Here is a 57401-nt window from a genome sequence, read left to right on the forward strand (position 1 = left end):
GTGCTGCCGCGGTAGCCCTCGCCTCCGCCGGCGCCGCGGTACCCGCCGCCGCTACCGGACCCGCCGGTGCTGCCGCCGCGGTAGCCGCCCGCGCTCCCGCCGCGGCTCGCGCCGGACCCGCTGCTGCCGCGGGGCGCACCGGAGCGGGGCGCACCCGATCCGCCGCGCGAACCCGACTGTCCGCCGGACGATCCGGTGCCGCCTGTTCGTCGTTCCTGCGGGCTCATCTGATGTCTCCGATCGCCTGGTCGACACCCTCGAAGGAGTCGATGTCCGGCAGGTAGGGCGCGAGCGGAGGCATCTCGTCCAGGCTGGACAGCCCCATCCGCTCCAAGAAGTATCCCGTGGTCTGGTACAGCACCGCACCGCTGGAGGGATCGGTCCCCACCTCGGCGACCAGACCGCGGGTGGTGAGGGTGCGCACGACGCCGTCGACGTTGACGCCGCGGACCGCCGAGACCTGGCCACGGGTCACCGGTTGCCGGTAGGCGATCACGGCGAGCGTCTCGAGTGCGGCCTGTGTCAACCGAGCCGTCTGGCCCTCGAGCACGAAGCGTCCGACGACGTCGGCGTAGACCGGCGCCGAGTAGATCCGCCAACCCTCCCCCGCGCGCCGGACCTCGAAGCCGCGTGGTCGACCGCCGAGGTCGCCGCGGTACTCGGCGGCGAGCTCGTCGAGGAGCGCCTCGACGCGAGCCGTCGGCAGCGCGAGGACCGTCGCCAGCCGGACGGCCGGGATGGGCTCGTCGGCGACCATGAGCACCGCCTCGAGCGCCGCCAGCGCGCCGCCGGGCAGGTCGTCGACGTCGAAGGCGAGCTCGTCGGCCGCGGCGGACTCGACCGCGGCCGCCTCCTCGACGGGCGACTCGTCGGGAACGGGCTGCTCGGTCATGCGTCCTCCTCGGGTGCCCCGTCACGGGCGAGCTCGGCATCGAGCGTGGTGTCCAGCGTGTCGAAGTCGTCCGACACCTCCACCTCGCCGTCCTCGGCGCCCGTCCACCGCACGGTGAGCTCGCCGAGGGGTGTGACCTGGTCGAACGCGACCGCACCCTCCCGGAACAGCTCCAGCAGCGCGAGGAACCGGGCGACGACGACGATGGTCGCGTCGGCATCCGCGGTGAGCGCGCGGAACGACATCGAGCCCACGTGGCGCAGGCGGTCGACCAGCACGGCGGCCTGCTCCCGGACGCTCACCGCCGGGGCGTGCAGGTGGCTGATGTCGACGCCGGGCGGCGCGGCCCTCGGCATCGACGCCTTCGCCGCCAGCATCGCCAGCTGCTCGGGCCCGATCTGCCAGACCAGCTCGGGCAGCAGCGCCGCGAGGTGGGGCTCGAGCGTCACGAGACGCGGGAACCGGCGGCCCTCGGTGGCGAACCGCTCGGCCAGGTCCGCGGCGACCAGCTTGTACGCGCGGTACTGCAGCAGCCGCGCGAACAGCAGGTCGCGGGCCTCCAGCAGCTCGAGGTCCTCCGCGTCCTCGACGTCGGCCGACGGCAGCAGCCGGGCGGCCTTCATGTCGAGCAGCGTCGCGGCGATGACCAGGAACTCGCTCGCCTGGCCGAGGTCCCACTCCTTCTCCGCGGCGCGGATGTGCGCGATGAACTCGTCGGTGACCTGCGCGAGCGCGACCTCGGTGACGTCGAGCTTGTGCTTGGCGATCAGGCCGAGCAGGAGGTCGAACGGGCCGCTGAAGTTGGTGAGGTGGACCTCGAAGCCCTGCGTCCCCACAGGGGCGGGCGCGGCCGAGGAAGCCGTCGCGACGGGCTGCTCAGGGACCGCGCGCTGGTCAGGCGGCGTCGCCACGGGCGACGAGCTCACGGGCCAGCTGGCGGTAGGCGGCCGCACCGGCGTGCGTCGGGGCGTAGGTGGTGATGGGCTCGGCCGCCACCGTCGCGTCGGGGAACTTGACCGTGCGGCTGATGACCGTGTGCAGCAGCGTGTCGCCGAACGCCTCGTTCACGCGTGCGACGACCTCGCGCGCGTGCAGCGTGCGGGGGTCGTACATCGTGGCCAGGATGCCGTCGACCTCGAGCCGCGGGTTGAGCCGGTCACGCACCTTCTCGATGGTCTCGACCAGCAGCGCGACGCCGCGCAGCGCGAAGAACTCGCACTCGAGCGGGATGAGGACGCCGTGCGCGGCGGTCAGGGCGTTGACCGTGAGCAGGCCGAGGGACGGCTGGCAGTCGATCATCACGACGTCGTAGTCGTCGAGGATCGGGCGCAGCGTCCGCGAGAGCACCGACTCCCGGGCGACCTCCCCCACCAGCTGGACCTCGGCCGCCGAGAGGTCGATGTTCGCCGGCAGCAGGTCGAGGCCCGGGGTCGCCGTCTGCTGGATGAGCGAGCGGATGTCCGCGTCGCGCTCCATGAGCAGGTTGTAGACCGTGCGGTCCAGCTCGTGCGGGCTGATGCCCAGGCCCACCGACGCGGCCCCCTGCGGGTCGAAGTCGACGATGAGCACCTTGCGGCCGTACTCGGCGAGCGCGGCGGCCAGATTGATGGTGGTCGTCGTCTTGCCGACGCCGCCCTTCTGGTTGCACAGAGCGATGACGCGGGCCGGACCGTGGGAGGCGAGCGGCGGGGGCTCGGGGAAGACGGGCATCGGCCGCCCGACGGCGTCGAGCTGCGGGTCGGTCGTCTGCTGGCTCACCACGCGGGACAACCTACCGGAGCACGCGGCCCGATGACCGCGCGACAGACCGGGGCGGGCGTGACGCTCATCGCGCCCGCGGGTGCGCGGCGGCGTAGACCTCGCGCAGCGTGTCCGGGGTGACCATCGTGTAGATCTGCGTCGTCGTCACCGACGCGTGCCCCAGCAGCTCCTGCACCACGCGCACGTCCGCGCCGCCGGCCAGCAGGTGGGTGGCGAACGAGTGCCGCAGCGTGTGCGGCGAGATGTGCTCGGCACCGACCAGCCCGGCCCGCTCGGCGGCGACCCGGAGCACCGCCCATGCGCTCTGCCGGCTGAGCCGGGCCCCGCGCGTGTTCAGGAAGACGCCGGGCGACCCGCCCTTGCTCCCGACCGCCAGCGCAGGGCGCCCCCGCACCAGGTAGGCCTCGACGGCCTCCAGGGCGAACGACCCGAGCGGCACCACGCGCTCCTTGCTGCCCTTGCCGAACAGCCGTACGGCGGCCCGGCCCGGCGTGCGGTCGAGGTCGTCGACGTCCAGCCCGACCGCCTCCGAGATGCGCGCCCCGGTGCCGTACACGAGCTCGAGCAGCGCCCGGTCGCGCAGCGGGACGCTGCCGTCGCCCAGGCCGGCCGCGTCCAGCAGCCGCTCGACGTCGTCGACGGAGATCGCCTTCGGCAGCCGCTTCGGCTGGGCGGGGGGCTTGACCGTGCTGGCCGGGTCGAGGTTCGTCATCCCGTCGAGCAGCAGGAACTTGTGCCAGCCCCGGACCGCGACGACGATCCGCGCCGCCGAGGACGCCGACAGCGCGCTTCGTCCGTCGGAACCGGTGCGCACCGCGAGCAGGAAGCCCTCGACGTCCTGCTCGTCGACGTCGCCGGGCGTCGCGCGCCCGAGCCCGTGCAGGAACGCCGTGTACCGCGCGAGGTCCCGGCGGTAGGCCAGCAGGGTGTTGATGGACAGGCCGCGTTCGACCGTCAGGTGCGCCAGGTAGACCTCGAGCGCCTCGTCGATCGGCGTCGCGCTCATGTGACGCTCATCAGAAGGGCAGGAACACGTCCACCGCGATCGCGACGGACAGCAGCGTGAGGTACGTGATCGACGCGTGGAAGACGCTCATCGCCTTGAGCTTGCCCGCCTCCGGGTGCTCCGCCCGCCGCAGCAGGCCGATGCACGACCAGAGGAACCAGAGCCCGAGGGCCAGGGCGACGACGCCGTAGACCCAGGTCATGCCCTGCACGGGGACCAGCAGGAGCGAGCACGCGATCATGGCGACCGTGTACGCGATCATCTCCCGCGCGACCTTGGTGTCCTTGGCGACCACCGGCAGCATCGGGACGCCCGCGGCCGCGTAGTCGCGCCGGAACTTCATCGACAGCGGCCAGTAGTGCGGCGGCGTCCAGAAGAAGATCACGCCGAACAGCAGCGCCGCGGTCCACGACACGCCGCCCGTGACGGCCGACCAGCCGATGAGGACCGGCATGCAGCCGGCCGCGCCGCCCCACACGATGTTCTGCGGCGTGCGGCGCTTGAGGATCATCGTGTAGCCGACGACGTAGATGAGGATCGCGATCGCGGTGAGCCAGGCGGAGGCCGGGTTCACCATGACGGCGAGCCAGGCCAACGACGCGACGCCCAGCGCGAGCCCGAAGATCAGTGCCGCCCGCGGGGAGATCTCGCCGGTGACGATCGGCCGCCGCTTGGTGCGGTTCATGATCTTGTCGATGTCGCGGTCGAGGTAGCAGTTCAGGACGTTGGCCGAGCCGGCCGCGGCCGCCCCGCCGACGAGCGTCGCGACGACCAGCCCGAGGCTGGGGAACCCGCCCTCGGCCAGGATCATCGTCGGCAACGTGGTGACCAGCAGCAGCTCGATGACGCGCGGCTTGGTCAGCGCGATGTACGGACCGACCTTGCTGCGCACCCGGCCGACCGGACCGGCCGGGGCGATGGCAGCAGCAGCTGTCGGGGTCGACGCGGAGGACGCTCCGGCGTCTTCGACTGACAGGGGGCTGCTGAGGCGCACGCGCTGCGGTTCCGTTCGTGTTCCGAGAGGGGAAAGGTCGCGCAGCCATGCTACGGCCTGCACCTGCGCCGGGGCGCGACGCGGGCCCCGGATCGCCGCAGGGACCGTGTGAGTTCTGTCGCTCGGCGCTCCCGTGGTCACGCCCGGCGGTGGTGCCCAGGTGCGCTATAAGGTCGGAAGGCACGGTCCGACGACCGCCGAGACGGCGTGACGTCCCACCTGCCCGGCATCCCGCTGTGGGTGCTCGATCTCGTCCGACACGACATCCGGCCGACGGCGCGGGTGGAAATGAGGTGCGGTGAACGCGAAGGCTCCCCTGGCCACGACGGTCGGTTGGACCGACCTCGACCTGCGGGCGGTGGACACCGTGCGTGTCCTGGCCGCCGACGCGGTCGAGAAGGTCGGCAACGGCCACCCTGGGACGGCGATCAGCCTGGCCCCGGCCGCCTACCTGCTCTACCAGAACGTGCTCAGGCACGACCCGGCGGACCCGCACTGGCTCGGCCGGGACCGGTTCATCCTCTCCGCGGGACACTCCAGCCTGACCCAGTACATACAGCTCTACCTCGCCGGCTTCGGGCTCGAGCTCGAGGACCTGGAGGCGCTGCGCACCTGGGGCTCCAAGACCCCCGGGCACCCGGAGTACAAGCACACGACCGGCGTCGAGATCACCACGGGCCCGCTGGGCCAGGGCCTCGCCTCCGCCGTCGGCTTCGCGATGGCGTCGCGGCGCGAGCGCGGGCTGCTCGACCCCGAGGCCGCGCCGGGCACCAGCCCGTTCGACCACTTCGTCTACGTCATCGCCTCCGACGGCGACCTGCAGGAGGGCGTCACCTCCGAGGCGTCGTCGATCGCCGGCACCCAGGAGCTCGGCAACCTCATCGTGCTGTGGGACGACAACCACATCTCGATCGAGGGCGACACCGAGATCGCCTTCACCGAGGACGTCGTCGCGCGCTATGAGGCGTACGGCTGGCACGTCCAGTTCGTCGACTGGACCGGCGGTCCCGACGGGTACCGCGAGGACGTCGACGCCCTGCACGCCGCGATCGAGGCCGCCAAGGCCGTCACCGACCGCCCGTCGTTCATCGGCCTGCGCACCCTCATCGCGTGGCCGACGCCCACGAAGACCAACGACCACTCGTCGCACGGGTCCAAGCTCGGCGGCGAGGCGATCAAGGGTCTCAAGGAGCTGCTGGGCTTCGACCCCGAGAAGACGTTCKAGGTCGACCCCGAGGTCATCGCGCACACCCGCGGACTGTCGGAGCGCACCGCGCCGGTGAAGGCCGAGTGGCAGGCCGCGTTCGACGCCTGGCGCGCCGCCAACTCCGACAACGCGGCGCTGCTCGACCGGCTCGTCGCCGGTGACCTTCCGGACGGCTGGACCGACGCGCTCCCCGTGTTCCCCGCGGGCAAGGCCGTCGCCACCCGCGCGGCGTCCGGCGAGGTGCTCAGCGCGCTCGCGCCGGTGCTGCCCGAGCTGTGGGGCGGCTCGGCCGACCTCGCGGGCTCCAACAACACGACGATGAAGGGCGAGCCGTCCTTCCTCCCCGCCAAGCGCTCGACCCACGAGTTCGCGGGCGACGAGTTCGGTCGCACGCTGCACTTCGGCATCCGCGAGCACGCGATGGGCGCGATCCTGTCGGGCATCCGGCTGCACGGCCTCACCCGGCCGTACGGCGGGACGTTCTTCACGTTCAGCGACTACATGCGCGGCTCGGTCCGGCTCGCCTCCCTCATGGGGGTGCCCGCGGTCTACGTGTGGACGCACGACTCCATCGGTCTCGGCGAGGACGGCCCGACGCACCAGCCGATCGAGCACCTCGCGGCCGTCCGCGCGATCCCCGGTCTCTCCGTGGTCCGCCCGGCCGACGCCAACGAGACGGCGGCGGCGTGGGCCGCGACCATCGAGCACACCAGCGGGCCTGTCGCCCTCGTCCTCACGCGCCAGAACGTCCCGACGTTCCCGCGCGGCGAGGACGGCTTCGCGACGACCGAGGGCGTGGCTCGTGGCGCCTACGTCCTGCTCGAGGCGAGCAGCGGGACGCCGGACGTCATCCTCATCGGCACCGGGTCCGAGGTGCAGCTCGCCGTCGCCGCGCGGGAGACGCTCGAGGCCGCCGGTGTGGCCACCCGCGTGGTCTCCGCGCCGTCGCTCGAGTGGTTCGCCGAGCAGGACGAGGACTACCGCCAGTCGGTGCTGCCCTCGTCGGTCAAGGCGCGCGTCTCGGTCGAGGCAGGCATCGCGCTGTCCTGGCACAAGATCGTCGGCGACGCCGGCCGCTCGGTCTCGATCGAGCACTACGGCGCGTCCGCGGACGACAAGACGCTCTTCCGCGAGTTCGGGTTCACGCCCGAGGCGGTCGTCGCCGCCGCGCACGAGTCGATCGCGGCAGCGCGCGGAGGTGCCGGTCCGGCGACCACCGCGGGCCTCCCGAACAACGCTGGTCTGACCGGCGACCAGCAGGTCTGAGTCTGAACGGTCACGCCGCCCCGGCACGACCGGGGCGGCGTGCGGGAGAAGGGGATCGACCATGGCACCGAGCAGCACCCCCCTGGCACGGCTGGCGGACGCCGGCGTCGCGATCTGGCTGGACGACCTCTCGCGCGAGCGGCTGCGCACGGGGAACCTCGCCCAGCTGGTCGCCGACAAGGGCGTCGTCGGCGTGACCACCAACCCGTCGATCTTCGCGAGCGCGCTCGCGAAGGGCGACGCCTACGACGAGCAGCTCCGGGAGCTGGCCGCGGACGGCGCCGACGTCGACGCCGCGGTGTTCCGGATCACGACCGACGACGTGCGGCAGGCGGCGGACGTGCTCCGCCCGGTCTACGACGCCACCGACGGGGTGGACGGACGGGTGTCCATCGAGGTGGACCCGCGGCTCGCCAAGGACACCGAGGCCACGATCGCCTCCGCCAAGTCGCTCTGGTCGACGGTGGACCGGCCGAACGTCTTCATCAAGATCCCGGCCACCCGCGAGGGTCTCCCGGCCATCACGGCCGTGCTCGCCGAGGGCATCAGCGTCAACGTCACGCTGATCTTCTCGCTCGAGCGCTACGGCGCGGTCCTCGACGCGTTCGAGAGCGGCCTGGAGAAGGCGAAGGCCAACGGGCACGACCTGGCGCCGATCGCCTCGGTGGCCTCGTTCTTCGTCTCGCGCGTCGACACGGCGATCGACCCGCTGCTCGACAAGATCGGCACCCCCGAGGCCGCCGCGCTGCGCGGCAAGGCGGCCATCGCCAACGCCCGCCTCGCGTACGGGCTCTACCAGGAGGTCGTCGCCGACGAGCGCTGGACGGCCCTCGCCGCCGCCGGAGCACACCCTCAGCGGCCCCTCTGGGCGTCCACGGGCGTCAAGGACAAGGCGTACCCGGACACGCTCTACGTCGACGAGCTCGTCGTGGCCGGCGTGGTCAACACCATGCCGGAGAAGACGCTGGACGCGGTGGCGGACCACGGAGGCGACGCCCACGACACGGTCACGGGGACCCGAGCCGAGGCCGAGGCCGTGATCGCGGGCCTGCGCGACCTCGGCATCGACATCGACGACGTCACCGAGCAGCTGGAGGTCGAGGGCGTGGACAAGTTCACCGCGAGCTGGGGTGAGCTCCTGACCACCGTCTCCGACGGCCTCGCCGGCGCCGCCAAGCAGGTCACGTCCGGGGACGCCAGGTGAGTCCGAACAAGGTCGGGCCGGGCCAGAACCCGCTCCGGGACCCCCGCGACCGCCGACTCCCCCGGATCGCCGGCCCCTGCGGCCTCGTGATCTTCGGGGTCACGGGCGACCTCGCGCGCAAGAAGCTCATGCCCGCGGTGTACGACCTCACCAACCGCGGCCTGCTCCCGCCGGGCTTCGCGCTCACCGGCTTCGCCCGGCGCGACTGGGCGACGCAGGACTTCGCGGAGATCGTGCACGACTCGGTCAAGGAGCACGCCCGGACGCCGTTCCGGGAGGCCACGTGGCGCCAGCTGTCGGAGGGCATCCGGTTCGTCCAGGGCACCTTCGACGACGACGACGCGTTCGACCGGCTGCGCGACACCGTCGAGGAGCTCGACGTGTCCCGGGGCACGGGCGGCAACCACGCGTTCTACCTGTCGATCCCGCCGAGCTCGTTCCCGGTCGTGTGCAAGCAGCTGGCCCGGTCAGGGCTCTCCCAGCCCGCGGAAGGGACGTGGCGCCGCGTCGTCATCGAGAAGCCGTTCGGCCACGACCTCGCCAGCGCGCGTGAGCTCAACGACATCGTGTCGGACGTCTTCCGCCCCGACGACATCTTCCGGATCGACCACTACCTGGGCAAGGAGACGGTGCAGAACCTGCTGGCCCTGCGCTTCGCCAACCAGCTGTACGAGCCCATCTGGAACGCCAACTACGTCGACCACGTGCAGATCACGATGGCCGAGGACATCGGCATCGGCGGCCGCGCGGGCTACTACGACGGCATCGGCGCGGCCCGGGACGTCATCCAGAACCACCTCCTGCAGCTGCTCGCCCTCACGGCGATGGAGGAGCCGGCCTCGTTCGAGGCACAGAGCCTCACCGCGGAGAAGATCAAGGTCCTCTCGGCCGTCAAGCTCCCCCGCGACCTCGGCAAGCACACGGCCCGCGGGCAGTACGCCGCGGGCTGGCAGGGCGGCGAGAAGGTCGTCGGCTACCTCGAGGAGGAGGGCTTCGACCCGAACTCCACCACCGAGACGTTCGCCGCCATCCGGGTCGACATCGACAACCGCCGCTGGGCCGGCGTGCCCTTCTACCTGCGGACCGGCAAGCGGCTCGGGCGCCGGGTCACCGAGATCGCGGTCGTCTTCAAGCGCGCGCCCCACCTGCCGTTCGAGTCGACCGCCACGGAGGAGCTGGGCAAGAACGCCCTGGTCATCCGCGTGCAGCCGGACGAGGGCGTGACCCTGCGGTTCGGCGCCAAGGTGCCCGGCACAGCCATGGAGGTCCGTGACGTCACGATGGACTTCGGCTACGGCCACGCCTTCACCGAGTCCTCCCCCGAGGCCTACGAGCGCCTCATCCTCGACGTCCTCCTGGGCGACCCGCCGCTGTTCCCGCGGCACGAGGAGGTCGAGCTGGCCTGGAAGGTGCTCGACCCGGTCACGTCGTACTGGGCCGGCAAGGGCAAGCCGGAGGAGTACCGATCGGGCACATGGGGCCCGGAGTCGGCGGACAAGATGATGGCCCGCGACGGGCGCGTCTGGAGGCGGCCATGATCATCGAGATGCCCGACACCACCACCCGCGACATCAACAAGCGCCTGCTCAAGGAACGCGACGAGGGCGGCGCGATCGCCCTCGGCCGCGTGCTGACCCTGATCATCCCCGTGGGTGACCGGGACCCCGACGAGGCGATCGACGCCGCGAACGACGCCAGCCGCGAGCACCCGTGCCGCGTCATCGTCATCGCGAACGACACCAAGGAGCGGACGTCCACGCTGGACGCCCAGATCCGGCTCGGCGGCGACGCAGGCGCGAGCGAGGTGCTGGTGCTGCGCCCGTCCGGGCAGCTCGAGCGCCACCTGGACACGCTCGTCATCCCGTTGCTGCTCCCCGACACACCCATCGTCACCTGGTGGCCCTACGAGATCCCCGAGAACGTCGCCGAGGCGCAGCTCGGTCGCATGGCGACCCGCCGCATCACCGACTCGACCCAGGTCGCACGCCCGAACGCGGCGCTGCGCAAGCTCGCCGCGTCCCACGTCGACGGCAACACGGACCTCGCGTGGACCCGCGCGACACTCTGGCGCGGGCTCATCGCCGCGACACTCGACCAGCCACCCTACGAGCCGGTGCACAAGGCCGTCGTCGTCGGCGAGAGCAGCCACCCGTCGGTCGACCTGATGGCCGCGTGGCTCGCCTACGCGCTGAAGGTCCCCGTCGAGGTCGAGCGCGTCAAGGACGCACTGGCGATCACGCAGGTGCGGCTGGAGCGCTCGTCGGGCGACATCGTGCTCGACCGCCCGGACGGCAAGACGGCCGCCCTGCGGCAGCCCGAACAGCCCGAGCACCGGATCGCCCTGCCCATCCGCCAGCTGCGCGAGTGCCTGGCCGAGGAGCTGCGGCGGCTCGACGCGGACGAGGTCTACGGCGAGGTGCTGCAGAAGGGTCTCGCGAGGATCGACGCATGACCCGCGACGTCGTCGTCCACCCGGACGCACGGGTGCTCGCGGAGTCGGTGGCGGCCCGGCTGCTCACGCACCTGGTCGACGTGCAGTCGCACCGCTCCCCCGTGCACGTCGTGCTCACGGGCGGCACGGTAGGCATCGCGTCGCTGAAGGCCGTCGCGGCGAGCCCGGTGCGGGACGCCGTCGACTGGTCCGGCGTGCACCTGTGGTGGGGCGACGAGCGGTTCCTGCCCGACGGAGATCCCGACCGCAACGAGACACAGGCGCGGGACGCCCTCATTGACGCGCTGGGCGACGCCCTGCCGCTCGAGAACGTGCACGTCATCCCCGCCCGGTCCGACTACGTGCCGACGCCCGAGGCATCGGCCGACGCCTACGCGCAGACGTTCGCGGAGGCGGGTTCACCGGCCTTCGACGTGCTGCTGCTCGGCATGKGGCCCGACGGGCACGTCGCGTCGCTGTTCCCGGGCCACGAGGCGCTGACGGTCACCGGCCGACCCACGGTCGGTGTCCACGGCTCCCCCAAGCCGCCGCCGGAGCGCGTCTCGCTGACCTACGACGCCATCCACGCCGCGCGCGAGGTCTGGGTGGTCGCGTCCGGTGCGGAGAAGGCCACCGCCGTCGCCTCGGCGCTGCGCGGTGCCCCGGTGACCACGACACCGGCCTCGGGCGCCCTGGGGACCGAGCGGACGCTCTGGCTGGTGGACATCGCCGCGACCGAGGGCCTGGGCACCCCCGCCGCGCTGTCCACCGCGTCGTCGGCGTTCCCGGCCCCGGCCGAGACGGAGGCCGACCTCTGGACCCGGGTCGACCACTACTTCGGCGCGCTCGTGCCCGAGGACGTCGCGCTGAGGGACACCCGGCACGCCGCCGCGTCCGGCGGTCTGCCCGACATCGCCGTCGCCCCCAACCAGGGCAAGCTCCTGCACCTGCTGGCGCAGGCCACAGGCGCGCGGCGGATCCTCGAGGTGGGCACGCTCGGCGGGTACAGCACGCTGTGGCTCGCCCGCGCCCTGCCCGCCGACGGCCACCTCACCACCCTCGAGCTCGAGCCCGAGCACGCCCGCGTGGCGACGGGGTCCCTGACCCGTGCCGGCGTGGACGGGCTGGTCGACGTCCTCGTGGGTCGGGCGGCCGACACCCTCGACGGGCTGATCGCCGACGGGACCGAGCCCTTCGACCTGGTGTTCATCGACGCCGACAAGGAGTCGATCCCGCACTACCTCGAGCAGACGCTGTCGCTCACGCACCCGGGGTCGGTGGTGATCGTCGACAACGTGGTCCGCGGCGGTGCCGTGGTCGACGCCAACCACCCGGACGAGCGCGTCCAGGGCGTGCGCGCGATGGTCGAGCTGCTCAGCAACCACCGGCGCTACGACGGCACCGTGATCCAGACGGTGGGCACCAAGGGGTACGACGGGTTCGCCCTGCTCCGCGTGCTCGACTGAGACCGGATGACGACGAAGGGCCCCCGAGTCTCGGGGGCCCTTCGTCGTCTGTGCTGGGTCAGCCGCCGCGCTTGGCGCGCAGGGCCGCGAGTGCCTCGTCGAGGATCGCGGCGCCGTCCTCGTCGGACCGCCGCTCCTTCACGTAGGCGAGGTGCGTCTTGTACGGCTCGTTCTTCGACGGCGACGGAGGGTTCTCCTGATCCTGCCCGGCGGGGAACCCGCAGCGGGGGCAGTCCCAGGTCACCGGGGCGTCGAGTGCCGCTTCCTCGGCGAAGCTGGGGCGCGTCTCGTGGCCGTTGGCGCACCAGTACGACACCCAGATCCGTGGAGCGGTGTCCCCGCGCTCGGCCTCGCCCATCGGGCCGGCGCCGACTCGCGACCCCCTGATCGCACTACCGCTCGCCATCGTCTACCGCCTCAGACCGTACGCTCGAGGAGACCGAGCAGGATGATGATCGCCGTCCACAGGAGCGCGGTGCCGATCGTGATGCGGTTCAGGTTCCGCTCCGCCACGCCTGAGCTTCCGGCGCTGCTCGTGATGCCGCCACCGAACATGTCCGACAGGCCACCGCCCTTGCCCTTGTGCAGCAGGACGAGCGGGATGAGCAGGAGGCTGGTCAGCACCAGCAGCACAGAGAGCGCGATACGAAGGCCAGTCACGTCGGTGTCAGTTCCTTACTGGGCGGGCACGTCGACGGCGGCTGAGCCGGCGACGTTGCGGTGGACCGCGGTACAGGGTAGGCGACGAGTGGGGCGATAAGCCACCACCTCGCCCAGGCGGGTCCCAGCAGTCTCCCGGGACCCACCTGCGACGGCCTCAGAGACCGACGGCGTGCGACTGGTAGCGCGCGATCGCGGCGAACTCCTCGGGGTCCAGGCTCGCGCCGCCGACGAGCGCGCCGTCGACGTCGGGCTTGGCCATGATCGAGGCGACGTTCGACGACTTCACGGAACCGCCGTAGAGCACGCGCACCGCGTCGGCCGTCGCGGCGTCGTACAGCTCGCCGATCCGGGTGCGGATGGCCGCGGCCAGCTCCTGCGCGTCCTCGGGGGTCGCCGTCTCGCCGGTGCCGATGGCCCACACGGGCTCGTAGGCGACGACAATCGTGGCGACCTGCTCGGCCGTGAGGCCGGCCAGCGCGCCGTCCAGCTGCGCGAGCGTGTGCGGCACGTGCTCGCCGGCCTTGCGGACGTCGAGCACCTCCCCGACGCACAGGATGGGGATCAGGCCGGCGCTGAGCGCGGACTTGACCTTCGCGTTGACCAGCTCGTCGGACTCGTTGTGGTACTCGCGGCGCTCCGAGTGGCCCACCGCGACGTACGTGACGCCGAGCTTGGCCAGGAACGCCGGCGAGATCTCGCCCGTGTACGCCCCGGAGGTGTGCGCCGACACGTCCTGCGCGCCGTAGACGAGCTCGAGCTTGTCGGCGTCCACGAGCGTCTGGACGCTGCGCAGGTCGGTGAACGGCGGCAGCACGGCCACCTCGACCTTGGCGAAGTCGTGCCGGGCGTCCTTGAGCGTCCACGCGAGCTTCTGCACCGTGTGCGTGGCCTGGTGGTGGTCCAGGTTCATCTTCCAGTTGCCCGCCATCAGCGGGGTACGAGTCGCCACGATCAGTCCTCCAGAACCGCGATGCCGGGGAGCGTCTTGCCCTCGAGGAACTCGAGGCTCGCGCCACCACCGGTCGAGATGTGTCCGAACCCGGCCTCGTCGAAGCCGAGCGTGCGCACGGCCGCGGCGGAGTCGCCACCGCCGACGATCGTGAAGCCGCCGTTGGTGCCCGCGTCGACCAGCGCCTGCGCGACGGCGCGCGTGCCGCCGGAGAACGCCTCGAACTCGAACACGCCCGCCGGGCCGTTCCAGACGATGGTCTTGGCGTCGACGATCTTGCTCGCGAAGAGCTTGCTGGACTCGGGGCCGATGTCGAGCCCGATCTTGCCGTCGGGAATCGCGTCGGCCGGGACGACCTGCGCCGGAGAGTCCGCCTTGAACTCGTCGGCGACGACGATGTCCGTCGGCAGCACGATCTCGACGCCGGCCTCCTCGGCCTGCGCCAGGTAGCCCTTGACCGTCTCGATCTGGTCCGCCTCGAGCAGCGAGTTGCCGACCGAGTGGCCCTTGGCCGCCAGGAAGGTGAAGAGCATGCCGCCGCCGATGAGCAGGCGGTCCGCCTTGGTCAGCAGGTTGGCGATGACGCCGAGCTTGTCGGACACCTTCGAGCCGCCGAGGACGACCACGTAGGGCCGCTCGGGGTCGTCGGTCGCCTTGCGCAGCGACGCGACCTCCTTGAGGACGAGCTTGCCGACGGCGTGCGGCAGCACCAGCGCGACGTCGTAGACCGAGGCCTGCTTGCGGTGTACGACGCCGAAGCCGTCGGACACGAAGACATCGGCCAGCTCTGCCAGCTCGCCGGCCAGCTCCGCGCGCTCGGCGTCGACCTTGGACGTCTCCCGCGGGTCGAACCGGATGTTCTCGAGCAGGGCGATCTCGCCGTCCTGCAGCGCCGCCACGGTGGCCTTCGCCGAGTCGCCGACGACGTCCGTCGCCAGGGCCACGGGCTGGCCGAGCAGCTCGGAGAGGCGCGCGGCGACGGGCGCGAGCGAGTACTTGTCCTCGGGGGCACCCTTCGGGCGGCCGAGGTGGGCTGTGACGACGACCCGCGCGCCGGCGGCGAGGAGCGCCTGGAGCGTCGGGAGGGCCGCGCGCACGCGGCCGTCGTCGGTGATGGTCGTGCCGTCGAGCGGCACGTTGAAGTCGGAGCGGACGAGCACGCGCTTGCCGCGCAGGTCGCCGAGGTCCTCGATGGTCTTCATGCGTCTTCTTCCCTTGACTCGAGCAGGGCCGGACACGGCAGCGTCCGCGTGCGCCGGGGCCACAAGGGCCGGGGCGCACGCGGACGCATGACCGTCACTACAGGTGCGACGTGACCGTCAGAGACGCTCGCCGACGTACGTGGTGAGCGCGACGAGGCTGTTCGAGTAGCCCCACTCGTTGTCGTACCAGGCGATGATCTTGACCAGGTCGCCGCTCACCTTGGTGAGCTTCGAGTCGAAGATGCTCTGGTGCGGGTTCGTGACGATGTCGCTCGACACGATCTCGTCGTCGACGTACTCGAGGATGCCCTTGAGCGGGCCGTCGGCGGCGGCCTTGACCGCGGCGTTGACCTCCTCGACGGTGACCTCGCGCGACGCCGTGAACGTCAGGTCCGTGGCCGAGCCCGTGATGACCGGGACGCGGAGGGCGAAGCCGTCGAGCTTGCCCTTGAGCTCCGGGAGCACGAGCGCGACGGCCTTGGCCGCACCGGTGGACGTGGGGACGATGTTCTGCGCGGCGGCGCGGGCGCGACGCAGGTCCTTGTGGGGGCCGTCCTGCAGGTTCTGGTCACCCGTGTAGGCGTGGATCGTGGTCATGAGGCCACGCTCGATGCCGATCGAGTCGTTGAGCGCCTTGGCCACGGGGGCCAGGCAGTTCGTGGTGCACGACGCGTTCGAGATGATGTGCTGCGTCGCGGCGTCGTACGACTCGTGGTTCACGCCGACGACGAACGTCGCGTCCTCGTTCTTCGCCGGGGCGGAGATGATGACCTTCTTGGCGCCGGCCTCGAGGTGGGCCTTCGCCTTGGTGGCGTCCGTGAAGAAGCCGGTCGACTCGATGACGATGTCCGCGCCCAGCTCCTTCCAGGGGAGGCTGGCGGGGTCGCGCTCGGCGAGGGCACGGATCTTCTTGCCGTCGACGATGATGTTCTCGTCGTCGAAGTCGACGCTGAGCGGGAAACGACCGAGCACCGTGTCGTACTTCAGCAGGTGCGCGAGCGTCTTGTTGTCCGTGAGGTCGTTCACGCCGACGATCTCGATGTCGGCACCGGACGCGATGATCGCCCGGTAGAAGTTACGCCCGATACGGCCGAAGCCGTTGATACCGACGCGGATGGTCACTTGCCCTCCTCGGCAGCGCCGACGGGGGGCCGGCGCACACATTTTGGTGATGGGGTCACGCACGCCGCTGTGCGCTCCGGACGTCTACGGCACGGGCTGTCTCACATGCCCAACACGTGACCGTCGTGTGACGTTCGGATGACATGACCCTATACCAGTGACCGGGCTCACGCGGTGACGAAGGTCCCTCGTGAGACGGCCGCGGGGGCACCGCGGGCCAGGTCAGAGATCGAGCAGGTCCGGGCTGAGCCCGGCCTCGGTGTCCGGGATCCCCAGCTCCGCGGCACGCTTGTCCGCGGTCGCCAGCAGGCGCCGGATGCGGCCCGCCACGGCGTCCTTGGTCAGCGTGGGCACGGCGAGCTTGCCCAGCTCCTCCAGCGACGCCTCCTTGTGCGCGAGCCGCAGCTCCCCGGCCTCGCGCAGGTGCTCCGGCAGCTCGTCGCCGAGGATCTCGAAGGCCCGCTCGACGCGGGCACCCGCGGCGACCGCGGCGCGCGCCGAGCGGCGCAGGTTCGCGTCGTCGAAGTTGGCGAGCCGGTTGGCCGTGCCGCGGACCTCGCGCCGCACGCGGCGTTCCTCCCAGACCAGCACGGTCTCGTGCGCGCCGAGCCGGGTGAGCATCGCGCTGATCGCGTCACCGTCGCGGATGACAACGCGGTCGATGCCTCGGACCTCGCGCGCCTTGGCGGCGATGCCCAGCCGACGCGCGGCCCCGACGAGCGCGAGCGCCGCCTCCGGGCCGGGGCACGTGACCTCGAGCGCCGACGACCGGCCCGGCTCGGTGAGTGAGCCGTGCGCGAGGAACGCGCCGCGCCAGGCCGCCTCGGCCTCCGCGACGCCAGCCGACACGACCTGCGGCGGCAGCCCACGGACGGGACGTCCCCGGTTGTCGAGCAGACCCGTCTGGCGGGCGAGCGACTCGCCGTCCTTGACGACGCGGACCACGTACCGGCTGCCGCGGCGCAGACCGCCGCCCGACACGACGATGACCTCGCTCTCGTGCCCGTACACCTCGGCGATCGCCTGTCGCAGACGCCGGGCGGCGATGCCCGTGTCCAGCTCCGCCTCGATGACGATCCGACCCGAGATGATGTGCAAGCCCCCGGCGAACCTCAGGGTGGCCGAGACCTCGGCCTTCCGTGAGGACGTCTTGTCCACCTTCAGACGGGCGAGCTCGTCCTTCACCTGTGCCGTCAACGCCATGGCTGCATCCTGCCATTGCAGGACACGTGCCCGGGACCGCTCCCGTCACCTACCTGGCCGGGTTCTCGCGGGTCCCGACATCCCCGAGGAAGCCGTCCAGCACGTCGGAGTAGGCCCCAGCGAGCCGCAGCGGGTCGTGCCGCGGCGTGCCGTCGCCCCGGCTGACCTGCCGCAGCAGGAGACGTGCCCCCAGGTCCGCGCTCCGCGCGGCAAGCGCCGCGACGTCCTCGACGGCAGACGGGTCCGCGACGACGGCGTCCACCCGGAGCTCGGGCGCGTGCACCCGGAGCACGTCGAGGTACTGGTCGGCGCTCATGCCCGCCGTCTCCCCCGATTCACCCGACGAGAGGTTGAGGGTCAGGATCGTGCGCGCCCCCGTTCGGCCCAGCGCGTCGCGCAGCCCAGGCACCAGCAGGTGCGGGAGGACTGACGTGTACCAGGAGCCCGGCCCGAGGACGACCCAGTCGGCGGACTCGATGGCCTCCACGGCCTCCGGGCACGCGGGCGGGTCCGCGGGTTCGAGGCGCACCTGCGTGATGGTCCCGCTCGTGACGGCGACGGCGCTCTGCCCGACCACGAGGCTGGTGGCTCCCCCGGGCTCGACGACGTCGGCCTCGATGAGCAACGGCACGGAGGTCATCGGCAAGACCCGACCGCGGGCGCCCAGCAGCTTGCCCACCCAGTCGAGCCCCTCGACGGTGTCGCCCAGCAGCTCCCAGAGCGCGACGATGAGCAGGTTCCCCACCGCATGGTTGTCCAGGTCCCCCGACGAGCGGAACCGGTGCTGCAGCAGGTCGCGCCAGGTGCGGCCCCAGTCCGAGTCGTCGCAGAGCGCGGCGAGGGCCATCCGGAGGTCGCCGGGCGGCAGGACGCCGAGCTCGTCGCGCAGGCGGCCCGAGGATCCGCCGTCGTCGGCGACCGTGACGACGGCGGTGATGCGGTCGGTCATCAGCCGGAGGGCCGACAGTGATGCCGACAGGCCGTGCCCACCACCCAGAGCGACGACGGCCGGCGCGGCCGCCCTCATTCCTTGCCGAGGTCGCGGGCCGACACCGCGACGAGGTGCCCCCGCTCCCGCAGCTTCGTCGCGATGGCCTCGCTGACGGCCACCGAGCGGTGCTTGCCGCCCGTGCAGCCGACCGCGATGGTCACGTACCGCTTCTCCTCGTTCAGGTACCCGGCCAGCACCGGCTCGAGGGCGTCGACGTACCGGTCGATGAAGGTCACGGCGCCGGGCAGGCCCAGCACGTAGTCGCGCACCGGGGCGTCGCGTCCCGTGAGGTGCCGCAGCTCGGTGATCCAGTACGGGTTGGCCAGGAACCGCATGTCGACCACGTGGTCGGCGTCCAGCGGGATCCCGTACTTGAACCCGAAGGACACGACCGAGATCCGCAGCACGTCGTCGGCGGCGCTGGCGACCACGGCCCGGACCTCGCGGGCCAGGTCGTGCACGTTGAGCTCCGAGGTGTCGATCAGGGTGTCGGCCCGCTCCCGCAGGTCGGCGAGGATCGCGCGCTCCTCGGCGATGCCGTCGAGGATCCGCCCCTGACCCTGCAGCGGGTGCGGCCGCCGGACCTGCTCGAACCGCCGCACCAGTACCTCGTCCGAGGCGTCGAGGAACAGGATCCGGTACTCGATGCCCGACGCGCGCAGCCCCTGGAGCACGGGCGACAGGTCCCGGAAGAACTCGCGCCCGCGCACGTCGATGACGGCGGCGAGCCGCTGCGCCCCGGCGCCGGCCGGCCCGCTGGTGAGCATCCCGACGAGGTGGGTGAGCATCTGGGCCGGCAGGTTGTCGATGACGTACCAGTCGAGGTCCTCGAGCACCGCGGCGGCCCGCGTGCGGCCCGCACCGGACATGCCGGTGATGATGAGGACCTGCGGCTGGCTCAGGTGGGGCGCCTCGGTGGCCGCCTCGAGGGCGGGGATCCCGGCGGGCACCGTGATCGGCGAAGGCTCGTCGCTCATGCGTCCAGCATGCCAGCCGGCTCGGTAGCCGGGGCTGCCGCCACACCCGGCGCGGCCAGCGCGGCGACCACCGCCGCCGCCGTCCGGTCCCCCATGCCCTGCACGGACGCGATCTCCTCGACCGACGCCGCACGCAGCCGCTTCACGGACCCGAAGTGCCGGAGCAGCGCCGCCTGCCGGGCCGGCCCGAGTCCCGGCACGCCGTCCAGCACCGACGTCGTCATGCCCTTGCTCCGGCGCTTGCGGTGCGCGGTGATCGCGAACCGGTGCGCCTCGTCGCGCAACCGCTGGAGCAGGTAGAGGCCCTCGGAGCTGCGCTGGAGGATCACCGGGTACTCCTCCCCCGGCAACCACACCTCCTCGAGCCGCTTGGCCAGCCCGACCAGGGCGACGTCGTCGATGCCGAGCTCCGCCATGGCCGCAGCGGCCGCCGCGACCTGCGGCGGTCCGCCGTCCACGACGACGAGGTTCGGCGGGTAGGCGAAGCGGACCGGCTTGCCGGTGACCTCGTCGATCGGCCCCGAGCGCAGCGGCTGGTCGTCGTCGTCCTCGCCGATGCCCAGCTCGACGTCCCGCGCATCCGCCCGGTCGGCCAGGTACCGCCGGAACCGCCGGGTGATGACCTCGTGCATGGCCGCCGTGTCGTCGCGCGCGCCCTGCCCCTCCGGACCGCGGACGGTGAACAGCCGGTACTCGCTCTTGCGCGCGAGGCCGTCCTCGAAGACGACCATCGACGCCGACTGGTAGGTGCCCTGGTTGTGCGACACGTCGTAGCACTCGATGCGCAGCGGGGCGGACGCCAGGTCCAGCGCCTCCTGGATCTCCTGCAGCGCCTGGCTGCGGGTGGTCAGGTCGCCCGCGCGCCGGGTGCGGTGCAGCACGAGCGCGTGCTCGGCGTTGCGGTGCACGGTCTCCGCCAGCTCGCGCTTGTCGCCCCGCTGCGGCACGCGCACCGAGACCTTGCTGCCGCGCAGGCCCGTCAGCCACGCCTGCACCTGGTCGACGTCGGGCGGGAGCACGGGGACCAGCACCTCGCGCGGGACCGCCGACGAACCGGGGTCCCCATCACCGGAGGCCTCGTTGCCGTAGATCTGCTGCAAGAGGTGCTCGACGAGCTCGGCGTCGGTGACGTCCTCGACCTTCTCGACCACCCACCCGCGCTGGCCGCGGATGCGTCCGTCGCGCACGTGGAACACCTGGACGGCCGCCTCCAGCTCGTCGCCGGACAGCGCGAAGATGTCCGCGTCCGTGCCGTCCGCCAGCACCACCGCGTTCTTCTCGGTGGCCCGCTCGAGGGTCGCGATGTCGTCGCGCAGGCGTGCCGCGCGCTCGAACTCCAGCTCCGCCGACGCCTCCTTCATGCGCGCCGTCAGCCGCCGCGTGAACTTCGCCGTGTCGCCCGCCATGAAGTCGCAGAAGTCCTGGGCGAGCTGGTGGTGGTCGTCGGGCGAGATGCGGCCGACACAGGGCGCCGAGCACTTGTCGATGTACCCGAGCAGGCAGGGCCGGCCCTGCTGGTGCGCCCGCTTGAACACGCCCGCCGAGCACGTGCGGACCGGGAACACGCGCAGCAGCAGGTCGACGGTCTCGCGGATGGCCCAGGCGTGCGCGTAGGGGCCGAAGTAGCGGGTGCCTATGCGCTTGGCGCCGCGCATCACCTGGATGCGCGGGAACTCGTCGGCCATCGTGACGGCGAGGTACGGATACGACTTGTCGTCCCGGTACTTCACGTTGAAGCGCGGGTCGAACTCCTTGATCCAGGAGTACTCGAGCGCGAGCGCCTCGACCTCGGTGCCCACGACCGTCCACTGCACCGAGGCGGCCGTGGTGACCATCTGCCGGGTGCGCTGGTGCAGGCCGGAGAGGTCCTGGAAGTAGCTGGACAGGCGCGAGCGCAGGCTCTTGGCCTTGCCGACGTAGATGACGCGGCCGTGCTCGTCGCGGAAGCGGTAGACGCCCGGCGAGTCGGGGATCTCCCCCGGTGCGGGGCGGTACGTGGCGGGATCAGCCATGCGTTCGAGCGTAGTTCGCGAGACCGACGCTGCAGACCGCCCACGGCGTTGCCGACGCCGTTACCGTGGAGCGATGGGCCCCCTCCACACGTACTCCGTCGACGTCACCTGGACCGGCGCCGGTGCCACCGGCACGTCGAGCTACACCTCGTACAGCCGCGACCACGAGGTGCGCATCGGCTCGAAGCCCCCGCTCCTCGGGTCGTCGGACCCGTCGTTCCGGGGAGACCCGTCCCGGTACAACCCCGAGGAGCTGCTGGTCAGCGCGCTGGCCCAGTGCCACATGCTCTGGTTCCTGCACCTCGCGTCGGCCGCCGGCGTCGTGGTCGTCGGGTACGAGGACAAGGCCGTGGGCACCATGCGGATCGAGGCGGCGGGCCACGGTCAGTTCCGTGAGGTCGTCCTGCGGCCGCGGGTCACCGTCGCCCCCGGCGCGCACCTGCCCGCGGGCGGCGCGGTGACGGACGCCGTGCTCGGCGGAATCCATCACCAGGCGCACGAGCACTGCTTCATCTCGCGGTCGGTCAACTTCCCCGTCCGGCACGAGCCCGTCCCGGTCCGGATGGCCGTCGCGGGCTGACGTCCCCTCGGCGGGGCCGACCAGCCCCGCGCCGGTCACGCCGGGACGCGCTGCTTGACGGCGCGGCGCTTCTTCACCGGCTGCGCGACCGGTTCGAGCACCTCGGCCAGGAACCGGCCGGTGTGGCTCGCCTCGACCGAGGCAATGTGCTCCGGGGTTCCCTCGGCGATGACCAGGCCACCGCCGCTGCCGCCCTCGGGACCCATGTCGATCACCCAGTCGGCGTTCTTGATGACGTCGAGGTTGTGCTCGATCACGATGACGGAGTTGCCCTTGTCGACCAGCGACTGCAGCACCCCGAGCAGCTTGCGGATGTCCTCGAAGTGCAGACCCGTGGTCGGCTCGTCGAGCACGTAGATCGTGCGCCCGGTCGAGCGCCGCTGGAGCTCCGCGGCGAGCTTGACGCGCTGGGCCTCGCCGCCGGAGAGCGTCGGGGCCGGCTGGCCGAGCCGGACGTATCCGAGGCCCACGTCGACCAGGGTGCGCAGGTGCCGCGAGATCGCGGGCACCGCGGCGAAGAACTCCGCGGCCTCCTCGATCGGCATGTTGAGCACGTCGGCGACCGTCTTGCCCTTGAAGTGCACCTCGAGCGTCTCGCGGTTGTACCGCGCGCCGTGGCAGACCTCGCACGGTACGTAGACGTCGGGCAGGAAGTTCATCTCGATCTTCAGCGTGCCGTCGCCCGAGCACGCCTCGCAGCGGCCGCCCTTGACGTTGAAGGAGAAGCGCCCCGGCGTGTAGCCGCGCACCTTCGCCTCGGTGGTCTCCGCGAAGAGGCGGCGGACGTGGTCCCAGACGCCGGTGTACGTGGCCGGGTTGGACCGCGGCGTGCGGCCGATAGGCCCCTGGTCCACGTGCACGACCTTGTCCAGGTGCTCCAGGCCGGTGACGCGCTTGTGCCGGCCGGCGACCTGCCGGGCGCCGTTGAGCTCGTTGGCCAGCACCGTGTAGAGGATCGCGTTGACCAGCGTCGACTTGCCCGACCCCGAGACGCCGGTGACGGCGGTGAGCACGCCCAGCGGGAACGACACGTCGATGCCCTGCAGGTTGTGCTCGCGGGCCCCGACGACGGTCAGCTGCCGCGCCGTGTCGGTGGGCCGTCGCTCGTTCGGCATCGGGATGGTCCGCCGGCCCGACAGGTACGCCCCCGTCACCGACTCGGTCGACGCCAGCAGGCCCGCGAGGTCGCCCGAGTGGACCACCCGCCCGCCGTGCTCGCCCGCGCCCGGACCGATGTCAACGATCCAGTCCGCCGTGCGGATGGTGTCCTCGTCGTGCTCGACGACGATGAGCGTGTTGCCCAGGTCCCGCAGGCGCGTCAGCGTGTCGATCAGGCGGCGGTTGTCCCGCTGGTGCAGCCCGATGGACGGCTCGTCCAACACGTAGAGCACGCCGACCAGGCCGGAGCCGATCTGCGTCGCCAGCCGGATGCGCTGCGCCTCGCCGCCCGACAGCGTCGCCGCGGGGCGGGTCAGCGACAGGTAGTCGAGGCCCACGTCGAGCAGGAAGCCGAGCCGCGCCTGGATCTCCTTGAGCACCTGCGCGGCGATCGCCTTCTCGCGCTCGCCGAGCTCGAGCCCGTCGAGGAACTCGCGCGCCTCCCGGATGGGCAGGGTGCAGACCTCGGCGATGGACCGACCGCCGACCTTCACGGCGAGGACCTCGGGCTTGAGCCGCGCACCCTCGCACACGGGGCACGGCACCTCGCGCATGAAGGCCTCGTACTTCTCCTTGCTCCAGTCCGAGTCGGTCTCGTTGTGCCGGCGCTCGAGGAACGTGATGACGCCCTCGAACCCGGTCGAGTACTGGCGCTCGCGGCCCCAGCGGTTCTTGTAGCGGACCTTCACCTCGTGGTTCTGTCCGTGCAGCACCGCGTCCTTGGCGCGCTGCGGGAGAGCCCGCCACGGCACGGACGTCGAGAAGCCCATGTCCGCGGCCAGCGCGCTGAGCACCCGGGCGAAGTACTCGCTGGAGATCTGCGACCACGGGGCGACCGCACCGTCGTCGAGCGACAGGTCCTCGTCCGGGACGACCAGGTCGGGGTCCACCTCGAGGCGTGAGCCGATGCCGGTGCACTCCGGGCAGGCGCCGTACGGCGCGTTGAACGAGAACGTCCGCGGCTCGATCTCGTCCAGCGTGAGCACGTGGTCGTTCGGGCAGGCGCGGTGCTCGGAAAACCGACGCTCGCGGTTCAGGTCGTCGATGTCGGCGTCGACCAGCTCGACGACCAGGAGACCGCCGGCCAGGCCGAGCGCTGTCTCGACGGAGTCCGTGAGCCGGCGCTGGACACCCTCGCGGGCGACCAGGCGGTCGATGACGACCTCGATGTCGTGCTTGAGCTTCTTCTCGAGCGCGGGGGGCTCGGTGAGCTGCACGACCTCGCCGTCCACGCGGGCGCGGGCGAAGCCCTTGGCCTGCAGCTCCTTGAACAGGTCCGCGTACTCGCCCTTGCGGCCGCGGACCACCGGCGCGAGGACCTGGTACCGGGTGCCCCCGGGGAGCTCGAGCAGCCGGTCGACGATCTGCTGCGGGGTCTGGGCGGTGACGCGCTCGCCGCAGATCGGGCAGTACTGGGTGCCGGCGCGCGCATACAGCAGCCGCAGGTAGTCGTAGACCTCGGTGATCGTGCCGACCGTCGAGCGCGGGTTGCGGTTGGTCGACTTCTGGTCGATCGACACCGCCGGCGACAGGCCCTCGATGAAGTCGACGTCGGGCTTGTCCATCTGCCCGAGGAACTGCCGCGCGTACGCGGACAGCGACTCCACGTAGCGCCGCTGGCCCTCCGCGAAGATCGTGTCGAACGCCAGCGACGACTTGCCCGAACCGGACAGACCGGTGAACACGATGAGCTTGTCGCGCGGGAGATCGACGTCGACGTTGCGAAGGTTGTGCTCGCGGGCGCCCTGCACCACCAGTCGTTCGTTCACGGCGGGGAGTCTACGTGGCGCCACCAACAATCGCACATCTGTTCGACGTGAGCGAACGCACACGGGTCCGACGTGCCGCTCCTCCGCCACCGGTCCATGCTTCGCACGTGGACAGTCCCGACGCCGCCGTCGACCCCCCGCTGGTACCGATCGAGGACTACGCCGTGCTCGGCGACGGGAGGACGGCCGCCCTCGTCTCCCGCCGCGGCTCGATCGACTGGATGTGCCTGCCCACGTTCGACTCCGCCGCCTGCTTCGCGCGCCTGCTCGGCACCTCGGAAGACGGACGCTGGTTGCTCACCGTTCGGGACGCGACCACGGTGACGCGGCGCTACCTGGACGACTCCTTCGTCCTGGAGACGACGTACGAGACCGCCCACGGGACCGCGGTCGCCCAGGAGACGATGCCGCTCAACGACGGCCGCGCCGACCTCGTGCGGCGACTCGTCTGCACCAGGGGCAGCGTCGAGGTCGAGCACGAGTGGGTCGTCAGGTTCGGCTACGGCGCGGTCGAGCCGTGGGTGCGGCGGATGACGGACGACGCGGGGGACGACGCCATCCGGGCGATCGCCGGCCCGGACTCCCTGCTGCTGCGCGGCGACCGGCTGCCTACGCCCCACGACCACCGGCACGCGGACCGGTTCACGCTGCAGCAGGGCGAGTCCGTCGAGCTCGCGCTGACCTGGACACGGTCCTGGGACCCGGTGCCGCCACGGCTGACCATCGAGGACCGGATCGACAGCACCCGCATCGGCTGGGGCCTCTGGGCGCGCGGCTGCGCGTACACGGGCTCCTACCGCGAGGCAGTCGTCCGGTCCCTCCTCGTGCTGCGCATGCTCACGGACTCCGAGACCGGCGGCATCGTCGCGGCCGCGACGACGTCGCTGCCCGAGGACTTCGGCGGCGAGCGCAACTGGGACTACCGCTTCTGCTGGCTGCGCGACGCCGCCATGACGCTCGAGGCCCTGCTCGAGCACGGCTACCGCGACGAGGCGACGGAGTGGCGCGACTGGCTGCTGCGGGCGGTCGCGGGCAACCCCGCCGACCTGCAGATCATGTACCGCGTCAACGGGGGGCGTGACCTGCCCGAGCGCGAGCTGGCGCACCTCGCGGGGTACGCCGGGTCGCGCCCGGTCCGCATCGGCAACGCCGCGGTCGAGCAGGTGCAGAACGACGTGCTCGGCGAGGTGATGTGCGCCCTCGAGATGGCGCGCGAGGCGGGCCTCGCCGAGACCGACGACACGTGGTCCCTCCAGCGCCACCTCGTGGACCACCTGCTCACCCGCTGGCGCGAGCCGGACCGGGGCATCTGGGAGGTGCGCGGCGCTCCGCAGCACTTCACGCACTCCAAGGTCATGGCCTGGGCGGCGGTCGACCGCGCCGTCCGCGCGGCCGAGAAGCACCGGCTCGACGCTCCCGTGGACCGGTGGCGCACCGAACGGGACGCCATCCACGCGGACGTCCTGACCCACGCGTGGGACGCGGAGCGTGGCACGTTCGTGCAGGCGTACGGCGCGGAGCACACGGACGCGGCGCTGCTGCAGATGGTGCAGGTCGGCTTCCTGCCGGCGGACGACCCGCGGATCGTGTCGACCCTCGCCGTGATCCGGTCCGAGCTCGAGATCGCGCCCGGCCTGCTCCGCCGCTACCGCACGGAGCGCACCGACGACGGAGTGGCCGGCGACGAGCACGCGTTCCTCGCCTGCTCGTTCTGGCTCGCCGACGCCCTCGCCCGCTCCGACGACGTCGACGCCTCGACCGAGGTCCTCGACATCCTCGTGGGCCTGGCCAACGACGTCGGGCTGCTCGCCGAGCAGTACGACCCGGTGGGCCGCCGGATGGCGGGGAACCTCCCGCAGGCCCTGTCGCACCTGGCACTGGTCCGCGCCGTGCACAGCCACGACCTCGCACTGGAGAGAGCAGGACGATGACCGCGCAGACACAGACGCTCGACGAGGTGGAGATCCGCACGGCCTCCGTCGGGCCGATGGACAACAACGCCTACCTGCTGACCTGCCGTCGCGACGGCACCCAGCTGCTCATCGACGCCGCGGACGACCCCGACCGCCTGCTCGCCCTCGTCACCGAGAGCACAGGCGGCCTCGACCTGGTCGTCACCACGCACCGGCACGCGGACCACCACCGCGCCCTCGCGTCCGTCGTCGCCGTCACGGGCGCGCAGGCGGCCGCGGGCGCCGACGACGCCGAGGCGATCACGGAGGCGACCGACATCCCGATCGGCCGGCGACTCCACCACGGCGACAGGCTGACGCTCGGGCAGGTGACGCTCGAGGTCATCGCGCTGCGCGGACACACGCCGGGATCGGTCGCGCTGGCCTACACGGAGCCCGGCGGCCGCGTGCACCTGTTCACGGGCGACTCGCTGTTCCCCGGCGGCGTCGGTGCCACGAAGAGCCCCGAGGCGTTCACCCAGCTGTACGACGACGTCGTCACCCGGCTGTTCGACCGCTTCGCCGACGACACGCGCGTCTACCCAGGACACGGCCGCGACACGACGCTCGGCGCCGAGCGTCCGCACCTCGCGGAGTGGCGCGCCCGCGGCTGGTGAGGCTCAGGCCTCGAGGACCGACTCGCGCACCACCCGGCGCAGCACCTTGCCCACCTGCGACCGGGGCAGCTCGTCGAGCACGACGAGCCGGCGCGGCAGCGCGTACCGCGCCAGGTGCTTCTCGCCCCAGGCGCGGACCGCCGCGAGCTCGATCCCGGGCGTGCCGGGCTCGAGCACCACGGCGGCGACCACGGTCTCGCCGAGGTCACCTCCGGGCACCCCGACGACGGCGATGTCGGCCACCCCCGGCATCGTGCGCAACCAGTCCTCGACCTGCGACGGGTACACCTTGAAGCCGCCGCTGACGATGACCTCCTTGATGCGGTCGACCAGGACGACCCACCCGGTCTCGTCGACCGTGACGATGTCGCCCGTGCGCAGCCAGCCGCCGTCGAGCAGCTGCTCCGCGGTCTCGTCGGGACGCTTCCAGTACCCGGCGAACACCTGCGGGCCTCGGATCAGCAGCTCGCCGCGTTCCCCCGGCTCGACGTCGCGTTTGACGTCGGTCGGGTCGACCACCCGGATGCTCGTGCTCGGGAACGGCAGCCCGAGGGTGCCGGGGCGGCGGGCATCCGTGAGCGGGTTACCGAGCGCGACGGGCGAGGTCTCGGTCATGCCGTAGCCCTCGATGACGAGGCCACCGGTGACCTCCTCCCACGCCTGCGCCGTGGACGCCGGCAGCGCCATCGCGCCGGAGATCGCGTACCGGAAGGACGTGAGGTTCGCGCCGGTCGCGCGAGCGGCGGCCGCGAGGCGGTCGAGCATCGGCGGAACGGCCGGCAGGAACGTCCCGGGGACGCGCTTCTGCGTGTCGAGCACGCGCGCCGGGTCGAAGGACGGGAACGCCACGAGAGTCGCGGCGACCCGCATCGCGTAGCTGAGGCAGAGCGTGAGCCCGAAGGCGTGGAAGAACGGCAGCACCCMGTAGACGACCTCCGTGGCGGGCGTGGCGCCGGTCCAGGCCTGGCCCTGGACGGCATTCGCGACGAGGTTCCGGTGCGTGAGCATCGCGCCCTTCGGCGTCCCCGTGGTGCCGCCGGTGTACTGCAGGAGGGCGACCTCGGACGCCGTGGGCGCCGCGTGGGCGGGGTCGAGCGGGGTCGCGCGGGCGACCAGCCTGTGCCACATCGGGAACGCCGGCGGCACCTTGCCGCACATGGCCCGGCGCGCCTTGCGGGCGCTGGGCAGGGGCAGCCGCAGCGCGAGGCGCTTGCCGCGGGACAGGTCGGCCGACAGGTCCATCGCCACGACCGCCTTCAGCGCGGTCCGGGGCAGCGACTCGAGCACGCGCGGCACGGCCTTCTCCCACACGAGCGCGACGACGGCGCCGGAGTCGGCCAGCTGGTGAGCCAGCTCGCCGCTCGAGTACGTGGGGTTGTGCTCCACGACGACCGCGCCGATCCGCAGGACGGCATAGAACGCGACCACGTGGCTGGTGCAGTTCGGCATGACCAGGGCGACGCGGTCTCCGGGGCGGACCCCGAGGTCGAGCAGCACCTGCGCGCCGCGGGCGACGGAGTCGGCGAGCTCGCTGTACGTGGTCGCGGCGCCGAGGAAGTCGACCGCGGCCCGATCGGGCCACCGCTGCGCCGCACGGTCGAGCGCGGCGGTGAGCGGCTCGTCGGGGATGGCCACCTCCCGCGGGGCGCCGGTGGACGCGGCGGACGGTCGGCCTGATCCCACGGTGGTCATCTCCCGATCGTAACCTACGGTTGCGTAAGTTACTTGTGAGTAGGTTGTGGGTCGCGCGAGCGTGACCAGCGCGTCACCGTGAGGCCGTCGTGCTCCACCTCGATGCCGCCGCGCACGAAGGACGCCCGCTCGAGCACGCGCTCGCTCCGGGTGTTCTCGAGCATCGTCAGCGCCTGCACGCGGTCCGCACCGTGCGCGAACGCCCACGCGCAGAGCGCCTGCACGGCCATGGTCGCGAGGCCGAGGCCGCGTCCCTCGGGCAGGAACGCGTAGTAGAGGTACGGGCCGTCGATGCGGTGCACGATGCCGACGGTGCCGACCGCCGCGCCGTCGCGCTCGACGACGTAGCGCCCGCCGCGCCCTTCCGTCCGGTTCGCCAGGCTGCGCGACACCCGCGCGCGCGCCTCGTCCACCCCGACGTCGGCCGGGTAGTAGGTCCACTGCGGGACGTCGGGGACCCGGGAGAGCGTGTAGTCGAGCTCCCAGTCGTCCTCCCGCACGGCGCGCAGGTGCGCGGGGCCGAGGTCCAGTGCGTCGGGCAGCTCCACGTCAGGCCTCCGGCGGTCCCAGCACGGAGGTGGCGACGGTGGCGTGCGCGGACTCGTCGTCGGACGGGTGGAACAGCCCGGCGAGCACGTCGCGGTACAGCCGACCGAGCTCGCTGCCGCTGAAGTACGAGCCCCCGCCCGAGACGCGGATCGCGTTGTCGACGACCACCCGGGCGGACTCGGTGGCCCGGACCTTGAGCCCGACCAGCTGGGCGAACCACCGGCTGCCGTGGTCGACCTGCTCGTCGACGTCCCGCGCCAGCGCGAACACCTGCAGCTCGGCCCCGTCTTGCGCGAGCACCGCGTCGGCGATCCGCCAGCGGATGTCGGGGTCCTGGGCGTAGGCGCGGCCGTCGTACTTCATCGACGTCCGGCGCCGCGCCGCCGCGACGCCGAGCTCGATCGCCCGCCGCCCGATCCCCGTGTAGACCGCGCCGAGCAGGATCTCGAAGACTGCGAAGAGCGCGAAGACGAACGGGTCCGCGCTCGGGCCGGGCGGCAGCGAGCGGTAGACCCGGTCGGCACGCGCGAGGGCGCCGTCGAGCACCGTGGTGGCGGACTGCGTCGCCCGCATGCCGAGGGTGTCCCAGTCGTCGCGGGCCTCGACGCCGCCGTCCGCGCGGGAGACGACGCCGTGCACGAGCCGCGGGTCGTCCGGGTCCGAGTCGTCGAGGCCGAAGGTGGCCAGCCGGGTCCACACCGGGGACAGCGACGTGAAGATCTTCGTGCCCGTGTACCGGTAGGCGCCGTCGGGCTGGCGCTCGGCCCGCGTCCGCGACCCGAACATCACGAGGTCGTTGCCGGCCTCGGAGTTGCCGAACGCGAAGATCTCCCCCGCCGCCGCGTCCCGCAGGACGAACTCGACGGAGTCGTCCCCGCGGCCGACCAGCAGCGCGGCCAACCCGGTGACGACGAGATGCATGTTGATCGCCAGCGCCGTCGCGGGAGCCGCGGCCGCGAGCCGGACCTGCTCGCGCGCGGCCTCCTCCAAGGTCAGGCCGGCACCACCGAGAGACTCGGGCACGAAAGCGGTGAGGTACCCCGCGGCGACGAGGTCCGCGAGGTCGTCGTGCGGGAACGTGTTCTCCCGGTCGTGGACCGGCGCCCGCTCATGGATCCGCTCGAGCAGGTCGTCGGTGAGCAGCGTGCGCAGCGTGCGGGCCATGTCAGCACTCTGCCACCGGCTCGGGCAGGATGGCGCCATGCCCACCTATGCCGTCCGCTACGCCTACGACGAGCGTGCCGACGTGCGCGACGTGTTCCGTGCCGAGCACCGCGCGTACCTGTCCGGCCTGGCCGAGCAGGGCACGCTCCTGGTCTCCGGACCGTTCTCCGACGGTGCCCCGGGCGCGCTGCTGGTGTTCCGGGCCGACGACCAGGCGGACGTCGACGCGATCCTGGCGGCCGACCCGTTCGCGCGCGAGGGTCTGGTGGCCGACGCCGACGTGCGCGCGTGGGAGCTGGTGCTCGGCCCCTGGAGCGCCTGACCGGTCAGTCGGTGATTCGCTCGGCCGCGGCCGAGCGTTCGTCGAGCCGGACCTTGAGGATGCTGGCCAGCGCGGTCACGGCGAGGATCGCGACGATCGTGCAGAGGGACAGCCAGATGGGGATCTCGGGCGCCCACTGGACGGGCTCGCCGCCGTTGATGAACGGGACCTCGTTCTCGTGCAACGCGTGCGCCACGAGCTTCACGCCGATGAACCCGAGCAGCACCGCGAGCCCGATGTTCAGGTAGACGAGGCGCTTGAGCAGGTCGCCCAGCAGGAAGTAGAGCTGGCGCAGGCCCATGAGGGCGAACAGGTTGGCCATGAGCACCAGGTACGGCTCGCTCGTCAGGCCGAAGATCGCCGGGATCGAGTCGAACGCGAACAGCAGGTCCGTGGCGCCCAGCGCGACGAGCACGACGAACATCGGCGTCATCAACCGGCGGCCGCCCTCGACCACCGTGAGCTTCACACCGTGGTACTCCGGCGTCGCCGGGAAGATCCGCTGCACGATCCGGAGCAGGAGCGGTGGGTGGAACTCGTCGTCGTCGCCCGCCGCGCCCTCGCGCCCCACCTTCCAGGCGGTCCAGACGAGGAACGCGCCGAACAGGTAGAACACCCAGCTGAACGCGTCGATGACGGCGGCGCCGGCCCAGATGAAGATCCCCCGGAACACCAGCGCCAGGATGATGCCGATGAGCAGCGCCGTCTGCTGGTACGCCCGTGGCACCGCGAACTTGCCCATGATCAGCAGGAACACGAACAGGTTGTCCACCGACAACGAGTACTCGGTCAGCCAGCCGGCGTAGAACTGGCCGGCGTACTCCGCGCCCCACCGCATCCACACCCAGCCGCCGAAGAGCGCGGCGAGCCCGATGTAGATCGCCAGGTAGCGCAGGCACTCGGCGGTCGTCGGCACGTGCGGCCGGCGGCCGACGATGGCGACGTCGATGACGAGCAGCGCGCCGGCCAGACCGAGCGAGACGATCCAGACGAGGGAGTCGACGTGCAAGGGGTGTTCCTCAGTTCTCGGTCTTCGACGCGATGCTCGCGTCACTGCGGGTCTTCAGGAGGCTCAGGACGGTCGCCACGACGAGGGTGCCGAGGATGACCACGAGCGACAGCCAGATGGGGATCTCGGGAGCCCACTCGACGGGCTCGCCGTTGTTGATGAAGGGCAGCTCGTTGACGTGCAGGGCGTGCAGCACGAGCTTGATGCCGATGAACCCGAGGATGACCGCGAGGCCCTGGGACAGGTAGATGAGGCGCTCGAGCAGGCCGCCGATGAGGAAGTACAGCTGGCGCAGGCCGAGCAGCGCGAAGGCGTTCGCCGTGAAGACGATGTACGGCTCCTCGGTCAGGCCGTAGATCGCGGGGATCGAGTCGAGCGCGAACAGCACGTCGGTGGACCCGATCGCGACCATGACGACGAGCATCGGTGTGAAGAACCGCTTGCCGTCGAGCCGCACCGTGAGGCGGTCGCCGTGGTACTCCTCGACCGTCGGGACGAAGCGCTTGAACAGGCGGACGGCGATCCCGTCACGCTCCTCGCGCGGGTCCGGGTGCTCGGCGTCGTGGTGCTCGCGCACCAGCTTGATGGCGGTGTACACGAGGAACCCGCCGAAGATGTAGAACACCCACGAGAACTGCTCGATGGCGGCGGCGCCGGCCAGGATGAACACCGTGCGCAGGATCAGCGCGATCACGACGCCGACCAGCAGCACCTTCTGCTGGTACTCCCGAGGCACCGCGAACTTCGTCATGATGATGAGGAAGACGAACAGGTTGTCCACCGAGAGGCTCTTCTCGGTGATGTACCCGGCGAAGTACTCGGTGCCGGGTCCCCAGCCCCAGGCCATGCCCACGATGACGCCGAAGACCAGGGCGATGCCGATGTAGAAGATCGACCACCGCGCGGACTCCGAGAAGGTGGGCGCGTGGGGGGTGCGCACGTGGGCGTAGAAGTCGAAGACGATCAGGCCGACGACGAAGACCGCCGTTACCGCCCAGACCCAGCCGGCCACGTCCATGCAGAAACCTCCGGTACGAGAGTTGCGTCGGTACCGAAGGTCTCCCCCGCCCGCACCTGCGTGTCGCGGACCGATCCAGCCGGGCCCCGCGCGAGCGGGTCCGTGATGACGACGGGATCGTGTGTGGGGTACTCCCCTTCAACGTCGGCAAGCATAGGGCACGCCGGCCTCGGCGAGGCTGTCTCGCGGCCCGGGATCGTCACATCATCGCCACGCAGGCCCCACATCGCACCTGGGCACGCCTCTCACTGCAGGCAGAACTCGTTGCCCTCCGGGTCCGTCATGACGATCCAGAACGACCCCGGCCCCTCCTCGCCCTCGAACACCCGCACCTGCGTCGCGCCGAGCTCCACGAGCTCCGCCGACCGCTGGCGGCATCGAGCGGGTCGGTCCGCGCGTTCCAGTCCGGCGCCGACGCTCACGTCGAGGTGCACCCGGTTCTTCGCCGTCTTCCCCTCGGGCACCTTCTGGAAGAGCAGCCGAGGGCCGACGCCGTCGGGATCGATCACCGCGTACGCCGAGTTCCGCTCGTCCGGCGGAACTCCCAAGGTGTCGAGGAACGCGTCCCAGCTGGCGTGTCCGTCCGGCGGTGGCTGCTCGACGTAGCCGAGCACCTCACCCCAGAACCGACCGAGGGTCGCCGGGTCGGCCGCGTCGAACGTCACCTGGACCGGGACCGCCATGATTCGCTCTCTCCCCGTCAGGCCGTGGCGGCCTGCATCTGCCGGAGCTCCTTCTTCATGCCGGAGATCTCGTCACGCAGCCGCGCGGCCAGCTCGAACTGGAGCTCCGCGGCGGCCGCGTGCATCTGGTCCGACAGCTGCTGGATGAGGTCCGCCAGCTCGCCCGCGGCCGCGCCCGTGAGCCGCGTCCGCTCGTCGCGCGGCGCACCCTTCTTCGAGCCGAAGCCCGGCACGGGCGCCTTGCCGCGGCTGGTCTGCCGACCACCGCCCCCGAGCAGCTCGGCCGTGTCCGCGTCCTCGCGGGCCAGCAGGTCCGTGATGTCGCCGATCTTCTTGCGCAGCGGCGTCGGGTCGATGCCGTTCTCGAGGTTGTAGGCGACCTGGCGCTCCCGCCGGCGGCTGGTCTCCTCGATGGCCTGCGCCATGCCGTCGGTGATCCGGTCGGCGTACATGTGGACCTCGCCGGACACGTTGCGCGCCGCGCGCCCGATGGTCTGGATCAGCGAGCGCCCCGACCGCAGGAAGCCCTCCTTGTCGGCGTCGAGGATGGCCACGAGCGACACCTCGGGCAGGTCGAGCCCCTCGCGCAGCAGGTTGATGCCGACCAGCACGTCGTACTCGCCGAGCCGCAGCTCGCGCAGGAGCTCCACGCGCCGCAGGGTGTCCACCTCGGAGTGCAGGTACCGGACGCGGACGCCCTTCTCGAGGAAGTAGTCGGTGAGGTCCTCGGCCATCTTCTTGGTCAGGGTGGTCACCAGGACGCGCTCGTCCTTCTCGACCCGGTCGTGGATCTCCCCCAGCAGGTCGTCGATCTGCCCCGTCGTCGGCTTGACCACGACCTGCGGGTCCACCAGACCGGTCGGCCGGATGATCTGCTCGACCACGCCGTCGGAGATCGACAGCTCGTAGTTGCCGGGGGTCGCCGACAGGTAGACGGTCTGCCCGATCCGCTCGACGAACTCCTCCCACCGCAGCGGCCGGTTGTCGGTGGCGCTGGGCAGGCGGAACCCGTGGTCCACGAGCGCGCGCTTGCGCGACATGTCGCCCTCGAACATCGCGCCGATCTGCGGCACGGTCACGTGCGACTCGTCGATGACCAGCAGGAAGTCCTCGGGGAAGTAGTCGATGAGCGTGTTGGGCGCCGTGCCGGCGCTGCGCCCGTCGATGTGCCGCGAGTAGTTCTCGATGCCCGAGCACGAGCCGATCTGGCGCATCATCTCGATGTCGTACGTGGTGCGCATGCGCAGCCGCTGGGCCTCGAGGAGCTTGTTCTGCCGCTCCAGCTCCGCCAGCCGCTCCTCCAGCTCGAGCTCGATGCCGTTGATCGCCCGCTCCATGCGCTCCGGGCCCGCGACGTAGTGCGTGGCCGGGAAGATGTGCATCTGCTTCTCCGACCGCACGACGTCGCCGGTGAGCGGGTGCAGGGTCGCGATCGCCTCGATCTCGTCGCCGAAGAACTCGATCCGGATGGCGAGCTCCTCGTACACCGGGATGATCTCGACCGTGTCGCCGCGCACGCGGAACGTCCCGCGCGTGAACGCCATGTCGTTGCGGGTGTACTGCATGGTGACGAACTTGCGCAGCAGCTGGTCGCGGTCCACCTGGTCGCCCACGGACAGCGTGACCATCCGGTCGACGTACTCCTGCGGTGTGCCCAGGCCGTAGATGCAGCTCACCGAGGCGACCACGATGACGTCGCGCCGCGTGAGCAGCGAGCTGGTCGCGGAGTGCCGTAGGCGCTCGACCTCGTCGTTGATCGACGAGTCCTTCTCGATGTAGGTGTCCGTCTGCGCGATGTACGCCTCGGGCTGGTAGTAGTCGTAGTACGACACGAAGTACTCGACGGCGTTGTTGGGCAGCAGCTCCCGGAACTCCGTGGCCAGCTGCGCGGCGAGCGTCTTGTTGGGCGCCATCACCAGCGTCGGGCGCTGCACCTGCTCGATGAGCCAGGCCGTGGTCGCGGACTTGCCGGTGCCGGTGGCGCCCAGCAGCACGACGTCCTTCTCGCCCGCGTTGATCCGGGCCGACAGCTCCTTGATCGCCTTGGGCTGGTCACCCGACGGCGTGTACTCGGAGATCACCTCGAACGGCGCGACGGTCCGCTGAAGGTCGGTGACTGGACGCATGCCTCAACCGTACGTGGCACCACCGACACGCGCGGGCTACGCCAGGGTGCCCGCGGACACCCGGAGGTCGGTGGCCGTCGACAGGGCCGCCCGCAGGACGGCGAGCAGCGCGGTGGCCGCGGCGGAGACCTCGAGCGACGGGCCGCCGTCGGGCACCTGCGCCGGGGTGCGCGGCACGTGCACGAACCCGCTGCGGACGCCGGGCCGCCCCGCGAGCAGGTGCTGCAGCGCGTAGAACGTGGCGTTGCACACGTACAGTCCGGCGGTGTTCGACACCTCGACCGGCACACCGGCCTCGCGCACGGCGGACGCGCACGCCTTGACCGGCAGCGTGGAGAAGAACGCCGTCGGCGCGCCCGCGATGACCGGGACGTCGATGGGAGCGGACCCGTCGACGTCCGGGATCCGTGCGTCGATCACGTTCACGGCCACCCGCTCGACCCGGACGGCCGACGTCCCGCCCGCCTCCCCGACGCACACGATGAGGTCCGGCTCGACCTCCGCGATCGCGGACCGCAGCTGCTGGCGCGCGCCCCGGAAGGACACCGGCAGCTCCCGCACCACCAGCTCGGCGGGACCGGTCCAGCGCGACGCCACCTCGCTGACGGCCAGCCAGGACGCGTTCACGGTCTGCCCGTCGAACGGCCCGAACCCCGTCAGCAGGACGCGCGTCACGGGGTCTCGGCCGCGAGCTCGTCGGCCCGCTCGACCGCGAGCCGGTCCCACAGGGCATCGACCTGCGCGCGCAGGTCGTCGTCGCTGCCCGTGCCGTCCAGCACCACGTCGGCGACGGCCAGGCGCTCGTCGTCGCTCGCCTGCGCGGACACCCGGGCCTCGGCCTCGAGCCGGTCCATGCCGCGCAGCCGGACGAGCCGCTCGACGCGCAGGACCGCCGGTGCGTGCACGACGACGAGCACGTGGAACGCGTCGGCCTGACCGGTCTCGACCAGCAGGGGGATGTCGTGCACGACGACGGCGCCGTGGTCGGTCACGGACGACGACGCCTCCCGCTCGGCCGAGAGCCGGCGCACGATCGGGTGCACGATCGCGTCGAGCCGGGCGCGCGCGGCCGGGTCGCTGAACACGATCCTCGCCAGCGCGGCGCGGTCCAGGGACCCGTCGGCGGCGAGCACCCCGGCACCGAACTCCTCGGCGACCGCGTCCAGCCCCGCCGAGCCGGGGGCGACGGCCTCACGCGCGAGCACGTCGGAGTCGATCACCACCGCCCCGAGCTCGCCCAGCCGCTGCGCCGCGACGGACTTGCCGGCCGCGATCCCGCCTGTCAGACCGATGCGTTGCATCCGTCCATCCTGCCCTGTCGGGGCCGGGTACGCCGATGGCCGGCCACCTCGGAAGGTGACCGGCCATCGAGCGGGTGGGTTCAGTTACCAGTGAGCTTCTCGCGCAGAGCGGCGAGCGCCTCGTCGGACGCGAGCGTGCCCGCGGCCTCCTCGGTGGACGACGAGTACGTCGACGGCACCGGGCCGGCGGACGAGCTCGACGAGCTGGAGGACGACGTCGCACCGTCGGCACCGGCCGAGGCAGCCTCGGCGTCGGCCTTCGCGGCGTCGGCGACCTGCTTGCGGTGCGCCTCCCAGCGCTCGTGGGCCTGCGCGTACTGCGCCTCCCACACCTCGCGCTGAGCCTCGAAGCCCTCGAGCCACTCGTTCGTGGCCGGGTCGAAGCCCTCGGGGTACTTGTAGTTGCCGGCGTCGTCGTACTCGGCCGCCATGCCGTACAGCGCGGGGTCGAAGTCCTCGCTGGCCGGGTCGAAGCCCTCGTTCGCCTGCTTGAGCGACAGCGAGATGCGGCGGCGCTCCAGGTCGATGTCGATGACCTTGACGAAGACGTCGTCGCCGACCTGGACGACCTGCTCGGGGATCTCGACGTGGCGCACGGCCAGCTCCGAGATGTGCACGAGGCCCTCGATGCCGTCCTCGACGCGCACGAACGCACCGAACGGAACCAGCTTGGTGACCTTGCCCGGGACGACCTGGCCGATGGCGTGCGTGCGGGCGAAGGCCTGCCACGGGTCCTCCTGCGTCGCCTTCAGCGACAGGGAGACACGCTCGCGGTCGAAGTCGACGTCGAGAACCTCGACGGTGACCTCCTGGCCCACCTCGACGACCTCGGACGGGTGGTCGATGTGCTTCCAGGACAGCTCGGAGACGTGCACGAGCCCGTCCACGCCACCCAGGTCCACGAACGCACCAAAGTTGACGATCGAGGACACGACACCGGGGCGGACCTGGCCCTTCTGCAGCGTCTGCAGGAAGGTGGAGCGCACCTCGGACTGCGTCTGCTCGAGCCAGGCACGGCGCGACAGGACCACGTTGTTGCGGTTCTTGTCGAGCTCGATGATCTTGGCCTCGATCTCCTTGCCGACGTACGGCTGGAGGTCGCGGACGCGACGCATCTCCACCAGCGACGCGGGCAGGAAGCCGCGCAGACCGATGTCGAGGATGAGGCCGCCCTTGACGACCTCGATGACGGTGCCGGTGACGACGCCGTCCTCCTCCTTGATCTTCTCGATCGTGCCCCAGGCGCGCTCGTACTGTGCGCGCTTCTTGGACAGGATCAGCCGGCCTTCCTTGTCCTCCTTCTGGAGGACGAGGGCCTCGACTGCGTCGCCGACCTTGACAACCTCACCGGGGTCCACGTCGTGCTTGATGGACAGCTCACGGGAGGGGATGACGCCCTCGGTCTTGTAACCGATGTCGAGAAGGACCTCGTCGCGGTCGACCTTGACGATGGTGCCCTCGACGATGTCGCCATCGTTGAAGTACTTGATGGTGGCGTCGATCGCGGCGAGGAAGTCCTCGGCCGAGCCGATGTCGTTGATCGCGACCTGCGGGGTGGCGGGCTTCGCGGGGGTGGTGATGCTCATGTAGGGATGGGCTCCGATGCGGACAGGGATGTTGTACGGGCTGAACGTTGTGCCGGCGGCACGATGACATGCGTAGCTGGTGACCACGAGCGAGCTGGCTGGACGCCCCCGGACTCCCGCGAAGAGAGCCACGCACAAGCAGTGCGTTCAGGGACACGCCGACGCAACAAGGCGCGCGGCACCGCCGTCCACCTTATCGGGGTGACGATGGGCAGGTCAAAGCCGATCAGGCGAGCGCCCGCGCGACCGCCAGCAGCTCGTCGGGCACGTACTTGACCTTGCCGGCCACCTCGCTGAGCGGCACCATCTCGACGGACTCGCCGCGCAGCGCCGTCATGACGTTCGACTGGCCCGCGCTGGCGGCGTCGATCGCGGCGACCCCGAACCGCGAGCCGAGGATCCGGTCGACGTGCGTGGGGATTCCACCGCGCTGCACGTGCCCCAGCACCACGACGCGCGTGTCGAAGCCCGTGCGCTTCTCGATCTCGACCTTGAGCCGCTCGCCGATGGCGCCCGCGACGATGTCGCCGAACTTGCCCATGGGCGTCTCGTAGTCCATGGTGGTGCCCGGCGCCGGCACGGCGCCCTCGGCGACGACGATGATCGAGAAGCTGGCGTGCGCACGGTGCCGGTGCTTGAGGAACTTCTCGATCTTGTCGATGTCGAACGGAGCCTCGGGAGCCAGCACGATCTCGGCTCCCCCGGCGATGCCTGACGTCGCGGCGATCCAGCCGGCGTGCCGGCCCATGACCTCGACGATCATCACGCGGTTGTGGCTCTCCGCCGTGGTGTGGATGCGGTCGATGGCCTCGGTCGCGATGGAGACCGCGGTGTCGAAGCCGATGGACTGGTCGGTGCCCCAGACGTCGTTGTCGATCGTCTTCGGGATGGCGACGATGCGGACGCCCGCCTCGGCCACCTTGCTCGCGGCGTGCAGCGTGCCGTCGCCGCCGATGCAGATGAGCGCCTCGATGCGCTCCGACTCGAGCGTCGACAGCACGGCGTCCAGACCCCCGTCGTCGGCGTGGGGGTGGTAGCGCGCGGTGCCGAGCAGCGTGCCGCCGACGGCGAGCTGGTTGCGGATGTGCTGGCGGGTGAGCGGGAGGCTGTACCCGTCCACCACGCCGCGCCACCCGTTGCGGAAGCCGATGATCGTGTGGCCGTACTCGCCCTCGCCGCGCTTCACGACGGCGCGGATCGCGGCGTTGAGACCGGGGACGTCTCCGCCGCCCGTGAGCAGACCGACTCGCACGCTGGCACTCCTTGATCGTCGCGGGGCTCGGATGAGCCTGGCCGGAGCGCATCGTCGGGCTGCCGTGCGGACAGCGTATCCAGGTGCACCAGCCCCCAGAGGTGACACTGGTCCCATGCACGACGACCCGCTGGCCGAGGCCGGCTATCTCGACGTCCCCGCCCAGGCGGGCGGCTCCGCCGGTCGGGGGTGGTGGGACGCCAACGCCGACGAGTACCTCGACGAGCACGGCTCGTTCCTGGGCCCCGCCGACTTCTGCTGGTGCCCCGAGGGTGTCCGGGAGAAGGACGCGCGCCTCCTCGGGGACCTGACCGGTGCGCGCGTGCTCGAGGTGGGCGCGGGGGCCGCGCAGTGCGCGCGGTGGCTGGTCGGCGAGGGCGTCGACGTCGTCGCGACCGACGTCTCGGCCGGGATGCTCGCCGCCGGGGCGCGGTACGACGCCGAGGTGGGCCGCACCACTCCCCTGGTGCAGGCCGACGCCCGGGTGCTGCCCTTCGCCGACGCGTCGTTCGACGTCGCATTCACCGCGTTCGGCGCCCTGCCGTTCGTGCCCGACGCCGACCGCGTCCACGCCGAGGTCGCGCGCGTGCTGCGTCCGGGCGGGCGGTGGGTGTTCGCGGTCACCCACCCGGTCCGCTGGGCGTTTCCCGACGACCCCGGCGAGGCCGGCCTGACGGCTACGCGCTCCTACTTCGACCGGACGCCCTACGCCGAGCTCGGCGAGTCGGGCGCGGTGCTGTACGCCGAGTACCACCGGACCCTCGGCGACCACGTCGCCGAGCTGGTGGCGGCCGGGTTCGTGCTCGACCGTCTGGTCGAGCCGGAGTGGCCGGCCGGCCACGACCGGACCTGGGGCGGCTGGGGGCCGGTGCGGGGGGCGCGGATCCCCGGCACCGCGATCTTCGTGACGCACCTCGGGCGGCCGACCCGGTAGGTCGGCCGCCCGAGGTGGGACGTCAGTGCACGACCGCCTTCTCGGAGCCGGCTCCGGTCAGCGACCGGACCTCCATCTCCGCGAACTTCTCCGGGCTCGACGCGTCCTTGCTCAGGTACGTGCCGAGGATCCCGAGGAGGAACGCGAGCGGGATCGAGATGAGCCCCGGGTTCTCCAGCGGGATCAGGTGGAAGTCGATGGACGTGTCCTTGATCATCGACAGGCTCGCGCCGGTCACCGGGTCGACCTTGCCGGACACGACGGGCGAGAACGCGATGAGCACCAGGCAGGAGATGAGCCCGCCGTAGATGCTCCAGAGCGCCCCGGACGTGTTGAACCTCTTCCAGAACAGCGAGTAGAGGATCGTCGGCAGGTTGGCGCTCGCCGCGACGGCGAAAGCCAGCGCCACGAGGAACGCCACGTTCTGACCGTTGGCGAAGATGCCGCCGATGATCGCGAGGATCCCGATCACCACGACCGTGATCCGCGCGACGCGAACCTCGCCGTCCGGCTTGACCTCGCCGCGCTTGATGACCGAGGCGTAGATGTCGTGCGCGAACGACGCCGCGGCCGTGATGGTGAGGCCGGCGACGACCGCGAGGATCGTCGCGAACGCCACTGCCGAGATGAGCCCGAGCAGCACGGTGCCACCCAGCTCGTACGCCAGCAGCGGGGCCGCCGAGTTCACGCCGCCGGGCGCCGCCTTGATGGCCTCCGGACCGACGAGGGCCGCGGCGCCGTACCCGAGCACCAGCGTGAAGAGGTAGAAGATGCCGATGAGCCAGATCGCCCAGACCACCGACCGCCGCGCCTCCTTGGCCGACGGGACCGTGTAGAACCGCATGAGCACGTGCGGCAGGCCGGCGGTCCCCAGCACGAGCGCCAGCGCGAGCGACAGGAAGTTCAGCTGGCTCATCGCGCTGACGCCGTACTGCTTGCCGGGCGCGATCAGCGCCTCCCCGCCCTCGCCTGCCGTGTCGATGGCGCCCTGGAGCAGGTCGGAGAAGTTGAACCCGAACTGCGCCAGCACCCAGACCGTCATGACGGCGGCGCCGATGATCAGGAGCACCGCCTTGATGATCTGCACCCAGGTGGTGCCCTTCATCCCGCCGACCAGGACGTAGAGGATCATCAGCGCGCCGACGACGGCGATGACGACGCCCTGACCGGTGGTCCCCTCGACGCCCAGCAGCAGCGCGACGAGACCGCCGGCCCCCGCCATCTGCGCCAGCAGGTAGAAGAAGACGACCGTGAGGGTGGCCAGCGCCGCGGCCATGCGGACCGGCCGCTGCTTGAGCCGGAACGACAGGACGTCGGCCATGGTGAACCGGCCGGTGTTGCGCAGCAGCTCCGCCACGAGCAGCAGGGCGACGAGCCAGGCAACGAGGAAGCCGATCGAGTAGAGGAAACCGTCGTACCCGTTGATGGCGATGGCGCCGCAGATGCCGAGGAACGATGCCGCGGACAGGTAGTCCCCGGCGATGGCGGTGCCGTTCTGCGGGCCCGTGAACGAGCGGCCGGCCGCGTAGTAGTCGGCCGCGGTCTTGTTGTTGCGGGAGGCCCGGAACACGACGATCAGCGTGATCACGACGAACGCGCCGAAGATGGCGATGTTGACCGCGGGGTTGCCGATGTCCTCGGTCTCCGCGGCGCGCAGGAGTGTGGTCAGCGAGGCGCTCATGCGACACCGCCGTCCAGGCTGTCGCCGTCTTCGATGTGCCTGCGGAGGCGCTCGGCCACGGGGTCCTGCTTGTTGTTGGCCCAGCGCGCGTAGACCATCGTGATGATGAAGGTCGAGACGAACTGCCCCAGCCCGAGGAGCAGCCCGACCGTGATGTTGCCCCAGACCTTGGTCGCCATGAAGTCGTGCGCGTAGTCCGCGAGCAGCACGTACAGGAAGTACCAAGCGAGGAAGAGGGCGGTCATCGGGAACACGAACCGACGGAACCGGCTCCGGAGAGCCTGGAACTCCTCGCTGTTCTGTACCCGTTGGTAGTCCGTCTCACGATCTCCGAAGGTGTCGGTCATCAGCGCCTCCCGGGAGGGGTGTCAGCGGCTCCGTTGCCGCGTCTGTGCGCCATACTGTGGCGTACATCACCCCACCGCGCACCCGATTCCGACGACGTGTCGGGCGATACCGCCGACTTTTACGGCGTGTCAGTGCCCCGCGTCGTGCCAGGAGCCTCCCGCGCCGACCGTGACGTCGAGCGGCACGTCCAGCGGGCCGTCGGTCGCCGCGTCGCCCGCGGCGCCCATCTGCTCGCGCACCAGGGCCTCGACCTCGTCCCGCTCCCCCGGCGCCACCTCGAGCACGAGCTCGTCGTGGACCTGGAGCAGCATGCGCGAGCCGAGCCCGCGGCGGGTCAGCTCGCGGTCGACGCCGAGCATCGCGACCTTGATCAGGTCCGCCGCGCTGCCCTGGATCGGCGCGTTGAGGGCCATCCGCTCCGCGACCTCGCGGCGCTGGCGGTTGTCGCTGGTGAGGTCCGGCAGGTAGCGCCGGCGGCCCAGGATCGTGGCCGTGTAGCCGGTCTGGCGGGCCACGTCCACGACGCCGGTGAGGTAGTCGCGCACCCCGCCGAACCGCGAGAAGTAGTCCTGCATGAGCGCCGCGGCCTCGGACACCTCGACCGAGAGCTGCTGGGACAGCCCGTACGCCGACAGGCCGTAGGCGAGCCCGTAGCTCATCGCCTTGATCTTCGAGCGCATGGCCGGCGTGACCTCGTCCGTCGGGACGCCGAACACCCGCGAACCGACGAAGCTGTGCAGGTCCTCACCAGAGCGGAACGCGTCGATCAGGCCCTCGTCACCCGAGAGGTGCGCCATGATCCGCATCTCGATCTGCGAGTAGTCGGCCGTCAGCAGCGTCTCGTAGCCATCGCCGACGACGAACGCCCGCCGGATCTGCCGGCCCGCCTCGGTGCGAATCGGGATGTTCTGCAGGTTCGGGTCCGCCGACGACAGGCGCCCCGTCGCGGCGATCGTCTGCTGGAACGTCGTATGGATCCGCCCGTCCGCCGCGATCGAGCGCAGCAGCCCCTCGACGGTCTGGCGCAGCCGGATGGTGTCGCGGTGCGCCAACAGGTGCTCGAGGAACGGGTGCTGGGTCCGCGCGAACAGGTCGTTCAGCGCGTTGGCGTCGGTGGTGTAGCCCGTCTTGTTCTTCTTGGTCTTCGGCATCCCGAGCTGGTCGAACAGCACCTCCTGGAGCTGCTTKGGCGACCCGAGGTTCACCTCCCGCCCGATGACCGCGTAGGCCTCGGCGGCGGCGTTCTGCACCTGGCCGTCGAAGGATCGCTCCAGCCCGGACAGGTAGCCGTCGTCGATCGCGATGCCGGTCCGCTCCATGCGGGCGAGCACGTCGACCAGCGGCAGCTCGAGGTTCTCGAGGAGCGCGGTGGCGCCGCGGTCGCCCAGCTCGCCGCCCAGCACGTCGGCCAGGTCCCGCACGGCGGCCGCGCGCACGGCCGCGCGGCGACCCTCGTCGGTGCCGTCGAGCTCGAGGTCGAGCGCGCCCTGCGCGCCGTCGCCGGCGTCGTCCGCCCCGAGCTCGCGGTGCAGGTAGCCGATCGCGAGGTCGGTCAGGTCGTAGGCACGGCGGTCGGGCTGGCACAGGTAGGCGGCGAGCTCGGTGTCGAACACCACACCCGCGAGCGGCAGGCCGCGGCCGGTCAGCGCGTGCCAGGCCTCCTTCGCGGCGTGCACCACCTTCGGCGCGGCCGGGTCGGCGAGCCAGGCCGCCAGCGCCGCCTCGTCGGCGGGCTGGATCTCCGCGAGGTCGAACGCCGCCGCCTGACCGTCCGGGTCCGCCAGCGCGATGCCCCACGCGTCGCCGCCCGACGGAGCACCCGAACCGCGCACGTCGACACCCAGAGGGCGCCCCGCCCGCTCGGCGAGCCAGGCCGCCAGCTCGCCGGAGCCGAGCACCGTGAGGTCCAGCTGGGCCGCGGCGACCGTCCCCGGCCCCTCGCCGCCCTCGTCGGGCAGCATGGCGAACAGGCGGTCGCGGATCGCGCGGAACTCGAGCTCCTCGAGGATGGCGTGCAGGGCCGTCCGGTCCCACGGGCGCGCGGCGAGGTCCTCGGGCCCGAGCGGGAGCTCCAGGTCCGTCAGGAGGGCGTTGAGCTGGCGGTTCAGGCGCACCTGGTCGAGGTTGTCGCGCAGCGACTCCCCCGCCTTGCCCGGCACCTGGTCCGCGGCGGCGAGGATCCCCTCGAGGCCGTCGTACTGCACGATCCACTTGGCGGCGGTCTTCGGGCCGACGCCGGGGATGCCCGGCAGGTTGTCGCTGGTCTCCCCGACGAGCGCCGCCAGGTCGGGGTAGCGCTCCGGCGGGACGCCGTACTTGGTCTCGACGGCGGCCGGCGTCATGCGGGCCAGCTCCGAGACGCCCTTGACCGGGTAGAGCACGGTCACGTCGCCGTTCACCAGCTGCAGGGCGTCGCGGTCGCCCGTGCAGATGAGCACCTCCATGCCCTGCGCCCGCGCCTGCACCGACAGCGTGGCCAGGATGTCGTCGGCCTCGAACTGCGGCTTGGACAGGTACGGGATGTGCATGGTCTCCAGCACCTTCTGGATGACCGCGACCTGACCCTTGAACGGCGCCGGGGTGGCGTCCCGGTTGCCCTTGTACGACTCGTACACCTCGGTGCGGAACGTCGTCCGGCCGGCGTCGAAGGCGACCGCGACGTGCGTGGGTGCCTCGTCGCGCAGCAGGTTGGCGATCATGGAGAAGAACCCGAAGACCGCGTTGGTGGGCTCGCCGGACGACGTCGCGAACTTGTCCACCGGGAGCGCGAAGAACGCCCGGTAGGCCATCGAGTGACCGTCGATCAGGAGGAGTCGGGCAGGCGTTCCGGGAGTGGCCGGCGGAACCGCTGGCAGTGCGTCGCTCACGGGTGCCAACCTATCTGCCATGTCCGACACGACGACCACCGACCAGCCCTACCCGGGCACCCTCATCGAGCGCATGGGCATCGTGGTGACCGAGGCCTCCGCCGAGCGCACCGTCGGCACCATGCCCGTCGCCGGGAACACCCAGCCGTACGGCCTGCTCCACGGCGGCGCGTCCGCGGTGCTGGCCGAGACGCTGGGCTCCGTCGCCGCCATGACCTACGCGGGCGAGGGGCGAGCCGCGGTCGGCATCGAGCTCAACGCCACCCACCACCGGTCGGCGCGCTCCGGCCTGGTCACAGGGACCGCGACGGCGCTGCACCTGGGCAAGACCCTGGCCAGCTACCAGGTGGTCGTCGAGGACGAGGACGGTCGGCCCGTCTGCACCGCGCGGCTGACCTGCATGTTGATCGATGCGCGCGGCTGATCCGCGCCAGACGCCCGCGCGACGGGTGCCGGCTCGTCGGCCTGCCGCCGCGCCTCGCGCACCTGCCGACGGCGGGCGATGAGGTCCTCGAGCCCGCGCGGGCCCGAGCGGCGGACGGATCCTCCGGCGCCGTGCTCGTGCGCCAGCCGACGCTGCAGGGCGGACGTGGTGACGACACGGTGCGACGCGGCCGGCGCGAACCCCAGCCGGGCGAGGAAGCGCTGCATGCCGCGGGCACCCGGCAGCGGCGACGAGTACAGCTCGGTGGCGTCGGCCGCTTCGGCCACGGTCGCCGCGCCGACGAGCAGCGCGTGCCCGAGCCCACGACGGCGGGCCGCGGGGAGCACGTAGACGGCCTCGATGTCGAGGCTCACGACGTCGGTGAACGGTCCCGGTCCGACCACGCGGGCCAGGAGCAGGCCCGCCGGCTCGTCGTCGAGGAGGGCGAGCAGGATGCGCCCGCCCGGGACCGCGAGGAGCGCTCCCAGCTGGTCGCGGAGCCGGTCGGCGTCGTCCGTGCACAGCTGCGAACCGACCGCCGCCTCCTGGCGTGCGGCGAGGCAGAGCGCGACCAGACTCTCCAGGTCGCCCGGCAGGGCTTCGCGGACTTGCACACCGAGACGCACGGCAGCGGTACCTCCAGACGGGACGAGGGGGATCCGGTCGGGGTGGCGTCACCTCTGCCCGCGATGGCGCCGCCCTCGATCATGGACCAGCCTGCACTCCGGTGCCTAGTCCTGCGGGCACCCTCATCCGAACGATCGACCACCAATTCTGGACGAACGACCAGAAAACTTCCGACACGCTGGCACCGCAAGGGTCGGAAGTCTCGCCTTCACGAAATGAACGCGACACAATCCCTGCCTATCGTCCTGCCACCCGGCAGACGTCGGACGGGTCGCCCCAACGACGCGGCGACTCTCGACGTGCCACACCCGAACAGACGGACGGAGGTCCCAGGTGCGAGAGCTCGCCACCCTGGACCGTTCCCCCACCCTGCGCCGAAGCGCGAGCGCCCTGCTCGTCCTGCTCGTCGCGTCGCTGGTCCTCCTGCTCGCGCCCTCGACGGCGCACGCAGCGACAGGACCGTGCGTCGCCGACGCGGCCACAGGGTGCATCAACGGCACCATCCGCACCTCCGCGGGCCAACCCGCCGTCGGCGTCACGCTGACGGTCGAAGGAGCCGGCGGGACCGTTACCGTCACGACGGACGCCGAGGGCAAGTGGACCGCCCCGGTGACCGCCGCCGGCGACTACACGGTCACGCTGGACCCGGCGACCCTCCCCGCCGGCGAGACGCTGCGGAACCCGAGCGGCAACCCGCGCACGGTGACGGTCACGCTCGGCTCGTCCAGCGGTGCGCTCTTCCCCCTCGGGGAGCCGGCGGCCTCCGGCGGCGGCGCCGGGCCGAGCCCGACCGCGTCGGCGGGAGCGGGAGCCGGCGAGACCGACGGGGAGACGGGAGCGCCGACCGGCTCGTCCTCCGAGGGCGGGTTCAGCTGGTCGCGGCTCGCGCAGCAGACGGTGAGCGGGCTCGTCTTCGGCATCCTGCTCGCGCTCGCGTCCGTCGGCCTGTCCCTGATCTACGGCACGACCGGCCTGAGCAACTTCGCGCACGGCGAGCAGGTCACGCTCGGCGCGATCCTCGCCTACATCGGCGTGCAGACCTTCGGGCTGCCGCTCGTCGTCTCGGGCGTCCTCGCGGTCATCGCGGGAGCCCTCAGCGGCTGGATCCAGGACGCCGGCATCTGGCACCCGCTGCGCCGTCGGCGCGTGGGCACCACCCAGCAGATGATCGTCACCATCGGCCTGTCGATGGCCCTGCAGTACACGTACCAGTTCTTCTTCGGGGCGAGCGCGCTGCGCATCGTGACCGAGAACCCGGACATCGTCACCATCGGCACGGTCCGGATCTCGGTGACCTCGATCTGGTCGGTCATCATCGCCGGCGCGGTGCTCGGCGGGGTCGCGTACTTCCTGCTCGCCACCCGGATCGGGCGGGCCACGCGGGCCGTCTCCGACAACCCGGCGCTGGCTGCCGCCTCCGGCATCACGGTCGAGCGCGTCATCCGGCTCGTCTGGACGCTCGGCGGCGCGCTCGCGGCCCTCGGGGGCGTGCTCATGGGCCTGTACCTCAACGCGACCAGCTGGAACATGGGCGGCGCTCTGCTGCTCCTCATGTTCTCCGCGGTGACGCTCGGTGGCCTCGGTGCCCCGTTCGGCGCACTCGTCGGCTCGATCGTCATCGGGCTCGTCGTCGAGCTCTCCAACCTCGTGCTCCCCAGCGACATGCGTTACGCCGGGGCGCTCCTCATCCTCATCCTCGTGCTGCTGCTGCGCCCCCAGGGTCTCCTGGGCCGCGCCGAGCGGATCGGTTAAGGAGCAGACATGGACTGGTCCCGCATCCTCACCAACGTCGCCGGCGAGATCTTCGCGCCGACGACGGCCGCCTACGCGCTCGGCGCCATCGGCCTCAACATCCACTTCGGCCTCACCGGGCTGCTCAACATGGGCCAGGCAGGCTTCATGCTGCTCGGCGCCTACGGTTTCGCCATCGCGACCATCGCCGGCTGGCCCCTGTGGGCGGCCGTGGTCGTGGCCATGGCCGCCGCGGCCGTCTTCGCGCTCATCCTCGGCATCCCCACGCTGAAGCTGCGCGGCGACTACCTCGCCATCGTGACGATCGCCGCCGCGGAGATCGTCCGGCTCGTCGGCCGCTCGACCGCCCTCACGGAGCTCACCGGTGCCTCGTCGGGCCTGCGCGGCAACGAGTACAAGCACACGTTCACCGGTGCGTCACCCTTCCCGGACACCGTCTGGTCGCTGGGCCCGTTCTCGTACGCCACCAACGCGTCGAACAGCTGGTGGATCCGCATCGTCGCGTGGGTGGTCGTCGGCCTCGCCTGCCTGCTGGTCTACCTGCTCATCAAGTCGCCGTGGGGCCGCGTGCTCAAGGGCATCCGCGAGGACGAGGACGCCGTCCGGTCCCTGGGCAAGAACGTCTACTCGTACAAGATGCAGTCGCTCATCCTCGGCGGCGTCATCGGCGCGGTGGCCGGCATCATCTACGTGCTGCCACGAGCCGTCCAACCCGACTCCATGGGCCGTCCGATGACGTTCTTCATCTGGACGATCCTGCTGCTCGGTGGTGCCGCGACCGTGTTCGGGCCTGTGCTGGGCTCGATCATCTTCTGGGCCGGCCTGATGCTGATCAAGACGGTCATGCGCGACGGCGTCCCGGAGACGATCATGCGCAACGAGCAGATCGAGCAGTTCGGCTGGATCATCGTCGGCGTCACGCTCATGCTGCTGGTGATCTTCCGGCCACAAGGCATCCTCGGAGACAAGAAGGAGCTGGCGATCAATGTCCGCTGACCTTCCGGCCACCACGGTCGCTCCGGCCGCGAGCCGCCGTGCCGCCGTCGCGGCAGAGCTGGCCGACGTCGAGCGGGTGCCGGGTGCCAAGAAGCCCGACCCGATCGTCGTCGCCGATCACATCACCCGACACTTCGGGGGCATGACCGCCGTCGACGTCGACCACATCGAGATCCAGCGCGGCGCCATCACGGCCCTCATCGGACCGAACGGGGCGGGCAAGACCACGCTGTTCAACCTGCTCACCGGCTTCGACAAGCCGAGCACCGGCACCTGGTCGTTCGAGGGGAAGTCGCTGCACGGCGTCTCGGCCGCCCGCGTGGCTCGGTCCGGCATGGTCCGCACCTTCCAGCTGACCAAGGCCCTGAGCCGCATGCTCGTCATCGAGAACATGCGGCTCGGTGCCACCAAGCAGCCCGGCGAGAACCTGGTCACGGCCCTCTTCCCGCCGCTGTGGAAGGCGCGCGAGAAGGAGATCACCCTCCAGGCGGAGGAGCTGCTGGCCCGCTTCAAGCTGGACACCAAGCGCGACGACTTCGCCGGTTCGCTCTCGGGCGGCCAGCGCAAGCTGCTCGAGATGGCCCGGGCGCTCATGAGCAAGCCGACCATGGTGATGCTCGACGAGCCGATGGCTGGCGTGAACCCCGCGCTGACGCAGTCCCTGCTGGGGCACGTCGAGGCGCTGCGCGACGAGGGCACCACGGTGCTGTTCGTCGAGCACGACATGCACATGGTCCGGCACATCTCGGACTGGGTCATTGTCATGGCCGAGGGCCGCATCGTGGCCGAGGGGCCGCCCGAGACCGTGATGCAGGACCAGGCCGTGGTCGACGCCTATCTGGGCAAGCACCACGACACCGACCTCGGCGACGACAGCCTGCTCGAGGACGACACCACCGAGCAGCTCGAGGCGGAGGTCCGTGCCGAGGCGATCGCGCGCGGCGAGCAGGAGGAGACCTCATGAGCACGACGGCCACCGACACCACCGACGCCGCGTCCGTCCACCGGGGCGCGCCCACCGGCGAGCCGTTGCTCGACGCCAAGGACCTCTACGCCGGCTACATCCCCGGGGTCGACATCCTCAACGGCTGCAACCTCGTGGTCCACCCCGGCGAGCTGGTCGGCATCATCGGCCCGAACGGCGCCGGCAAGTCGACGCTGCTCAAGGCCCTGTTCGGCCTGGTCACGGTCCGGCAGGGCGCCGTCACGCTGCACGGCGAGGACATCACGCGCCTGCGCTCGGACTCGCTGGTCAAGCGCGGCGTCGGCTTCGTGCCGCAGTCCAACAACGTGTTCCCCTCGCTGAGCATCGAGGAGAACCTCCAGATGGGGATCTTCCAGGCCCCGAAGAAGTACAACGAGCGGTTCGAGTTCATCGTCGACCTGTTCCCCACCCTCGGGGAGCGCCGCAAGCAGCGGGCCGGCTCGCTGTCCGGCGGTGAGCGGCAGATGGTCGCGATGGCGCGGGCGCTGATGATGGACCCGTCCGTCCTGCTGCTGGACGAGCCATCCGCGGGCCTGTCGCCCGTCCGGCAGGACGAGACGTTCATCCGGACCCGCAAGATCAACAAGGCCGGCGTCTCGATCGTCATCGTGGAGCAGAACGCGCGCCGCGCCCTGCAGATCTGCGACCGCGCCTACGTGCTCGACCAGGGCCGCAACGCCTACTCCGGGCCGGGCCGCGAGCTCATGCACGACCCCAAGGTGATCGAGCTGTACCTGGGAACGCTGGCCACGGACGTCGAGGAAGCCAACAAGCCGGCTGCCGGGCTGACGACCCCGCCGGTGGCCTGACCCACGTCAGTTGTCGGGCCCGGTCGCGTCCGCGCGGCCGGGCTCGACGTCCGTCCCGGGCGTGGGGCGGACGTCCGTGATGCCCAGCTCGTCGGCGAGGAAGAGGAACGCGCGCCCGTAGGGATGCGGACCGACGTCGGCGCGCACCCGGTCCCAGTCGATCTGCTCGCGCAGCGCCCGGACGATGGCCAGCAGGCGCCCGAAGTCGCACGCGTGTTCCCCGAGCACCCGCAGCTTGGCGGAGACGACGTCGGTGGCGCTGAGCACCGGCATCCGCACCGCCAGCACCTCCAGGACGTCGCTGCGCGCCAGCAGCTCCTCGGTGACCGGCTCCCCCACCATCCGGAAGAGCACGTCGACCAGCTGCCCGTGGTGGAACGCCTTGAACAGCCAGTTCTCCGCGGGGTCCTCGACGTCCAGGCCCGCCGCGGCGATGGCCTCCTTGGCCCGGTCGACGTCCTTCTCGGTCACGGCGAAGTCGGCGTCGTGACTCGGCTCCGGTGCGCCCCGGGCCCACGCGGCGTAGCCGCCGACGAGCGCGAACGGGATCTCGGCGTTCGTCAGGGCGACCGCCGTGAGCCGCAGCCCGTCCTGCAGGGCCGTGCGGTCGTCCGGGKGGTCGGCGAGGGCGCCCTGCTGCGTCATGGCTCCACTGTCTACACGCCGACGCGCGGGCTCGCAGGTCGACCGCGACAATCGTCGGGATGCGCCTGGCGACCTTCAACATCCTGCACGCGAGATCCCTCGTCGACGACGCTGTGGACGTCGATCGGTTCGCCGACGCCGTCCGCGCGCTCGATGCCGACGTGCTCGCGCTGCAGGAGGTGGACCGGGACCAGCCGCGCTCGCACGGCGCGGACCTCACGTCGGTGGCCGCCCAGGCCATGGACGCCCCCGAGCACCGCTTCGCCGCGGTCCTGCACGGCGAGCCCGGTCTGTGGACGGCGGCGACCGGCGAGCTCCAGCCGTCGACCGCCGGGTACGGCATCGCGCTGCTCAGCCGGTACCCCGTGCGCGAGTGGCGCCTGCTCGCCCTCCCGACGCTGCGTGGTCGAACCCCCGTACGGTGGCCGGGGAACCGCTGGCCGTCCCTGGTCCGCGACGAGCCCCGCGCGGCCCTGGCGGCCGTCCTGGACACCCCGGAGGGCGTCCTGACGGCCGTGGCGACCCACCTGACCGTGATCCCGGGCTGGACCACCCGTCAGCTCCGGCACCTCACGGCGCAGGTCGCCTCGCTCCCCCGCCCCCTCGTGCTGCTGGGCGACCTCAACCTCGACGACGACCGCCCGGCCCGCACGACGGGCATGAACCCGCTCGCGACGGCGGCGACGTACCCCGTCGACTCCCCCACCCGCCAGCTCGACCACGTCCTCGCCGACGGCCGGGTGCGCGCCCTCGGTCCCGGCCGCGCGGTGAACACCGGCCTGTCCGACCACCGCGCCCTCGTCGTCGACGTCTCGCTCGACTGACACGCACCGAGGGCCGGTGCGGATCGCTCCGCACCGGCCCTCGGTGGTGGTTCAGCGTCTGTCGACGCGATCAGCGCAAGGTCACTTGACCGAGCCCTCGACCGCCTTCACCCAGACGTTMTTGTTGTCGTTCCCGTACTTGTAGACACCGATGAAGGCGCTGGACGGGTCGTTGTCCGCGTTGAACGGACCCACGCCGGCCTGGCCCTTGTACTGGATGTCCTTGCCGTCGTCGAGAAGCTTGACGCAGTCGGCGAACGACTTGCACTCCTCGCCACCGTTCGCGCCCGAGACCGCCGCCAGGTTCTTCTGGATGGTCTCGCCGTCGGTGCCCTTGCCCTTCACGGCCGCGAGGGCCGCGAGGATGGTGGCGTCGTACGACTCGGGACCGTAGGCGAAGTCCTTGAGGTTGGCGTCGACGGTCTTCAGCTTGGCCTGGAAGTCGTCGCTCGGGAACGCACCGGGGATGGTGCCCTGAGCGCCCTCGAGGGTGCCCGGCTGGAAGTCAGCCGAGTAGTCGGCCGTGTTGCCGTCGACCAGGTAGATGGTCGACGGGTCGACGCCAGCGCCGACGAGCGCAGGGATGATCTGCTTCGTCTGCTCGAAGGCCAGGACCACGACGGAGTCGGGGTTGGTGGCCAGCAGGGCCGTGATGTCGGAGTCGAAGCTGCTCGCAGCCGGGTCGAACTCCTGGCCCTTCAGGCCATAGGTGATCGTGCCGCCAGCGCCCTCGACGGTCTCCTGGACGACGTCGCGCAGCGACGTGCCGTAGTCGTCGTTGAAGACGAGGATGCCGACGTTGGAGTGGCCGTCACCCGTGATCAGGTTGCCGAGCGCCGCGCCCTGGACCGTGTCCGGCGGGGCGGTGCGGAAGTAGTACGGCGAGTAGCCGGACAGCTTCGTGGCGGTGTTGGCGGGCGAGATCTGGACGACCTTCGCTGCCGTGATGTCATCCACCACGTTGAGCGTGACCGACGAGGACGCCGCACCGATGATGACCTGGACCTTCTTCGAGAGAAGGTCGGTCACCGACTGCGTGGCGACCTCGGCGTGGTCGGCGTCGGACGAGTCGGCGTCCTCCTGGACGACGTCGTTGCCCAGCACACCGCCGGCCTCGTTGATCTCCTTGATGGCGAGCCCGACGCCGGCGATCTCGGGCGGGCCGAGGTAGGCGAGCGAACCCGTCTGCGGGAGGAGCGTGCCGATGATCAGGGCGTCGGAGGAACCTGCGGCAGTGCCGCCGTCCGTCGCGTCGTCGCCGCTGTCGCCGGAGCCGCCACAGGCGGTCAGAACCAGCGCGGTCGCGCCGGCCAGTGCCGCGGCCCGAACTGCGTGAGTCGAACGAATCATGCGTGGTACCCCTCTGTGAGTACTGCGATCCGCGGGATCCCGGTAGGAGTCCTGCAGGTGTGGCGCGAAAGTACACATTGTTTGTGTCCGCGATGTGAATCAACATGTCTCAGCGAGGGTTGTTGCCAAGTTGTGACCGACCAGTAACTACGCAAACTGGACAGATGCCCGGCATCTGCACAGTCCGGACATGCCGAAGGCCGGCTCGGATCTCCCCGGGCCGGCCTTCGTCATTCACTCGTCAGGACGAACCGCCACCGACCTGCTCGATGACCGCGTCGGCCACCTCGCGCATGGTGAGCCGGCGGTCCATCGAGGTCTTCTGGATCCACCGGAACGACTCCGGCTCCGTCAGCCCCATCTTGGTCATGAGCAGGCCCTTGGCCCGGTCGACGCGCTTGCGGGTCTCGAACCGCTCGGCCAGGTCGGCCACCTCGGACTCGAGCGCGGTGATCTGCGCGTAGCGCGAGATCGCGATCTCGACGGCGGGCAGCAGGTCCGCCGGGCTGAAGGGCTTGATGACGTACGCCATGGCGCCGGCGTCGCGCGCCCGCTCCACGAGCTCCTTCTGCGAGAAGGCCGTCAGCAGGACCACCGGCGCGAGGTGCGCCTTGCCGATGCGCTCCGCCGCCGAGATCCCGTCGAGGATCGGCATCTTCACGTCCATCACGACGACGTCCGGCTTGAGCTCGGTGACCAGCTGCACGGCCTGCTCGCCGTCACCGGCCTCGCCGACCACGTCGAAGCCCGCATCACGCAGCGTCTCGACGACGTCCATCCGGATCAGCGCCTCGTCCTCCGCGACGACGGCGCGCCGGGCCGGGCGGCTAGGGGCCGGGGTGGGCTCCCCCGCCGGCGCGGGAGTGCTCAGGTCCAGGGCGGCGTCGGGGGCCGCCTCGGTCGGGGGGGTCGCGTCGGTGCTCACGTGCACAGAGTAGTGGGCGGTACCTCTCCCTTCGCAGTGATTGCACCTGTGAGGCGGAGCACGCGGTCCGCGCGGGCCTGCTGCGCGGCTATCCTGCTGCACGGCCCCGATAGCCCAACCGGCAGAGGCGTTCGGCTCAAACCCGATCCAGTGTGGGTTCGAATCCCACTCGGGGCACCCATCTGACCTGGTCATACGTGTCGGCGTGTCATATACGTGTCATACGAGATCGTGCGTCGACCACGACCGCTGGTCGACGTGGGCCGATTCCTCGGCCGCACGCGACGTGAGCGCGGCGAGGCACCTGCGCGGGACGATCATCCTTCTGGTCTGGACAGGCGGGCCACCACTAGCGTCTGCGACGTGGCCTACCTGCAGACGCACTTCTTCTCCGAGGTCCTGGGCTTGTCCGTGCAGGCAGACGTCCTGCTCCCGCAGCCCGCGTCCGCGCGGCAGATCGGCCTGAGCGCGCCGCCCACGACCGACCGGCATCCGACGCTGTTCCTGCTGCACGGCCTGTCCGACGATCACTCGATCTGGATGCGTCGCACGTCGATCGAGCGGTACGCGTCCGAACACGGGCTGGCGGTCGTCATGCCGGCCGCGGACCGGTCCTTCTACGCCGACATGGTCCACGGCAACCGGTACTGGACCTACGTCAGCGAGGAGCTCCCCGCGCTGATGCGGTCGTTCTTCCCGTTGTCGCACCGGCGGGAGGACACGTTCGTCGCCGGCTTGTCGATGGGTGGATACGGTGCCTTCAAATGGGCTCTGAACAAGCCCGGGACAGTCGCTGCGGCCGCGAGCCTGTCAGGTGCCCTCGACGTCGCCGCCGAGTTCGACACGGACATCGGACCCGAGCTCCGCACGATCTTCGGCTCGGTCGACGAGCTGCGCGCCGGCGGTAACGACCTGCTGGACCTCGTCGCGCGAGCGGACGTGTCGACGGCCCCTGCGCTGTACCAGTGGTGCGGCACCGAGGACTTCCTCTACGACCATAACGTGCGATTCCGCGACGGGGCGCTGGCCCGCGGACTGCCGCTCGCGTACAGCGACGGCCCTGGCGAGCACGAGTGGTCCTGCTGGGACGACCAGATCCGGCGAGTGCTCGACTGGCTCCCGATCCCGCGCTAAGACCGCCTCACAGTGTGCCGCCTGGGGTGCCCCAGGCGGCCGGTCGTCGTCGGCGGGGCGGCGTGGTGATCACAGGACGTCGCATCAACGACTCGCTGCTCGGCGCCCTGGCTCTCTACGGGCCGCCGCGCCAGTGGTCGATCCGCCGATGGTCGGGGACGAAGCCGTGGTTGACGCCCCACAGCACGGCCTGCGTCCTGCTCTCCGCGCCGATCTTCCGGTAGACCGAGCGGATGTAGGACTTCACCGTGTTCGGGCTGAGGTACGTGTGTGCGGCGACGTCGGCGTTGCTCAGGCCCTGGGTGATCAGCGCAAGGATCTCCGACTCCCGGTCGGTGAGGCCCTCGCCCCGACCCGGCCAGTCGAGACCGTTCGCGGGCCGGACGCGGCCCGGGACCTCGCTGACCACCACCTCGCCGGCGTGGACCGCCTCGAGGGCGGCGACGAAGTCGCGGGCCGGCAGGGCCTTGGAGAGGTACCCGCGGACACCCTGCTCCCGGGCGCTGGCGACGAGGTCGGGGTGGAAGTTCCAGGTGAACACGACCACCTTGCGCGCGGACGGGTTCCGGACCAGCTCACCGATCTGCTCGTGGTCCGACTCCGGCTGCGCGAAGGCGTCGTAGAGCACGATGTCGACGGCCTCGCGGACCGGCTCGTTCGTGTCGATCTCGGCGACCACGACCCGGTCGCGATAGTCGTCGAGGATCTTCGCGACGCCCATCACCACCACGTCGTAGTCGTCGACGAGCGCGACCGTGACGGGCTGCTGGGGTGCGGGCATGTCTCACCATAGACCCCCCTAGGGGTGTAGTACACCCACCCTAGGGGTGGTGAACTCGGGGAGTATCAGTCGCCCGAACCAGGAGGTTTCACCATGCTGGGACTCATCATCACGATCATCGTCGTCGGGCTGATCGCGGGCCTGCTCGCGCGCCTCGTCGTCCCCGGCGAGCAGAACCTGTCCATCGCCATGACG

At 71.3% G+C, this 57401-nt stretch carries 53 protein-coding genes and 1 tRNA gene (1 of these 54 running past the window's edge); 19 read left to right on the forward strand and 35 right to left on the reverse strand.

The window, feature by feature from the left end:
- From AC1DYZ_RS05650 to AC1DYZ_RS05675, 6 genes are all read right to left on the reverse strand, one after another.
- Positions 1 to 227 (reverse strand): hypothetical protein (locus AC1DYZ_RS05650; RefSeq protein ID WP_477064227.1); only part of this gene is annotated, 227 nt, incomplete at its 3' end.
- Positions 224 to 892, reverse strand: coding sequence for an SMC-Scp complex subunit ScpB (gene scpB / locus AC1DYZ_RS05655; protein WP_477064228.1), 669 nt, complete (start codon positions 890 to 892; stop codon positions 224 to 226). The genes scpB and AC1DYZ_RS05650, both read right to left, overlap by 4 nt.
- The gene (locus tag AC1DYZ_RS05660; RefSeq protein WP_477064229.1) at positions 889 to 1803 is read right to left on the reverse strand and encodes a segregation and condensation protein A; all 915 of its coding nucleotides are present in this window, start codon (positions 1801 to 1803) and stop codon (positions 889 to 891) included. The genes scpB and AC1DYZ_RS05660 overlap by 4 nt, the downstream gene beginning before the upstream one ends.
- On the reverse strand, positions 1787 to 2602 hold the full coding sequence (locus AC1DYZ_RS05665; protein WP_477064414.1) for a ParA family protein: 816 nt from the start codon (positions 2600 to 2602) through the stop codon (positions 1787 to 1789). The genes AC1DYZ_RS05660 and AC1DYZ_RS05665 overlap by 17 nt, the downstream gene beginning before the upstream one ends.
- A gap of 115 nt (positions 2603 to 2717) precedes the next feature.
- Positions 2718 to 3659, reverse strand: coding sequence for a site-specific tyrosine recombinase XerD (locus AC1DYZ_RS05670; RefSeq protein WP_477064230.1), 942 nt, complete (start codon positions 3657 to 3659; stop codon positions 2718 to 2720).
- Between the two features lie 10 nt (positions 3660 to 3669).
- Positions 3670 to 4578 carry a heme o synthase gene (locus tag AC1DYZ_RS05675; RefSeq protein ID WP_477064415.1) on the reverse strand — a complete coding sequence of 303 codons (909 nt, stop codon included), beginning with the start codon at positions 4576 to 4578 and terminating at the stop codon, positions 3670 to 3672.
- Positions 4579 to 4951: 373 nt separating this feature from the next.
- On the opposite strand from AC1DYZ_RS05675, the gene tkt reads away from it, so the two are divergent.
- The 5 genes from tkt to pgl all read left to right on the forward strand — a co-directional run bounded on the left by tkt (position 4952) and on the right by pgl (position 12227).
- Positions 4952 to 7126, forward strand: coding sequence for a transketolase (tkt, locus tag AC1DYZ_RS05680; RefSeq protein WP_477064231.1), 2175 nt, complete (start codon positions 4952 to 4954; stop codon positions 7124 to 7126).
- Positions 7127 to 7187: 61 nt separating this feature from the next.
- Complete coding sequence (gene tal / locus AC1DYZ_RS05685) at positions 7188 to 8330, forward strand: transaldolase (protein WP_477064232.1); 1143 nt, start codon at positions 7188 to 7190, stop codon at positions 8328 to 8330.
- On the forward strand, positions 8327 to 9868 hold the full coding sequence (gene zwf / locus AC1DYZ_RS05690) for a glucose-6-phosphate dehydrogenase (RefSeq protein ID WP_477064233.1): 1542 nt from the start codon (positions 8327 to 8329) through the stop codon (positions 9866 to 9868). Before tal ends, zwf begins: the two co-directional genes overlap by 4 nt.
- On the forward strand, positions 9865 to 10782 hold the full coding sequence (locus AC1DYZ_RS05695) for a glucose-6-phosphate dehydrogenase assembly protein OpcA (RefSeq protein ID WP_477064234.1): 918 nt from the start codon (positions 9865 to 9867) through the stop codon (positions 10780 to 10782). Before zwf ends, AC1DYZ_RS05695 begins: the two co-directional genes overlap by 4 nt.
- On the forward strand, positions 10779 to 12227 hold the full coding sequence (pgl, locus tag AC1DYZ_RS05700; RefSeq protein ID WP_477064235.1) for a 6-phosphogluconolactonase: 1449 nt from the start codon (positions 10779 to 10781) through the stop codon (positions 12225 to 12227). The genes AC1DYZ_RS05695 and pgl overlap by 4 nt, the downstream gene beginning before the upstream one ends.
- 58 nt (positions 12228 to 12285) lie before the next feature.
- Here the strand turns inward: pgl and AC1DYZ_RS05705 are convergent, their stop codons facing one another.
- The 9 genes from AC1DYZ_RS05705 to uvrC all read right to left on the reverse strand — a co-directional run bounded on the left by AC1DYZ_RS05705 (position 12286) and on the right by uvrC (position 21346).
- On the reverse strand, positions 12286 to 12633 hold the full coding sequence (locus tag AC1DYZ_RS05705) for an RNA polymerase-binding protein RbpA (RefSeq protein WP_370503994.1): 348 nt from the start codon (positions 12631 to 12633) through the stop codon (positions 12286 to 12288).
- Positions 12634 to 12644: 11 nt separating this feature from the next.
- Positions 12645 to 12887 (reverse strand): preprotein translocase subunit SecG, encoded by a 243-nt coding sequence (secG, locus tag AC1DYZ_RS05710; RefSeq protein ID WP_456824596.1) that lies wholly within the window; start codon positions 12885 to 12887, stop codon positions 12645 to 12647.
- 157 nt (positions 12888 to 13044) lie between these two features.
- Entirely contained in the window at positions 13045 to 13839 is a 795-nt protein-coding gene (gene tpiA / locus AC1DYZ_RS05715; protein ID WP_456824595.1) for a triose-phosphate isomerase, read from the reverse strand.
- A gap of 2 nt (positions 13840 to 13841) precedes the next feature.
- Positions 13842 to 15041, reverse strand: coding sequence for a phosphoglycerate kinase (locus AC1DYZ_RS05720; RefSeq protein ID WP_477064236.1), 1200 nt, complete (start codon positions 15039 to 15041; stop codon positions 13842 to 13844).
- A 117-nt stretch (positions 15042 to 15158) separates the two neighbouring features.
- On the reverse strand, positions 15159 to 16163 hold the full coding sequence (gene gap / locus AC1DYZ_RS05725; protein ID WP_477064237.1) for a type I glyceraldehyde-3-phosphate dehydrogenase: 1005 nt from the start codon (positions 16161 to 16163) through the stop codon (positions 15159 to 15161).
- Positions 16164 to 16385: 222 nt separating this feature from the next.
- Positions 16386 to 17366 (reverse strand): DNA-binding protein WhiA, encoded by a 981-nt coding sequence (gene whiA / locus AC1DYZ_RS05730; RefSeq protein ID WP_477064238.1) that lies wholly within the window; start codon positions 17364 to 17366, stop codon positions 16386 to 16388.
- A gap of 49 nt (positions 17367 to 17415) precedes the next feature.
- Positions 17416 to 18393: a gluconeogenesis factor YvcK family protein gene (locus tag AC1DYZ_RS05735; protein ID WP_477064239.1), complete on the reverse strand. Its 978-nt coding sequence runs from the start codon at positions 18391 to 18393 to the stop codon at positions 17416 to 17418.
- Positions 18390 to 19334 (reverse strand): RNase adapter RapZ, encoded by a 945-nt coding sequence (gene rapZ, locus AC1DYZ_RS05740; protein ID WP_477064240.1) that lies wholly within the window; start codon positions 19332 to 19334, stop codon positions 18390 to 18392. Before rapZ ends, AC1DYZ_RS05735 begins: the two co-directional genes overlap by 4 nt.
- Entirely contained in the window at positions 19331 to 21346 is a 2016-nt protein-coding gene (gene uvrC / locus AC1DYZ_RS05745) for an excinuclease ABC subunit UvrC (RefSeq protein ID WP_477064241.1), read from the reverse strand. The genes rapZ and uvrC overlap by 4 nt, the downstream gene beginning before the upstream one ends.
- A gap of 73 nt (positions 21347 to 21419) precedes the next feature.
- Here uvrC and AC1DYZ_RS05750 point away from each other — a divergent pair, with 73 nt between their 5' ends.
- Positions 21420 to 21926: an OsmC family protein gene (locus AC1DYZ_RS05750; protein ID WP_477064242.1), complete on the forward strand. Its 507-nt coding sequence runs from the start codon at positions 21420 to 21422 to the stop codon at positions 21924 to 21926.
- 35 nt (positions 21927 to 21961) lie between these two features.
- Here the strand turns inward: AC1DYZ_RS05750 and uvrA are convergent, their stop codons facing one another.
- A complete protein-coding gene (gene uvrA / locus AC1DYZ_RS05755) occupies positions 21962 to 24853 on the reverse strand; it encodes an excinuclease ABC subunit UvrA (RefSeq protein WP_477064243.1) in 2892 nt (963 codons plus the stop codon).
- Between the two features lie 107 nt (positions 24854 to 24960).
- On the opposite strand from uvrA, the gene AC1DYZ_RS05760 reads away from it, so the two are divergent.
- Positions 24961 to 26784, forward strand: coding sequence for a glycoside hydrolase family 15 protein (locus tag AC1DYZ_RS05760; protein WP_477064244.1), 1824 nt, complete (start codon positions 24961 to 24963; stop codon positions 26782 to 26784).
- On the forward strand, positions 26781 to 27422 hold the full coding sequence (locus tag AC1DYZ_RS05765; RefSeq protein ID WP_477064245.1) for an MBL fold metallo-hydrolase: 642 nt from the start codon (positions 26781 to 26783) through the stop codon (positions 27420 to 27422). The genes AC1DYZ_RS05760 and AC1DYZ_RS05765 overlap by 4 nt, the downstream gene beginning before the upstream one ends.
- Before the next feature lie 3 nt (positions 27423 to 27425).
- Here AC1DYZ_RS05765 and AC1DYZ_RS05770 read toward each other — a convergent pair whose 3' ends face one another.
- Genes AC1DYZ_RS05770 through AC1DYZ_RS05780 form a run of 3 tightly spaced genes read right to left on the reverse strand, consistent with a single transcriptional unit; the run spans position 27426 to position 30827 of the window.
- The gene (locus AC1DYZ_RS05770; protein ID WP_477064246.1) at positions 27426 to 29114 is read right to left on the reverse strand and encodes an AMP-binding protein; all 1689 of its coding nucleotides are present in this window, start codon (positions 29112 to 29114) and stop codon (positions 27426 to 27428) included.
- Positions 29115 to 29143: 29 nt separating this feature from the next.
- On the reverse strand, positions 29144 to 29662 hold the full coding sequence (locus AC1DYZ_RS05775; protein ID WP_477064247.1) for a GNAT family N-acetyltransferase: 519 nt from the start codon (positions 29660 to 29662) through the stop codon (positions 29144 to 29146).
- Position 29663: 1 nt separating this feature from the next.
- Complete coding sequence (locus AC1DYZ_RS05780) at positions 29664 to 30827, reverse strand: acyl-CoA dehydrogenase family protein (RefSeq protein WP_477064248.1); 1164 nt, start codon at positions 30825 to 30827, stop codon at positions 29664 to 29666.
- Positions 30828 to 30864: 37 nt separating this feature from the next.
- On the opposite strand from AC1DYZ_RS05780, the gene AC1DYZ_RS05785 reads away from it, so the two are divergent.
- Positions 30865 to 31149: a YciI family protein gene (locus AC1DYZ_RS05785; RefSeq protein WP_477064249.1), complete on the forward strand. Its 285-nt coding sequence runs from the start codon at positions 30865 to 30867 to the stop codon at positions 31147 to 31149.
- A 4-nt stretch (positions 31150 to 31153) separates the two neighbouring features.
- On the opposite strand, the gene AC1DYZ_RS05790 is transcribed toward AC1DYZ_RS05785, so the two are convergent.
- The 8 genes from AC1DYZ_RS05790 to AC1DYZ_RS05825 all read right to left on the reverse strand — a co-directional run bounded on the left by AC1DYZ_RS05790 (position 31154) and on the right by AC1DYZ_RS05825 (position 40124).
- On the reverse strand, positions 31154 to 32158 hold the full coding sequence (locus tag AC1DYZ_RS05790; protein WP_477064250.1) for a TerC family protein: 1005 nt from the start codon (positions 32156 to 32158) through the stop codon (positions 31154 to 31156).
- A 10-nt stretch (positions 32159 to 32168) separates the two neighbouring features.
- Positions 32169 to 33176 (reverse strand): TerC family protein, encoded by a 1008-nt coding sequence (locus AC1DYZ_RS05795; protein ID WP_477064251.1) that lies wholly within the window; start codon positions 33174 to 33176, stop codon positions 32169 to 32171.
- A 245-nt stretch (positions 33177 to 33421) separates the two neighbouring features.
- Positions 33422 to 33859: a VOC family protein gene (locus AC1DYZ_RS05800; protein WP_477064252.1), complete on the reverse strand. Its 438-nt coding sequence runs from the start codon at positions 33857 to 33859 to the stop codon at positions 33422 to 33424.
- 17 nt (positions 33860 to 33876) lie between these two features.
- Positions 33877 to 35985, reverse strand: a complete 2109-nt coding sequence (gene uvrB / locus AC1DYZ_RS05805; protein ID WP_477064253.1) for an excinuclease ABC subunit UvrB — start codon at positions 35983 to 35985, stop codon at positions 33877 to 33879.
- Positions 35986 to 36021: 36 nt separating this feature from the next.
- Positions 36022 to 36660, reverse strand: a complete 639-nt coding sequence (gene pcp, locus AC1DYZ_RS05810) for a pyroglutamyl-peptidase I (RefSeq protein ID WP_477064254.1) — start codon at positions 36658 to 36660, stop codon at positions 36022 to 36024.
- A complete protein-coding gene (gene coaE / locus AC1DYZ_RS05815; protein ID WP_477064255.1) occupies positions 36657 to 37286 on the reverse strand; it encodes a dephospho-CoA kinase in 630 nt (209 codons plus the stop codon). Before coaE ends, pcp begins: the two co-directional genes overlap by 4 nt.
- 80 nt (positions 37287 to 37366) lie before the next feature.
- Complete coding sequence (gene rpsA / locus AC1DYZ_RS05820) at positions 37367 to 38872, reverse strand: 30S ribosomal protein S1 (RefSeq protein WP_456847097.1); 1506 nt, start codon at positions 38870 to 38872, stop codon at positions 37367 to 37369.
- Positions 38873 to 39098: 226 nt separating this feature from the next.
- A complete protein-coding gene (locus tag AC1DYZ_RS05825) occupies positions 39099 to 40124 on the reverse strand; it encodes a 6-phosphofructokinase (protein WP_477064256.1) in 1026 nt (341 codons plus the stop codon).
- A 115-nt stretch (positions 40125 to 40239) separates the two neighbouring features.
- Between AC1DYZ_RS05825 and AC1DYZ_RS05830 the strand changes: the two genes are divergently transcribed.
- On the forward strand, positions 40240 to 41058 hold the full coding sequence (locus tag AC1DYZ_RS05830) for a class I SAM-dependent methyltransferase (RefSeq protein ID WP_477064257.1): 819 nt from the start codon (positions 40240 to 40242) through the stop codon (positions 41056 to 41058).
- 22 nt (positions 41059 to 41080) lie between these two features.
- Here AC1DYZ_RS05830 and AC1DYZ_RS05835 read toward each other — a convergent pair whose 3' ends face one another.
- The 3 genes from AC1DYZ_RS05835 to polA all read right to left on the reverse strand — a co-directional run bounded on the left by AC1DYZ_RS05835 (position 41081) and on the right by polA (position 45975).
- Positions 41081 to 42739, reverse strand: a complete 1659-nt coding sequence (locus AC1DYZ_RS05835; protein ID WP_477064258.1) for a solute symporter family protein — start codon at positions 42737 to 42739, stop codon at positions 41081 to 41083.
- Positions 42736 to 43086, reverse strand: coding sequence for a DUF485 domain-containing protein (locus AC1DYZ_RS05840; RefSeq protein WP_477064259.1), 351 nt, complete (start codon positions 43084 to 43086; stop codon positions 42736 to 42738). The genes AC1DYZ_RS05835 and AC1DYZ_RS05840 overlap by 4 nt, the downstream gene beginning before the upstream one ends.
- A gap of 129 nt (positions 43087 to 43215) precedes the next feature.
- The gene (polA, locus tag AC1DYZ_RS05845; RefSeq protein WP_477064260.1) at positions 43216 to 45975 is read right to left on the reverse strand and encodes a DNA polymerase I; all 2760 of its coding nucleotides are present in this window, start codon (positions 45973 to 45975) and stop codon (positions 43216 to 43218) included.
- On the opposite strand from polA, the gene AC1DYZ_RS05850 reads away from it, so the two are divergent.
- A complete protein-coding gene (locus AC1DYZ_RS05850) occupies positions 45974 to 46378 on the forward strand; it encodes a PaaI family thioesterase (protein ID WP_477064261.1) in 405 nt (134 codons plus the stop codon). The genes polA and AC1DYZ_RS05850 overlap by 2 nt on opposite strands.
- On the opposite strand, the gene AC1DYZ_RS05855 is transcribed toward AC1DYZ_RS05850, so the two are convergent.
- Positions 46294 to 46992, reverse strand: a complete 699-nt coding sequence (locus tag AC1DYZ_RS05855) for an N-acetyltransferase family protein (protein WP_477064262.1) — start codon at positions 46990 to 46992, stop codon at positions 46294 to 46296. The genes AC1DYZ_RS05850 and AC1DYZ_RS05855 overlap by 85 nt on opposite strands.
- A 346-nt stretch (positions 46993 to 47338) precedes the next feature.
- Here AC1DYZ_RS05855 and AC1DYZ_RS05860 point away from each other — a divergent pair, with 346 nt between their 5' ends.
- The 4 genes from AC1DYZ_RS05860 to AC1DYZ_RS05875 are packed head-to-tail and all read left to right on the forward strand — an operon-like array spanning position 47339 to position 51547.
- On the forward strand, positions 47339 to 48757 hold the full coding sequence (locus AC1DYZ_RS05860) for a branched-chain amino acid ABC transporter permease (RefSeq protein ID WP_477064263.1): 1419 nt from the start codon (positions 47339 to 47341) through the stop codon (positions 48755 to 48757).
- A 9-nt stretch (positions 48758 to 48766) separates the two neighbouring features.
- Complete coding sequence (locus tag AC1DYZ_RS05865; protein ID WP_477064264.1) at positions 48767 to 49753, forward strand: branched-chain amino acid ABC transporter permease; 987 nt, start codon at positions 48767 to 48769, stop codon at positions 49751 to 49753.
- The gene (locus AC1DYZ_RS05870) at positions 49743 to 50717 is read left to right on the forward strand and encodes an ABC transporter ATP-binding protein (RefSeq protein WP_477064265.1); all 975 of its coding nucleotides are present in this window, start codon (positions 49743 to 49745) and stop codon (positions 50715 to 50717) included. Before AC1DYZ_RS05865 ends, AC1DYZ_RS05870 begins: the two co-directional genes overlap by 11 nt.
- Positions 50714 to 51547, forward strand: coding sequence for an ABC transporter ATP-binding protein (locus AC1DYZ_RS05875; RefSeq protein ID WP_477064266.1), 834 nt, complete (start codon positions 50714 to 50716; stop codon positions 51545 to 51547). Before AC1DYZ_RS05870 ends, AC1DYZ_RS05875 begins: the two co-directional genes overlap by 4 nt.
- Positions 51548 to 51553: 6 nt before the next feature.
- On the opposite strand, the gene AC1DYZ_RS05880 is transcribed toward AC1DYZ_RS05875, so the two are convergent.
- Positions 51554 to 52192, reverse strand: coding sequence for a nucleotidyltransferase family protein (locus tag AC1DYZ_RS05880; RefSeq protein WP_477064267.1), 639 nt, complete (start codon positions 52190 to 52192; stop codon positions 51554 to 51556).
- 59 nt (positions 52193 to 52251) lie between these two features.
- On the opposite strand from AC1DYZ_RS05880, the gene AC1DYZ_RS05885 reads away from it, so the two are divergent.
- Complete coding sequence (locus tag AC1DYZ_RS05885) at positions 52252 to 53016, forward strand: endonuclease/exonuclease/phosphatase family protein (protein ID WP_477064268.1); 765 nt, start codon at positions 52252 to 52254, stop codon at positions 53014 to 53016.
- 81 nt (positions 53017 to 53097) lie between these two features.
- Here the strand turns inward: AC1DYZ_RS05885 and AC1DYZ_RS05890 are convergent, their stop codons facing one another.
- Positions 53098 to 54366 (reverse strand): ABC transporter substrate-binding protein, encoded by a 1269-nt coding sequence (locus tag AC1DYZ_RS05890; protein WP_477064269.1) that lies wholly within the window; start codon positions 54364 to 54366, stop codon positions 53098 to 53100.
- A gap of 241 nt (positions 54367 to 54607) precedes the next feature.
- Positions 54608 to 55243: an ANTAR domain-containing response regulator gene (locus AC1DYZ_RS05895; protein ID WP_477064416.1), complete on the reverse strand. Its 636-nt coding sequence runs from the start codon at positions 55241 to 55243 to the stop codon at positions 54608 to 54610.
- Positions 55244 to 55394: 151 nt separating this feature from the next.
- Here AC1DYZ_RS05895 and AC1DYZ_RS05900 point away from each other — a divergent pair.
- Together AC1DYZ_RS05900 and AC1DYZ_RS05905 are read left to right on the forward strand one after the other, a co-directional pair.
- Positions 55395 to 55468, forward strand: a tRNA-Leu gene (locus AC1DYZ_RS05900).
- Between the two features lie 186 nt (positions 55469 to 55654).
- A complete protein-coding gene (locus AC1DYZ_RS05905) occupies positions 55655 to 56425 on the forward strand; it encodes an alpha/beta hydrolase (RefSeq protein ID WP_477064270.1) in 771 nt (256 codons plus the stop codon).
- A 115-nt stretch (positions 56426 to 56540) separates the two neighbouring features.
- Here the strand turns inward: AC1DYZ_RS05905 and AC1DYZ_RS05910 are convergent, their stop codons facing one another.
- Complete coding sequence (locus tag AC1DYZ_RS05910; RefSeq protein WP_477064271.1) at positions 56541 to 57206, reverse strand: response regulator transcription factor; 666 nt, start codon at positions 57204 to 57206, stop codon at positions 56541 to 56543.
- 93 nt (positions 57207 to 57299) lie between these two features.
- Between AC1DYZ_RS05910 and AC1DYZ_RS05915 the strand changes: the two genes are divergently transcribed.
- Positions 57300 to 57401: the 5' portion of a GlsB/YeaQ/YmgE family stress response membrane protein gene (locus tag AC1DYZ_RS05915; protein WP_477064272.1), read on the forward strand. The gene runs 177 nt beyond the window's last position; only the first 102 of its 279 coding nucleotides appear in the window; its start codon is at positions 57300 to 57302; its stop codon lies off the right edge, out of view.

Source organism: Cellulomonas sp. P1_C4, assembly GCF_056406355.1.

Coding starts and splice junctions, on each gene's coding strand:
- scpB (WP_477064228.1), bottom strand. CDS start 892: ATGACCGAGCAGCCCGTTCCCGACGAGTCGCCCGTCGAGGAGGCGGCC.
- AC1DYZ_RS05665 (WP_477064414.1), bottom strand. CDS start 2,602: ATGCCCGTCTTCCCCGAGCCCCCGCCGCTCGCCTCCCACGGTCCGGCC.
- AC1DYZ_RS05670 (WP_477064230.1), bottom strand. CDS start 3,659: ATGAGCGCGACGCCGATCGACGAGGCGCTCGAGGTCTACCTGGCGCAC.
- tal (WP_477064232.1), top strand. CDS start 7,188: ATGGCACCGAGCAGCACCCCCCTGGCACGGCTGGCGGACGCCGGCGTC.
- AC1DYZ_RS05695 (WP_477064234.1), top strand. CDS start 9,865: ATGATCATCGAGATGCCCGACACCACCACCCGCGACATCAACAAGCGC.
- AC1DYZ_RS05705 (WP_370503994.1), bottom strand. CDS start 12,633: ATGGCGAGCGGTAGTGCGATCAGGGGGTCGCGAGTCGGCGCCGGCCCG.
- AC1DYZ_RS05720 (WP_477064236.1), bottom strand. CDS start 15,041: ATGAAGACCATCGAGGACCTCGGCGACCTGCGCGGCAAGCGCGTGCTC.
- whiA (WP_477064238.1), bottom strand. CDS start 17,366: ATGGCGTTGACGGCACAGGTGAAGGACGAGCTCGCCCGTCTGAAGGTG.
- AC1DYZ_RS05735 (WP_477064239.1), bottom strand. CDS start 18,393: ATGAGGGCGGCCGCGCCGGCCGTCGTCGCTCTGGGTGGTGGGCACGGC.
- rapZ (WP_477064240.1), bottom strand. CDS start 19,334: ATGAGCGACGAGCCTTCGCCGATCACGGTGCCCGCCGGGATCCCCGCC.
- uvrC (WP_477064241.1), bottom strand. CDS start 21,346: ATGGCTGATCCCGCCACGTACCGCCCCGCACCGGGGGAGATCCCCGAC.
- AC1DYZ_RS05750 (WP_477064242.1), top strand. CDS start 21,420: ATGGGCCCCCTCCACACGTACTCCGTCGACGTCACCTGGACCGGCGCC.
- AC1DYZ_RS05765 (WP_477064245.1), top strand. CDS start 26,781: ATGACCGCGCAGACACAGACGCTCGACGAGGTGGAGATCCGCACGGCC.
- AC1DYZ_RS05780 (WP_477064248.1), bottom strand. CDS start 30,827: ATGGCCCGCACGCTGCGCACGCTGCTCACCGACGACCTGCTCGAGCGG.
- AC1DYZ_RS05785 (WP_477064249.1), top strand. CDS start 30,865: ATGCCCACCTATGCCGTCCGCTACGCCTACGACGAGCGTGCCGACGTG.
- AC1DYZ_RS05795 (WP_477064251.1), bottom strand. CDS start 33,176: ATGGACGTGGCCGGCTGGGTCTGGGCGGTAACGGCGGTCTTCGTCGTC.
- AC1DYZ_RS05800 (WP_477064252.1), bottom strand. CDS start 33,859: ATGGCGGTCCCGGTCCAGGTGACGTTCGACGCGGCCGACCCGGCGACC.
- uvrB (WP_477064253.1), bottom strand. CDS start 35,985: ATGCGTCCAGTCACCGACCTTCAGCGGACCGTCGCGCCGTTCGAGGTG.
- coaE (WP_477064255.1), bottom strand. CDS start 37,286: ATGCAACGCATCGGTCTGACAGGCGGGATCGCGGCCGGCAAGTCCGTC.
- rpsA (WP_456847097.1), bottom strand. CDS start 38,872: ATGAGCATCACCACCCCCGCGAAGCCCGCCACCCCGCAGGTCGCGATC.
- AC1DYZ_RS05830 (WP_477064257.1), top strand. CDS start 40,240: ATGCACGACGACCCGCTGGCCGAGGCCGGCTATCTCGACGTCCCCGCC.
- AC1DYZ_RS05835 (WP_477064258.1), bottom strand. CDS start 42,739: ATGAGCGCCTCGCTGACCACACTCCTGCGCGCCGCGGAGACCGAGGAC.
- AC1DYZ_RS05840 (WP_477064259.1), bottom strand. CDS start 43,086: ATGACCGACACCTTCGGAGATCGTGAGACGGACTACCAACGGGTACAG.
- AC1DYZ_RS05850 (WP_477064261.1), top strand. CDS start 45,974: ATGTCCGACACGACGACCACCGACCAGCCCTACCCGGGCACCCTCATC.
- AC1DYZ_RS05865 (WP_477064264.1), top strand. CDS start 48,767: ATGGACTGGTCCCGCATCCTCACCAACGTCGCCGGCGAGATCTTCGCG.
- AC1DYZ_RS05870 (WP_477064265.1), top strand. CDS start 49,743: ATGTCCGCTGACCTTCCGGCCACCACGGTCGCTCCGGCCGCGAGCCGC.
- AC1DYZ_RS05875 (WP_477064266.1), top strand. CDS start 50,714: ATGAGCACGACGGCCACCGACACCACCGACGCCGCGTCCGTCCACCGG.
- AC1DYZ_RS05885 (WP_477064268.1), top strand. CDS start 52,252: ATGCGCCTGGCGACCTTCAACATCCTGCACGCGAGATCCCTCGTCGAC.
- AC1DYZ_RS05910 (WP_477064271.1), bottom strand. CDS start 57,206: ATGCCCGCACCCCAGCAGCCCGTCACGGTCGCGCTCGTCGACGACTAC.